Annotated in this window: 57 protein-coding genes and 1 tRNA gene (2 of these 58 only partly in view); 21 read left to right on the forward strand and 37 right to left on the reverse strand. The window is 42.1% G+C overall.

Features of this window, described 5'->3' with window-relative positions; all coding sequences use genetic code 11:
* The 6 genes in view from RLN88_RS15200 to RLN88_RS15225 are tightly spaced (at most 48 nt apart) and all read left to right on the forward strand, a layout consistent with a single transcriptional unit that may run on beyond the window.
* Positions 1-1,031: the 3' portion of a GAF domain-containing SpoIIE family protein phosphatase gene (locus RLN88_RS15200; protein WP_350222269.1), read on the forward strand. Its footprint begins 1,021 nt before the window's first position; the window shows 1,031 of its 2,052 coding nt (coding positions 1,022-2,052); its start codon lies off the left edge, out of view; the stop codon is at positions 1,029-1,031.
* Position 1,032: 1 nt separating this feature from the next.
* Positions 1,033-1,371, forward strand: coding sequence for an STAS domain-containing protein (locus RLN88_RS15205; protein ID WP_350222270.1), 339 nt, complete (start codon positions 1,033-1,035; stop codon positions 1,369-1,371).
* Positions 1,368-1,778: an ATP-binding protein gene (locus tag RLN88_RS15210; protein ID WP_350222271.1), complete on the forward strand. Its 411-nt coding sequence runs from the start codon at positions 1,368-1,370 to the stop codon at positions 1,776-1,778. Before RLN88_RS15205 ends, RLN88_RS15210 begins: the two co-directional genes overlap by 4 nt.
* Position 1,779: 1 nt before the next feature.
* Positions 1,780-2,631, forward strand: coding sequence for a peptidyl-prolyl cis-trans isomerase (locus RLN88_RS15215; protein ID WP_350222272.1), 852 nt, complete (start codon positions 1,780-1,782; stop codon positions 2,629-2,631).
* Complete coding sequence (locus RLN88_RS15220) at positions 2,585-3,934, forward strand: peptidylprolyl isomerase (protein ID WP_350222273.1); 1,350 nt, start codon at positions 2,585-2,587, stop codon at positions 3,932-3,934. Before RLN88_RS15215 ends, RLN88_RS15220 begins: the two co-directional genes overlap by 47 nt.
* A 48-nt stretch (positions 3,935-3,982) precedes the next feature.
* On the forward strand, positions 3,983-4,945 hold the full coding sequence (locus RLN88_RS15225) for an AAA family ATPase (RefSeq protein ID WP_350222274.1): 963 nt from the start codon (positions 3,983-3,985) through the stop codon (positions 4,943-4,945).
* On the opposite strand, the gene pheS is transcribed toward RLN88_RS15225, so the two are convergent.
* The 4 genes from pheS to RLN88_RS15245 all read right to left on the reverse strand — a co-directional run bounded on the left by pheS (position 4,942) and on the right by RLN88_RS15245 (position 9,567).
* Positions 4,942-5,949 carry a phenylalanine--tRNA ligase subunit alpha gene (gene pheS, locus RLN88_RS15230; RefSeq protein ID WP_350222275.1) on the reverse strand — a complete coding sequence of 336 codons (1,008 nt, stop codon included), beginning with the start codon at positions 5,947-5,949 and terminating at the stop codon, positions 4,942-4,944. The two genes, RLN88_RS15225 and pheS, sit on opposite strands and share 4 nt — an antisense overlap.
* 36 nt (positions 5,950-5,985) lie before the next feature.
* Entirely contained in the window at positions 5,986-7,074 is a 1,089-nt protein-coding gene (locus RLN88_RS15235; protein ID WP_350222276.1) for an MraY family glycosyltransferase, read from the reverse strand.
* Between the two features lie 109 nt (positions 7,075-7,183).
* Positions 7,184-8,197, reverse strand: a complete 1,014-nt coding sequence (gene galE, locus RLN88_RS15240) for a UDP-glucose 4-epimerase GalE (RefSeq protein WP_350222277.1) — start codon at positions 8,195-8,197, stop codon at positions 7,184-7,186.
* 2 nt (positions 8,198-8,199) lie between these two features.
* Positions 8,200-9,567, reverse strand: a complete 1,368-nt coding sequence (locus tag RLN88_RS15245) for an undecaprenyl-phosphate glucose phosphotransferase (RefSeq protein ID WP_350222278.1) — start codon at positions 9,565-9,567, stop codon at positions 8,200-8,202.
* A gap of 281 nt (positions 9,568-9,848) precedes the next feature.
* Between RLN88_RS15245 and RLN88_RS15250 the strand changes: the two genes are divergently transcribed.
* Positions 9,849-11,081, forward strand: coding sequence for a sulfatase-like hydrolase/transferase (locus RLN88_RS15250; protein ID WP_350222279.1), 1,233 nt, complete (start codon positions 9,849-9,851; stop codon positions 11,079-11,081).
* 8 nt (positions 11,082-11,089) lie between these two features.
* On the opposite strand, the gene RLN88_RS15255 is transcribed toward RLN88_RS15250, so the two are convergent.
* Positions 11,090-12,190, reverse strand: a complete 1,101-nt coding sequence (locus RLN88_RS15255) for a glycosyltransferase (protein WP_350222280.1) — start codon at positions 12,188-12,190, stop codon at positions 11,090-11,092.
* Positions 12,191-12,400: 210 nt separating this feature from the next.
* Here RLN88_RS15255 and RLN88_RS15260 point away from each other — a divergent pair, with 210 nt between their 5' ends.
* From RLN88_RS15260 to RLN88_RS15270, 3 genes are all read left to right on the forward strand, one after another.
* Positions 12,401-13,219, forward strand: coding sequence for a sulfotransferase domain-containing protein (locus tag RLN88_RS15260; RefSeq protein WP_350222281.1), 819 nt, complete (start codon positions 12,401-12,403; stop codon positions 13,217-13,219).
* 214 nt (positions 13,220-13,433) lie between these two features.
* The gene (locus RLN88_RS15265; RefSeq protein WP_350222282.1) at positions 13,434-14,561 is read left to right on the forward strand and encodes an O-antigen ligase family protein; all 1,128 of its coding nucleotides are present in this window, start codon (positions 13,434-13,436) and stop codon (positions 14,559-14,561) included.
* Entirely contained in the window at positions 14,545-15,840 is a 1,296-nt protein-coding gene (locus tag RLN88_RS15270) for a hypothetical protein (protein ID WP_350222283.1), read from the forward strand. Before RLN88_RS15265 ends, RLN88_RS15270 begins: the two co-directional genes overlap by 17 nt.
* A 50-nt stretch (positions 15,841-15,890) precedes the next feature.
* Here the strand turns inward: RLN88_RS15270 and RLN88_RS15275 are convergent, their stop codons facing one another.
* The 21 genes from RLN88_RS15275 to RLN88_RS15375 form a co-directional block, all read right to left on the reverse strand.
* Complete coding sequence (locus tag RLN88_RS15275; protein WP_350222284.1) at positions 15,891-16,616, reverse strand: sulfotransferase domain-containing protein; 726 nt, start codon at positions 16,614-16,616, stop codon at positions 15,891-15,893.
* A gap of 5 nt (positions 16,617-16,621) precedes the next feature.
* Positions 16,622-17,491 (reverse strand): sulfotransferase family protein, encoded by an 870-nt coding sequence (locus RLN88_RS15280; RefSeq protein ID WP_350222285.1) that lies wholly within the window; start codon positions 17,489-17,491, stop codon positions 16,622-16,624.
* The gene (locus tag RLN88_RS15285) at positions 17,484-18,362 is read right to left on the reverse strand and encodes a sulfotransferase family protein (protein WP_350222286.1); all 879 of its coding nucleotides are present in this window, start codon (positions 18,360-18,362) and stop codon (positions 17,484-17,486) included. Before RLN88_RS15285 ends, RLN88_RS15280 begins: the two co-directional genes overlap by 8 nt.
* Complete coding sequence (locus tag RLN88_RS15290) at positions 18,355-19,365, reverse strand: sulfotransferase domain-containing protein (protein ID WP_350222287.1); 1,011 nt, start codon at positions 19,363-19,365, stop codon at positions 18,355-18,357. The genes RLN88_RS15285 and RLN88_RS15290 overlap by 8 nt, the downstream gene beginning before the upstream one ends.
* Complete coding sequence (locus RLN88_RS15295) at positions 19,362-20,819, reverse strand: lipopolysaccharide biosynthesis protein (RefSeq protein WP_350222288.1); 1,458 nt, start codon at positions 20,817-20,819, stop codon at positions 19,362-19,364. Before RLN88_RS15295 ends, RLN88_RS15290 begins: the two co-directional genes overlap by 4 nt.
* Positions 20,806-21,906, reverse strand: a complete 1,101-nt coding sequence (locus tag RLN88_RS15300) for a glycosyltransferase family 4 protein (protein ID WP_350222289.1) — start codon at positions 21,904-21,906, stop codon at positions 20,806-20,808. The genes RLN88_RS15295 and RLN88_RS15300 overlap by 14 nt, the downstream gene beginning before the upstream one ends.
* Positions 21,903-23,054 carry a glycosyltransferase family 4 protein gene (locus RLN88_RS15305; protein ID WP_350222290.1) on the reverse strand — a complete coding sequence of 384 codons (1,152 nt, stop codon included), beginning with the start codon at positions 23,052-23,054 and terminating at the stop codon, positions 21,903-21,905. The genes RLN88_RS15300 and RLN88_RS15305 overlap by 4 nt, the downstream gene beginning before the upstream one ends.
* Positions 23,044-24,048 carry a sulfotransferase family protein gene (locus RLN88_RS15310; RefSeq protein WP_350222291.1) on the reverse strand — a complete coding sequence of 335 codons (1,005 nt, stop codon included), beginning with the start codon at positions 24,046-24,048 and terminating at the stop codon, positions 23,044-23,046. The genes RLN88_RS15305 and RLN88_RS15310 overlap by 11 nt, the downstream gene beginning before the upstream one ends.
* A complete protein-coding gene (locus RLN88_RS15315) occupies positions 24,032-25,135 on the reverse strand; it encodes a hypothetical protein (RefSeq protein ID WP_350222292.1) in 1,104 nt (367 codons plus the stop codon). The genes RLN88_RS15310 and RLN88_RS15315 overlap by 17 nt, the downstream gene beginning before the upstream one ends.
* 1 nt (position 25,136) lies before the next feature.
* The gene (locus RLN88_RS15320) at positions 25,137-27,617 is read right to left on the reverse strand and encodes an SLBB domain-containing protein (protein ID WP_350222293.1); all 2,481 of its coding nucleotides are present in this window, start codon (positions 27,615-27,617) and stop codon (positions 25,137-25,139) included.
* A gap of 1 nt (position 27,618) precedes the next feature.
* The gene (gene cysQ, locus RLN88_RS15325; protein ID WP_350222294.1) at positions 27,619-28,389 is read right to left on the reverse strand and encodes a 3'(2'),5'-bisphosphate nucleotidase CysQ; all 771 of its coding nucleotides are present in this window, start codon (positions 28,387-28,389) and stop codon (positions 27,619-27,621) included.
* The gene (cysN, locus tag RLN88_RS15330) at positions 28,386-29,627 is read right to left on the reverse strand and encodes a sulfate adenylyltransferase subunit CysN (protein WP_350222513.1); all 1,242 of its coding nucleotides are present in this window, start codon (positions 29,625-29,627) and stop codon (positions 28,386-28,388) included. The genes cysQ and cysN overlap by 4 nt, the downstream gene beginning before the upstream one ends.
* An 80-nt stretch (positions 29,628-29,707) precedes the next feature.
* On the reverse strand, positions 29,708-30,058 hold the full coding sequence (locus tag RLN88_RS15335; protein WP_350222295.1) for a four helix bundle protein: 351 nt from the start codon (positions 30,056-30,058) through the stop codon (positions 29,708-29,710).
* A 49-nt stretch (positions 30,059-30,107) separates the two neighbouring features.
* Positions 30,108-31,013, reverse strand: a complete 906-nt coding sequence (cysD, locus tag RLN88_RS15340) for a sulfate adenylyltransferase subunit CysD (RefSeq protein ID WP_350222296.1) — start codon at positions 31,011-31,013, stop codon at positions 30,108-30,110.
* Entirely contained in the window at positions 31,010-31,612 is a 603-nt protein-coding gene (gene cysC, locus RLN88_RS15345; RefSeq protein ID WP_350222297.1) for an adenylyl-sulfate kinase, read from the reverse strand. The genes cysD and cysC overlap by 4 nt, the downstream gene beginning before the upstream one ends.
* On the reverse strand, positions 31,599-32,852 hold the full coding sequence (locus tag RLN88_RS15350; protein WP_350222298.1) for a nucleotide sugar dehydrogenase: 1,254 nt from the start codon (positions 32,850-32,852) through the stop codon (positions 31,599-31,601). Before RLN88_RS15350 ends, cysC begins: the two co-directional genes overlap by 14 nt.
* Positions 32,853-32,891: 39 nt before the next feature.
* Positions 32,892-33,836, reverse strand: a complete 945-nt coding sequence (locus RLN88_RS15355; protein WP_350222299.1) for a UDP-glucuronic acid decarboxylase family protein — start codon at positions 33,834-33,836, stop codon at positions 32,892-32,894.
* Complete coding sequence (gene rfbC / locus RLN88_RS15360) at positions 33,837-34,388, reverse strand: dTDP-4-dehydrorhamnose 3,5-epimerase (protein ID WP_350222300.1); 552 nt, start codon at positions 34,386-34,388, stop codon at positions 33,837-33,839. It lies immediately after the preceding gene.
* Positions 34,385-35,248, reverse strand: a complete 864-nt coding sequence (gene rfbA, locus RLN88_RS15365) for a glucose-1-phosphate thymidylyltransferase RfbA (protein WP_350222301.1) — start codon at positions 35,246-35,248, stop codon at positions 34,385-34,387. The genes rfbC and rfbA overlap by 4 nt, the downstream gene beginning before the upstream one ends.
* A 48-nt stretch (positions 35,249-35,296) precedes the next feature.
* The gene (gene rfbB / locus RLN88_RS15370; RefSeq protein ID WP_350222302.1) at positions 35,297-36,352 is read right to left on the reverse strand and encodes a dTDP-glucose 4,6-dehydratase; all 1,056 of its coding nucleotides are present in this window, start codon (positions 36,350-36,352) and stop codon (positions 35,297-35,299) included.
* Positions 36,349-37,299: an SDR family oxidoreductase gene (locus tag RLN88_RS15375; protein ID WP_350222303.1), complete on the reverse strand. Its 951-nt coding sequence runs from the start codon at positions 37,297-37,299 to the stop codon at positions 36,349-36,351. The genes rfbB and RLN88_RS15375 overlap by 4 nt, the downstream gene beginning before the upstream one ends.
* Positions 37,300-37,432: 133 nt before the next feature.
* On the opposite strand from RLN88_RS15375, the gene RLN88_RS15380 reads away from it, so the two are divergent.
* From RLN88_RS15380 to RLN88_RS15415, 8 genes are read left to right on the forward strand one after another with little or no spacing between them, the layout of a single operon-like run.
* Positions 37,433-38,086: a heme exporter protein CcmB gene (locus RLN88_RS15380; RefSeq protein ID WP_350222304.1), complete on the forward strand. Its 654-nt coding sequence runs from the start codon at positions 37,433-37,435 to the stop codon at positions 38,084-38,086.
* An 11-nt stretch (positions 38,087-38,097) separates the two neighbouring features.
* On the forward strand, positions 38,098-38,760 hold the full coding sequence (ccsA, locus tag RLN88_RS15385; RefSeq protein WP_350222514.1) for a cytochrome c biogenesis protein CcsA: 663 nt from the start codon (positions 38,098-38,100) through the stop codon (positions 38,758-38,760).
* Positions 38,753-38,953, forward strand: coding sequence for a CcmD family protein (locus tag RLN88_RS15390; RefSeq protein WP_350222305.1), 201 nt, complete (start codon positions 38,753-38,755; stop codon positions 38,951-38,953). Before ccsA (RLN88_RS15385) ends, RLN88_RS15390 begins: the two co-directional genes overlap by 8 nt.
* Positions 38,950-39,357, forward strand: a complete 408-nt coding sequence (locus RLN88_RS15395) for a cytochrome c maturation protein CcmE domain-containing protein (RefSeq protein ID WP_350222306.1) — start codon at positions 38,950-38,952, stop codon at positions 39,355-39,357. Before RLN88_RS15390 ends, RLN88_RS15395 begins: the two co-directional genes overlap by 4 nt.
* An 11-nt stretch (positions 39,358-39,368) precedes the next feature.
* Positions 39,369-39,581 carry a hypothetical protein gene (locus RLN88_RS15400; RefSeq protein WP_350222307.1) on the forward strand — a complete coding sequence of 71 codons (213 nt, stop codon included), beginning with the start codon at positions 39,369-39,371 and terminating at the stop codon, positions 39,579-39,581.
* A gap of 4 nt (positions 39,582-39,585) precedes the next feature.
* On the forward strand, positions 39,586-42,081 hold the full coding sequence (ccsA, locus tag RLN88_RS15405; RefSeq protein ID WP_350222308.1) for a cytochrome c biogenesis protein CcsA: 2,496 nt from the start codon (positions 39,586-39,588) through the stop codon (positions 42,079-42,081).
* Between the two features lie 38 nt (positions 42,082-42,119).
* Complete coding sequence (locus RLN88_RS15410) at positions 42,120-42,845, forward strand: Rossmann-like and DUF2520 domain-containing protein (RefSeq protein WP_350222309.1); 726 nt, start codon at positions 42,120-42,122, stop codon at positions 42,843-42,845.
* Positions 42,842-43,693, forward strand: a complete 852-nt coding sequence (locus RLN88_RS15415; RefSeq protein ID WP_350222310.1) for a geranylgeranylglycerol-phosphate geranylgeranyltransferase — start codon at positions 42,842-42,844, stop codon at positions 43,691-43,693. Before RLN88_RS15410 ends, RLN88_RS15415 begins: the two co-directional genes overlap by 4 nt.
* On the opposite strand, the gene RLN88_RS15420 is transcribed toward RLN88_RS15415, so the two are convergent.
* The 7 genes from RLN88_RS15420 to RLN88_RS15450 all read right to left on the reverse strand — a co-directional run bounded on the left by RLN88_RS15420 (position 43,690) and on the right by RLN88_RS15450 (position 50,634).
* A complete protein-coding gene (locus RLN88_RS15420) occupies positions 43,690-44,202 on the reverse strand; it encodes a DUF456 domain-containing protein (RefSeq protein WP_350222311.1) in 513 nt (170 codons plus the stop codon). The genes RLN88_RS15415 and RLN88_RS15420 overlap by 4 nt on opposite strands.
* Positions 44,202-44,780 carry a GNAT family N-acetyltransferase gene (locus tag RLN88_RS15425; protein WP_350222312.1) on the reverse strand — a complete coding sequence of 193 codons (579 nt, stop codon included), beginning with the start codon at positions 44,778-44,780 and terminating at the stop codon, positions 44,202-44,204. Before RLN88_RS15425 ends, RLN88_RS15420 begins: the two co-directional genes overlap by 1 nt.
* Positions 44,780-45,940: an AIR synthase related protein gene (locus tag RLN88_RS15430; RefSeq protein WP_350222313.1), complete on the reverse strand. Its 1,161-nt coding sequence runs from the start codon at positions 45,938-45,940 to the stop codon at positions 44,780-44,782. Before RLN88_RS15430 ends, RLN88_RS15425 begins: the two co-directional genes overlap by 1 nt.
* Before the next feature lie 26 nt (positions 45,941-45,966).
* Positions 45,967-47,946 carry a CHU_0125 family OmpA-like outer membrane integrity protein gene (locus RLN88_RS15435; RefSeq protein WP_350222314.1) on the reverse strand — a complete coding sequence of 660 codons (1,980 nt, stop codon included), beginning with the start codon at positions 47,944-47,946 and terminating at the stop codon, positions 45,967-45,969.
* 99 nt (positions 47,947-48,045) lie between these two features.
* Positions 48,046-48,531, reverse strand: coding sequence for a hypothetical protein (locus RLN88_RS15440; RefSeq protein ID WP_350222315.1), 486 nt, complete (start codon positions 48,529-48,531; stop codon positions 48,046-48,048).
* 1 nt (position 48,532) lies between these two features.
* Positions 48,533-49,327 (reverse strand): (Fe-S)-binding protein, encoded by a 795-nt coding sequence (locus RLN88_RS15445; protein ID WP_350222316.1) that lies wholly within the window; start codon positions 49,325-49,327, stop codon positions 48,533-48,535.
* Positions 49,324-50,634 (reverse strand): 4Fe-4S dicluster domain-containing protein, encoded by a 1,311-nt coding sequence (locus RLN88_RS15450; protein WP_350222317.1) that lies wholly within the window; start codon positions 50,632-50,634, stop codon positions 49,324-49,326. The genes RLN88_RS15445 and RLN88_RS15450 overlap by 4 nt, the downstream gene beginning before the upstream one ends.
* Positions 50,635-50,718: 84 nt before the next feature.
* Here RLN88_RS15450 and RLN88_RS15455 point away from each other — a divergent pair.
* From RLN88_RS15455 to RLN88_RS15465, 3 genes are all read left to right on the forward strand, one after another.
* Positions 50,719-50,791: transfer RNA gene (locus RLN88_RS15455), tRNA-Phe, on the forward strand.
* Between the two features lie 344 nt (positions 50,792-51,135).
* Positions 51,136-51,729, forward strand: coding sequence for a TetR/AcrR family transcriptional regulator (locus RLN88_RS15460; RefSeq protein WP_350222318.1), 594 nt, complete (start codon positions 51,136-51,138; stop codon positions 51,727-51,729).
* A 40-nt stretch (positions 51,730-51,769) separates the two neighbouring features.
* Positions 51,770-52,672, forward strand: a complete 903-nt coding sequence (locus RLN88_RS15465) for an alpha/beta fold hydrolase (protein ID WP_350222319.1) — start codon at positions 51,770-51,772, stop codon at positions 52,670-52,672.
* Between the two features lie 7 nt (positions 52,673-52,679).
* Here RLN88_RS15465 and RLN88_RS15470 read toward each other — a convergent pair whose 3' ends face one another.
* The 4 genes from RLN88_RS15470 to RLN88_RS15485 form a co-directional block, all read right to left on the reverse strand.
* Positions 52,680-53,423 (reverse strand): pseudouridine synthase, encoded by a 744-nt coding sequence (locus RLN88_RS15470; RefSeq protein ID WP_350222320.1) that lies wholly within the window; start codon positions 53,421-53,423, stop codon positions 52,680-52,682.
* An 8-nt stretch (positions 53,424-53,431) separates the two neighbouring features.
* A complete protein-coding gene (gene scpB / locus RLN88_RS15475) occupies positions 53,432-53,992 on the reverse strand; it encodes an SMC-Scp complex subunit ScpB (protein ID WP_350222321.1) in 561 nt (186 codons plus the stop codon).
* Positions 53,992-54,369, reverse strand: coding sequence for a TraR/DksA family transcriptional regulator (locus tag RLN88_RS15480; protein WP_350222322.1), 378 nt, complete (start codon positions 54,367-54,369; stop codon positions 53,992-53,994). The genes scpB and RLN88_RS15480 overlap by 1 nt, the downstream gene beginning before the upstream one ends.
* Before the next feature lie 100 nt (positions 54,370-54,469).
* Positions 54,470-57,671, reverse strand: partial view of a lamin tail domain-containing protein gene (locus tag RLN88_RS15485; protein ID WP_350222323.1) — the 3' portion only. 191 nt of this gene lie beyond the right edge of the window; only the last 3,202 of its 3,393 coding nucleotides appear in the window; the start codon falls outside the window, past its right edge; its stop codon occupies positions 54,470-54,472.

The following is a 57,671-nucleotide window of genomic DNA, read 5'->3' on the forward strand; positions in this document are numbered from 1 at the left end:
AATCGGCAATAAAGGGCGATACGATCAAATCGATCTTGAGTCTGAATGTGAAATCGGAATTGAACCCAAGCAAGCTGACCGATGAACTGAAGCACTCTCAATACAAATCGATCATAGCCCTGCCCATCATGGTTCAAAATAAGCAGGTAGGGTGCATCGTCCTGCTCAATGAAGTGTCGGAAGCTTTCAACCGGGAGATGGTCAACATCATTACCACTTTCGTAAACCAGGCCAGCATCTCGCTGGAAAACCTGTCCCTGATTAAGGAGTCGATAGAAAATGAGCGATATAAAGAGCAGCTGAAAATTGCGAAAAACGTTCAGAAAAGTCTACTCCCAAGAGAGCTGATAAACAACGACCACCTGACCATGGCTGCCTTCTCCATGGCCGCCGATGAGGTGGGGGGTGACTATTATGACATTCTGGAATATCAAAAAAATAAGTTTGGTCTCATCATTGGTGACGTGTCCGGAAAGGGGACAAGCGCGGCATTTCAAATGGCTCAGATGAAAGGAATTTTCCATAGCCTGGCCAATCAGGGAGTATCTCCCGAGGAGTTCAATATCAAAGCAAACACGGCCCTTAGCCAATGTCTGGAACGCACATCGTTTATCACAGCTACATACTTTGATATTAACACAAAGGAAAATATCCTCACCTTCTCCCGCGCCGGGCATTGTCCCAGCCTCTTCTATTGCAAAAACAATCACCAGGTGGAGTATTTGAAATGCGATGGGATGGGTTTGGGAATGGTGAGAAACTCAAGCTATCAGGAATACGTTCATAGCAATACTGTCAATTATCACGCAGGCGATACGCTGCTTTTATACACTGACGGTATCACGGAGGCTAAAAATCCTGATGGAGAACAATTTGGTGATGAGCGCTTGAAAAAGTCATTTACCACGCATGCCTCAAAAGCACCCGACCAGGTAAAAGAAGGAATTAAAAATGATCTCTCTGAATTTATTGGAGAGATGAATATTGATGACGACTACACATTGGTAGTCGTTCAATTTAAAGACAAATAATATGGCTGAAATAACCACAGAGAACAAAGACGGAATTCATCTCATTGCCATCCATGGCGAAATAGATGCCGGCTCCAGCATATACCTGGACGATGCGCTTAAGGCTGCTTTGGAAAACGGGGAAAAGAAAATAGTTGCCGATTTGTCGGGGCTGCACTATATCTCATCAGCAGGTCTGGGCGTATTTATTTCTCATGTGGATGAGTTTAAACTTCATGAAGTCAAACTCGTACTATTCGGGATTAATGAAACCGTGAAACAAGTTTTTGATATTCTTGGTTTGGAAAAACTATTGACCATTGTGAACACAAAAGAAGAAGCCATAGGTGCTTTCAAATGAATAACAGATTGACCATAGGGTGTGACAAAAATGAGCTGGTGAAAATCCGTCAGTTTACTTCAGACATGCTGGAAGAGCACAAAGTACCTGACCTGCAGGCACACAAGCTCGTGCTGGCGGTGGATGAAGTGTGCGCCAACCTGATCATTCACGCCAACCATTGCAATCCGCAAAGCAGAATTGAATTTGATATAGAATTCCGCCCAAAGCAAATTGTATTCACCTTCCGCGACAGAGGAATCGGTTTCGACATCAATGAATATGAATCCCCATCCATGGAAGAGCTGGTCACCTCCCGAAGACAGGGGGGCCTGGGACTCATGCTCGTAAAAAGAATAATGGATAAAATTGAGTTCTCTACTGAAAAGAATCACAATATTTGCAGGCTCATAAAAGTGTATCCTTAACGTGAGAAATATCCTCATTCTCAACATATTATTATTGGCTGGCTGCCAGTATTTTCAGCCTAAAGAAGAGATCAAAGAAAAGGTGATCGCCAGGGTGGGCGAAAAAGAGCTGGTGGAATCCAGCCTTACCGATCTAATACCGGCAAACTCATCGGCTGCAGATAGTGCGGTCTTTGCCGAAAAGTTTGTGCTGGATTGGGTAAAAAAGCAGCTAATGATCTCCCGGGCTGAAGATGCCATTGATTTCAATGAAGCCCGCATCCAAAAGAAAGTGCTTGACTATCAATATGCTTTGATGGTTCACGAGCTGGAGCAAAAGTACATAGATGCAAACCTGAACGAAGAGGTAAGCGATGATGAAATCGCTGCTTACTATGATGAGAAGTCGGAGAATTTCGTACTTCGTCAAAACCTGGCCAAGTGTGTCTATTTCAAAGTCCCATCCAAAGCCCCAAATGTATGGAGGTTGAGAAGGAGTCTAAAAAACTATCCACAAGACAGCACCGAGCTATGGGAATATGCTAATGAGCATGCTGTAAAAGCCTTTGTAGAGGATTCTGTATGGGTGAAATTTGATGAGGTACTACTTGAAACCCCACTTAAAGATGTTACAGACAAAGCGGCGTTTCTAAAAACGAATAGCTCCGTGGAAGTCTCGGATGAAGACTTCATCTACTTTCTAAGGATTTTTGAATACAAGGTGGTCGGAGAAGTGGCGCCACTCGAATTCATCAAAGAGAGCATCGCTGATATCATCATCAATAAGCGAAAAATTGCCCTGAAGAAGGAGCTGGAAAAGAAAATATATGAAGAAGCAGAGAAGACAAATGCGTTTGAGATTTATAGTAATTAGTGCGGCGGTCATTACGTCCTTTTCCTCATTGGCACAAACCAATGAAGTGGTCATTGACAAGATTATAGCCAAGGTGGACGACTACATTATATTGAAGTCTGAGCTGGAGCGGGCCTATCTGGATTTCCTCTCCCGGGGACAAGCAAGAGGAGCTAACGCAAAGTGTGAAATATTGCAGCAGCTTGTTGTGAACAAAATGCTAGTAGCGCAATCAGAAATCGATTCCATTTTTGTAGAGGATGCCGAAGTAAACAATAACCTTGACAGAAGGATGTCAGTCATGGCGCAGCAGTTTGGTGGGGAGTCTGAGATTGAGCGGGCATACGGAAAGTCTATTGAGCAAATCCGGGCTGAAATCTTTGACAACATCAAAGAACAACTTACCATTCAGCGAATGCAGTCTGAACTGACCTCCAGTCTCAAAGTCACCCCAGCCGAGGTGAAGAAGTTTTTCAAGAACATTCCTCAAGATTCTCTTCCATACTTTTCTACAGAGGTTTCTATCGCCCAGATAGTCACCGACCCAAAACCCGGAAAAACCCAAAAGGATAAAGTAAGAAATCTTCTGTTGGATTTAAGAAGTCAGATAGAGAGCGGAATTGACTTTGCCGTGCTTGCCAAAAAGTATTCGCAAGATCCTGGATCAGCTTCAAGAGGAGGAGAGCTTGGCTTCTTTGGCAGGGGGGAACTCGCCCCGGAATACGAAGCAACCGCACTGTCCCTGAAGCCCGGTGAAGTTTCCATGCCTGTGGAGACGCAGTTTGGATTTCACCTGATCGAGCTACAGGAGAAACGAGGCAATATCTACAAGACAAGGCACATCCTGATCTCACCTCAACCCAGCCCTGAAGATTATCAAAAAGCTGAAAACTACCTGGATAGTATAAGGACAAGAATTAAGATTGACAGCATTACTTTCCAATCTGCAGCTAAGGAATATTCTGATGACCAGCAGACCTCCTCTGCCGGGGGATTCTTTCAGGATGAGACCGGAGGTCTGAGGGTGCCTGCCGAAAGCCTGGACCCAAATATTTTCTTTACGATAGATACGATGAAAATTGGAAATATCACCAAACCGATCCGCTATCAAAAGCAAGATGGAACCTACGCTTTCAGGATTATTTATTACAAGGATCGTGTGGCACCACACCAGGCCAATCTGGATGTAGATTACCAAAAAATCGCTAATGCCGCCCTGGCTCAAAAGAAGAACAGGATTATTTCTGAGTGGTTTGATAAAGCAAGAGGTAATGTCTTCATCGAAATAGACCCTGAGTATAATTACTGTAACCTCACCAACTAAATTACGATTAACACAGGCAGTACTTTTAAAAGACTAAACCGAATAAGCATGGCGGAAAATCAGGATGTGAAACTTGCAGATGAATTGGCAAAAGATTTTGAAAGGCTTGAACATGAGATATCCAAAAAAATAATAGGTCAATCTGAGGTAGTAAGGCTTCTCATCACTTCACTTTTCTGTAATGGACACTCGCTTCTTGTGGGTGTTCCCGGTCTTGCCAAAACACTCCTCGTCCAGACAGTTTCCAAATGCCTGGGGCTTGATTTCAATCGCATTCAATTCACGCCAGACCTGATGCCCTCTGATATTTTGGGAGCCGAGACCTTAGACAAAGAGCGAAACCTTCGTTTCATTCAAGGCCCCATATTTTCGAATGTCATCCTGGCAGATGAAATCAATAGGACTCCCCCAAAAACACAGTCTGCTCTATTGGAAGCGATGCAGGAAGGCGCTGTTACCATCGCAGGCAAAAATTATAATCTGGACAAGCCCTTCTTCGTGTTGGCCACTCAAAACCCGATTGAGCAGGAAGGAACATATCCGCTTCCTGAAGCTCAGCTGGACCGTTTTATGTTTATGATCAAGCTGGACTATCCCAAATATGAGGATGAAGTGGAAGTGGTGAAAAGGACAACATCTCAAGCCACTGATGAGGTGGGTGAGGTAATTTCCAAGGAGAAGATTCTGGGATTTCAGAATCTAATAAGAAAGGTGCCGGTTGCGGATAATGTGTTTGAATATGCCGTTAACCTGGTATCCAAAACCCGACCAGGTGGAGAAAAAGCAGATAAAATTGCCACAGAATATTTGGAGTGGGGAGCTGGCCCAAGAGCTGGCCAGTTTTTGATCTTGGCTGCCAAGTGCAATGCCCTAATCACCGGAAAATATTCACCAGATATCGAAGATGTGAAGCTCGTGGCTGCACCAGTGCTTCGTCATAGAATTGTGAGAAACTTCAAAGCAGAAGCAGAGGGAATAACAGAAGAAAAGATCATTGCAGACCTTCTTTAAAATTGCTTAAGAAAGCGTATGTCATTCTCTGAAAACAGTCTCAAATCGTCAAGCTGATATTTAAGCATAGTCACCCGCTCTATCCCCATCCCAAAAGCAAATCCGCTGTATTTGGTTGAATCTATTCCGCAGTTTTCCAGGACATTCGGATCTACCATGCCTGAGCCCGCAATCTCCACCCATCCGGTATTTTTACAGATTTTACATCCGCTACCTCCGCAGATGAAGCAACTGATATCAATTTCTGCACTTGGCTCAGTAAAAGGAAAATAAGAAGGTCTGAGCCTAATTTTCGTGTCCTTTCCAAACATCTCCTTAGAGAAGTGGTACAGCGTATTCTTCAAATCCTTGAAGCTGATATTTTCACCAACTACCAATCCCTCCACCTGATGAAAAAAGCAGTGCGCGCGTGCAGAAATAGCTTCATTCCGATAGACCCGACCGGGCATAATTGAGCGAATAGGTGGCTTCTTTTTGTTCATCAACCTTATCTGCACATTGGAGGTGTGGGTGCGCAGAAGCATATCGGGATTCTTCTCCACGAAATAGGTGTCCTGCATCTCCCTGGCAGGGTGGTTTTCCGGGAAATTTAGTGCGGTAAAATTGTTCCAGTCATTATCAATCTCAGGCCCATCTTCTACATTGAAACCCTGCCGTTCAAAAATCTCGATGATACGGCTTCTGGTCTGCGAAATGGGATGGATAGAGCCTTCAGATCCATAAGTGCCCGGTAATGTGACATCTACTTCCCGGGCAGAAGATCTACTTCCGCTTACCGAATTGGATAGCTCCTTAAGTTTTGTTTGGGCCAGGTTCTTCAGTTTATTTAGCTCCGGACCCAGCTCCCGCTTTTGCTCGCCTGGAACTTGCTTAAAGTCTTCAAACAAATCATTGATGATGTTATTTCGTCCGATAAATTTTAGACGGAAATTTTCTACATCCCCCTCAGTTTCGGCGGTGGCGTTTTCAACTTCTAATAGTAATGATTTGACTTTATCGAGCATCGTTTGCTATTCACTAATGAATCGCAAAAATAGCAATTATACTGAGGTATGCGATTTGCTCATTTTGATTTCCGGAGGAATGATTTTTGCCAACCTGGCTGCTTCCCTTCTCATCAACTTTCTGTCAAGTGCCGCTCCGATGGTCACTGTCATCAAGGTCATTATTAGCATCAACCATAACTCACCAATCTGCTGAAAAGAGGTGACCAAAGCGACTATGAGTATGTTGTATCCCACCAGCCATAACGTGGATTGCGCATGATTGAGGCCCATTTTTAGCAATACATGGTGGATGTGATTACGATCGGGCGCAAGTGGTGGTCTCCCCGTGAAAAGACGGATGAGCACTACTCTTAGCGTATCATAAACAGGCAATACAAATAATGCCAGACTAATGGCAACCGGGGAGACAAGAGTTTCAGCCTGTCCTGAAAAAGCCAGAAACTTTACCAGCAAGGAAGTAAGCATGAAGCCAAAAAGCATGGAGCCTGTATCCCCCATAAAAACTTTTGAAGGATGCCAATTATAAAGTAGAAAGCCGATTGATGACCCTGCCAGGGCAAAAGCAAAGGTGGCATCTACATAATGCCCAGATTGAATAAATGCCCAACCCAAATAGGATGAAATGACCAGCGCAATACATCCGGCCAGCCCGTCGATTCCATCAATCAGGTTGAATGCATTGGTCATAACCACAATCACGAAAATGGTAAATATCTCATCGAATACCCAGGGGAAATGACTTACCCCGAATAAGCCGTTCAGTCCTCCTATTTTGATATCACCCAGGAATACCACCAGAAAGGCAGAAAAAATCTGAACTACCAGTTTGTGCTGAGCCAGGAGGCTGGATAAATCATCCCGGACGCCAAGGAGAAAAATCAAAATCATCCCGCCGATAAAGTACTTTTCAGTAGCCAGCTCCTGAAGGGAAACTGAGAGTAAAAGTGCCATGAGTAAACCAGCAAAAATTGCGATTCCACCAAGCGATGGAGTACTCACGCTATGTATTTTTCGTTTATCCGGACGATCCAATAGGTCTATTGACCTAAACACCCTTATGATGACGGGCATCAGTGTAAGGGTGACTAAAAATGCTGTTGCTATGGCGAGGGATAGGCCCATAATTTTAGCGATTCATTGCGTGTTAATGAATCCAAAATCAAAAATGTAAATTTTTCTAGGGATATTTTAACTATTTCGGCAAATGGATTGAATTTTTAGGTGAACTGCATTACCCCAAGGGCAAGGTCTTTTGCCATTCCCAGGCAGATTTTACCATGGTATCCAAATCCAGTTCTGCACGCCAGCCCAACACATTGGTTACCTTTTTGGTATCGGCGAAAATTTGTTCCACATCACCAGGTCTCCTATCCACAATTTCATAATTGAGCTTCGTCCCAGAGACTTTTTCAAATGATTTGATTACGTCCAACACTGAGTATCCTTTTCCTGTACCCACATTAAAAAAATCGTAATTCGCTTCCATCCTTTCGGAATATTCGAGGGCAGAAATATGAGCCTTGGCCAAGTCTACCACATGGATGTAGTCCCGAATGCACGTGCCATCGGGTGTGTTATAATCGCCCCCAAAAACACGCATTTTTTCCCGGATACCCGCTGCAGTCTGAGTGATGAATGGAACAAGGTTATTCGGAATACCCAAAGGCAGCTCACCAATCAAGCCACTTTTGTGTGCACCAATTGGATTAAAATACCTCAATGAGATCGCCTTAAAATTTGATCTGGATTTACAAAAGTCCTCGATCATCTCCTCACAAATCTGTTTGGTATTTCCGTAAGGCGATTCGGCGGGTTGCTTAGGGGAATCTTCCGTCACAGGAAGTTTGTCTGGTTGACCATAGACTGTGCAAGAGGATGAGAAAACAAAGTGACTGATCCTGTGCAGCTCGCACATTTTTAGCAAGTTGATCAATGAAAGCAGATTGTTTTCATAGTAGCTCAAAGGTCTTTCAACAGATTCACCAACAGCCTTATATGCCGCAAAATGAATGATGGAATCAATGCGGTTTTTTTCGAAAAAATCCTTTACCAGAGAGGAGTTGACCAGATCTAATTGGACAAAGGTGATTTGAGCACCTGATATTTCCTCAATACGATCTTTGATCTCAGCCTGAGAATTTGACAGGTTGTCTACCACAAACACATTGTAACCTCGCTCCAGCAATTCAACGCACGTATGTGAACCGATGAATCCAAGTCCTCCGGTTACCAATACATTTTTCATTTTTAGTAGGCTTTTTGATCCCCTCTTAGAATGGAAAGGGCTGTTAATAAAATAATTTTAAAATCGAGCGTAAGAGACCAGTTCTTCACATAAAAGCGATCCAGCTTCACTCTGCCGCTCATGTCACTCAGCTCAGATGTCTCCCCTCTGAACCCCTTTGCCTGAGCCAGACCAGTAATGCCTGGTTTCACTGCGTGTCTCTGCCAAAATCGATCTATTTGTGGTTGGAACTCCTCGTTCAAAGCGATGGGGTGAGGTCTGGGCCCAACTACGGACATATCGCCCAAAAACACATTAATGAACTGAGGAAGCTCATCAATTGAGGTCTTTCTCAGTACCGATCCAATTTTAGTAATTCGATCATCATTTTTTGTGGCCTGCTTAAACTTTGCCTCCTTGTGGAAGGTCATTGTCCTGAATTTCCAACACAAAAAATCCTCGTTATTCTTTCCGTGCCGCTTTTGCTTGAAAAATACCGGTCCTCTTGATTCCATCTTGATCAAAAGGCCAATGACTGGCATCAACCAGGACAGTATGAAAATTAAAACAAGTGAAGAGAACACCAGATCAAAAGCACGCTTCACAATCCGATTAATTTCATGATCCAGTGGGATGGTGTTTACATTGATGATGGGGATATTGCCATACTGCTCAATGGATAAATTGTGCGTCATCAGCCTACTGAATTGAGAAATCAGGTTGACTTTGATCAAATTATTTTCTGCAAAATCAATGATCTCCGTTACTCGCTCTTCAGAAAGTGAGGGAAGGTGACAAAAGATGATATCTACATTATTTTTCAAAGCATAAAGCTCCAAATCATCAATTTTTCCGTCCGCCTGAATTTGATCATCAAGTGTGCCAGTGAGCTTGTAACCCAGCTCAGGGTTTTCATCAAAATGATTTATCAGAGTATCCGCAATATCTCCCGCCCCTACTACCAGAATGTTTCTCAGGTTGTAGCCCTTTGCCCTGGAATATCGAATGAAATAATGCCAAACCGACCGCCAGACTATGATAGCAAGTGTGAAAACCAGGTAGGTTACAAATAGGAATTTTCTGGAATAATCGACTGGCTGCAGTGCAAACCAAAGTGCAAAAACAACAGATAAATTGATTACCAGGGCTGAAAGTACCCTATTTAAGTGGTCGAGTAACAGGGATTGCCGATTGATATCTTGAAGCCGGCTTCCAAAGAAGATAAGCACCCACATGATATTCAGGAAGATATGCAGTGTGGCGTATTTGGCCGGGTAATCAATAGTATTGAACTGGTAGATAGATGCAGTGAATACCCCAATATTTAGTGCTATTAGATCCCCTAAAAGGAAGACGAAAAGAAAATACTTGGAGTAGCGGTGCTGGGGCATTTTTAGCTGTCAAATTATAATGCAAAGTTCACATTTTGCAGTAAAATGTGCTAATATTAAAAATTAATAAGTCCCCCTTTGATAATTGCCTACTTCACTTTATTATCTTGGAAAAGAATCAACTCTCAATTGGACACCCACACTGATACCTAGCGATCTATTTCTCTCAAAAATCATTTATGTCTCGTTCTAAAATAAACCAAATGAAGAATTCTTCTTTAAACTGGATTTCTTTTCTATGCTTATTACTCGGTGGTAGCTGTAGCTCAGAAAATGAAAGTATGCATTCCGCGCCAAATTTTGTAATAATACTAGTAGACGATCTTGGTTATGGGGATTTACAACGCTATCACACACCCTCAATCGATTACCTTTTTGAAAATGGGGTGGAATTCACAAACTTCCATTCAAACTCACTATGCACACCCACCCGTTCAAGTCTATTAACGGGTAAATACCCACAAAATTTTGGTTCCAATTTTGAACGCGCATTGGTTTATGAATTTGACGCTGAAATAGGCTTACCATTATCTTCAAATACAATTTTTAAAGCGCTACAAAATAATGGATACGCTACAGCTATTTTCGGAAAATGGCATCTTGGCTGGCGGGACCAATTTAACCCAATGAGATATGGCTTTGATCAGTGGGTCGGATGCAAATCCGGAGAGATTGATTATCAAAGCAAAGTAAACGGTCAGGGAGAATATGATTGGTACCTAAACAATGATATCTTTGAAGAAGAGGGGTATGTCACAGACTTGATCGCCAAACATTCAGTAGCGTTTATTGCCTCCAACCCCGATAGGAATTTTGCATTATATATTCCATTTACTTCTCCGCACACACCTTTTCAGGGTCCAAATGATCCTGCTGACAGATTCATTGGAGGAGAAGACAACATTGACTGGCCGAAAGATGGAAGTGCTGATAACAAAGCAAGGGCTTATCAGGAAATGATTGAACGTTTAGATACAGCCGTAGGAAGCATCATTCAAGAGTTGCAGCGGCAAAATATTGAAGATAAAACAATGATTGTTTTCATGAGTGACAATGGCGCAGCGGACTATGGCTTCACCTCGAATGGAAATTTCAAAGGACACAAAGGAGCCTTGTGGGAAGGAGGAACACATGTGAAGTGCGCCATACAATGGAAGGACGGCATATTGCCAGGAAAAACCCATGAGCTGACGCACGTTTTTGACATCCCGATGACGATTGGATCAATAGCAAAAGTTGATTTTGAAAGCGATGGGGTAGACTTATCCAAATTAGTAATGAACAAGGTTCCCTTAAAAGATAGATTCATTTATCAAAGACGAACATATCGAAATGGAAACAAGCAAGTGTCTATTACCGGGAAAAAATGGAAGTACGTAATCGACGATTTGGGCAATGAGTTTCTTTTCAACCTCCAAAAAGATATTGGTGAACAAAACAATCTTTCAAATACCCATCCGGACACATTAAAGTCATTGTCGAATAAACTAATGGACTGGGAAAAGAAGTTTTAATGATTGGTCTAAATTGAGTCCAGGTACGCCCCCATGTTACGCTCGAAATGTTGCGCTGAAAACTTCTCTGCTTGGCCTCTTAGAAGTGACGTAGTGGCTCTTTCCTGCATTTCAAATTTTTCAATGGCCTCAATGAGCGATTTGGCATCCTGCTGATAAAAATAGGTTACCGTTGAATCGGCTGGATTCTCCGAGTGATGCATGGTTTCCAAAATACCCCCTTTCGCATAGGCTATAACAGGGCATCCAGAGGCTAATGATTCCAAGGGTGTAATCCCAAAATCTTCAACCTGAGGAAATATAAATGCTTTTGCTGCAGCATACTGCGCTTTCAGCTCTTGATCGGATAGACCATGATAAAACTCGATGTTGGCATGTGCCATTTCCTTTAATTTTTTCTTCATTGTCCCGTTTCCCACAATTCGTAAAGGTTTATTAATCGCATTGAATGCTTCAATGATCAGATCAACCTTCTTATAGGGTTCCAGCCGGCTGACAACCAGATAATAGTCACTTCTTTCAACTTTCGAATCAAAATTATCCAGATCAACAGGAGGATTGATAATGGTGTCCACCGCTACTTCATAGCATTGCTCTATCCGCTCTTTGACCATTGATGAATTGGCAACATAATGGTCAAATCGCTGTGCATGTTTTCGATCAGTTTTTTTAAACCGTGTTAAAATGGAATCAAAAAATGATTTCTGCACTCCCCTCAGCTTGTCGTAAAAACTGTAACTCTCGGGATACCATAACAATCTGAAGGGGTTGTGACAGTACACAATGATTTTTTTACAGTTTCGGTAGGAAGCATACTTAGCAGCATAGGTAGTACTTAAGATGACCAGGTCATAATTGCTGACTTTCATTCCACGCATCGACCAATAGCCAAACGGAAAAAAAAGAAACTTCATTAACAATTCGCTTTTAGCTAATACCCGGAAGATTGACGTTTTGACTCGGGCATGCTTAAATTCCGAATACGTATTTTCCTTGTGATAAGCCAGCGTATATATGGTTGCGTTAGGAAACATCCGATAGAATTGCAAGGCCACTCTTTCAGCTCCGCCTCTTCTTAAAAGGTCATCATGGACAATGGCTACTTTCATCTATTAATTTGAATTATCAATCAACGAAACAAGTGGCTAAATTAACAGAGACGAGATACGTCATCACATTTTCAATCAATTTCATTTTATTTACTACACCTTCCATTCAAATTATCTGGATATCGCAAGAAAATGGCCTTAAAAAATTCTACTTTTGAAGGCTTTAAATGAATTTCCATAAGGCTTTGAGATAGATTTGGGATAGCAAAAATGAGCGGACAACTAATAAACAAACCAATAATCCTCGTAAACTCACACCGAAGATCAGGAACTCATTTTTTGATTGACACCATTAGGAAAAATATTCCCAACGCCTACTTCCCGAACAGTTTTTCTATTCCTGTTGATTTTAATATTGGATCCCTCTTTGCTTATTCCGATCGTGTGACGGATACATTCATTAAATTGATCAACCAGAATCAAGATCCAGTAATTGTCAAAAGTCACCTGCTTGCTGAAGAGACTAATTTAATGGATCCGACAAACAGGCACCAAGAGCTCATCAAAGAGCTTTTTGACAAATCTCATAAGTTATATGTGTATCGGGACGGAAAAGATGTGCTGACTTCACTCTATCATTTTGTACACCCTCAGCGAACTGTTTCATTTTCCGAGTTCCTACGGGGACCCAATGATCACATTGCAAAAAAGGTAAGAGAACCTCAATCTTTTGATGCAAACCGTGTGAAATACTGGTCCTACCATGTTCACTCCTGGCTGACTCAACCCGATGCTTTTAGCATCTCATATAAAGATTTACAACAAAACATTTCCAAAACCTTTGGCGACATATTCACCTTTATGAACTTACCTAGCAGGGAAGTTTACGAAAAACCTGCTTTTCCTAAGCTAAAATGGTTACACAATATCCAAAAAAAACTAAATAACTATGGGTTAGTTAAACTTCCAGAAAGCTCCTCGGTTAGACCTAGAAAAGGAGTGGAAGGAGACCATTCCAATTATTTTAAATCCCCAGAAGACATCAAATTTTTTGAGGAAAATTGTATAATAGAGGGCGATGAGATTTGAGAATGTCGTAAAACTCAAATATTGGGAAAACCTACTCTTAGCGATTACTTTCTTCTCAATTTTATTTCCACTGCAGACGAAGGTTAGTCTTCTGAGCATTGTTTTTTACAATTTACCCTTGTACGCATTGATTTTCATTGGATCAATTCATCGGGTAGAATCCGGAAATCACTTTATTGGAAAATTCGATAAATGGATACTCAGTGGGTACGTCATGCTCTTCTTTTTGTTTTTTTCCACCCTACTTTCTCCAGGGCTTAGTGACACATTCGGACAATTTTTACAGTTCGCTCATTTACCTTTTTTGGCTATCTATTTCCGGTCGATTTTCGCCAGAAAACTCAACGCAAATACACTCATCATATTTGCAATCATTGTACTTAGTATTGAAAGTTTCACGAGCATTATCCAGCAACTTACCAACTCAGACTTTGGAAACATAAAAGCCTATATCGGTGAGGATGAGAGTAAAAGCCAGGTAATGGATCTTGAGGCTGCTCTTAGTAGAATTCAGGGCACTCTGGGTAATCCAAATGTGGTAGGAGCATGGATTATTACCTGCATTCCTTTCATAATTATCATGAGGTTTTACTCTCGATTTTCAACGTTAAAGTGGTGGATTTTTCGTCTTTCCTTATTTCTGATGTCAACAACTACAATCTTTTTCACTTTTTCACGAGGAGCCTTGGGAATTTTTCTTTTGCTCTGTGTTATTGCTTCCCCTTTTTACTGGAAAATAAAACAGAAGATATCAGTTGAACATTTTAGGTATGAAAACTTTCTAAGATACAGCATATACATTTCTTTCTTTCTGGTTGGTTTAGTAATCATTATAAAAAATCTGGACTTGGTTGGCATAGCCTTTGAATATGCTGAGATACGAATCAAAGACACGTTTTCATCATCAAATAGAAAAGTCTCTGCTGATTACAGATTAATTATGAACGAAGCGGCAATTAAATATATTTGGCAGAACCCCTTGGTAGGAATTGGTTTCAGTAATGGAAATTTAATTTATCCACTCGTGGGATTTAACGGTTCCAATTTGCTATTCAGACCGCATAACACTTATCTGTTGATGGGTGTTGAGGGTGGTATCTTTGCTATGCTATGCTTTATGTATTTTACGCTGACTCCAGTATTTAGATTGATAAAACGCAAGATCACCAATCCAATTCAGTTCGCTCTTAGTTTTTCATTAATCGCATGTCTGGGTTTTGTCCAAATATATCTAATCACCGTCTCAAGTGATTTTGCTCCACTTTTCTTTATCTTACTTGGAGTGGCTATGGGCTTCACCGATCAAAATTTTAAAAAATTGAACCATGATCTCAAAAACTAAATTTTTAGCTCTAATCTATTGTTTAGTAATCACCTCAGTTGGATTCACTCAAAGAAACAGCACCCCACAGGCGGCTACCATTGAGGTACATTTTGACAAGGTGTTAGTAACACCACATACTTCTCCAGTGGACAGCTCATTGGCCCCACTTATTGGTTTTTTGCATAGCCAGCCAGACACGTCACTTTGGAACAAGTTTGTTAAACCCCTCAAGCCTAACTTTTGGAGGAACAAAGATTACTATAACGAGTATCATCTTAAAGCACTAAAATATAATCCAAACTTTCACTACCAAATGTCCCTTGGTGGGGGATATCCAGCCTATAAAAAAGAGGCTTCCCACCCATATTGGCCCACTAATGATTATAGCAAATGGCAAGATTTTCGCACGAATAAAATGAAAAACATTCCATCAGACATCAAAAATTTTAGCATTGACATTTGGAATGAGCCCAATCATAAGACTTACTGGCCTGGTTCTGATAGTACTTTTTTTGAAATGTTTTGCGAGACACTAAGCTGGCTTAATACGGAGTATCCTGAATATCCAATTGCAGGCCCGAGCTCTACAGGAACAACCAGTCGTCAATTTGTGGATGATTTAATTCAATTCATGAGGAGGTGGAAACTAAGGAATCCTGAGAAAAAACTAACCCTCAACACCCTGGCTGTTCATGGATTAGGACAAAGCCATGAGGATTTTTTGACTGATTTAATTTATTTAAGCAACAAAGTCAATTCGAAACAATGGTCAGATCTTGGCATCAACTCCATTATTTATAATGAGTATTTGAGAAGTCATGAATCTAACTCCTTTAGCTGGAGTCTTAAAAAGTTAGAAGCATTTGAAAAATACGGTGTAGAATATGCCGCCCGTGCCTGTTGGGGCACCTGCCAAAATGGGTCTCTTGATGGAATCCTCATAGAGGATGCAAATGGGGGTTATAATACAACTGAAAATTGGTTTGGATATGCGGTGTACTCATTAATGACCGGAAAAAGGCACATCACTAAGAATGATTCAGACTTGGCAACTATTTCTGCGGAAAGGGAAGATGGATCTAAAATAATTCTTATAGCCAATCCACAGATTGGGCCAGAAGTCCATCTTACCCTTAAACTGCCTTCATCCTCAGTGAATTCATGGAATATATATCAGATCACAGATGATGGCATCAAGCTTGTAAGTAGTAAATCAACAAATAATATTTCCATCTCTATAGCTAAGAGAGAAAGCTACCTTGTGAGTGAAAAAAGTATTTCTGATTTCAGAGAATAATCCAAATCGAAGCTTAGACAATAACCCATATAGGTTGCTTATTTGGATCATTAACACTCCTTTTTTTTGATGTTATCGATCAAGTGGTTTACATTCATTGATTTGTATAAATCTATTTCCCTTTCAGTTAATGATTTTTCCCAATCTCCTACGATACCCTTCCTATAGAACGATCCCTTATCTTCTTTTCCTTGATCTCTACCCTCACTTAAGCTTTTAAAGCTGAAAGCTTTAACTCCAGCGTGAATAGTTTCATCCTCAATAGGTCCAATTCTATTAAAAATATTCAACAAAAGTTTATAAGAATTTAGCTGCAAGTCTTCATAGGAAAGTAGAAAATCTGCTCGTGGGTTCCAGTGCTTGATATGTGAATATTGACGTTTGAACAGCCATTTTATTAAATGTCTCGATCCAAATAATGCATGAAATCTCCAGACCATTCTCCCCTTCCATCCTGAAAATTTATTCTTCATAAAATGACGATAGGAAATGTAGAGATCCCGTGGATCACGATAAATATAAATGACAAAGTCCTGTTCTTTAACAGGTAAAACCCGAAGTGTTTTATGTGACTTATACACAAAGTCAAACCCAGATATCTTCGGGTGATTGAGCTGACCTGAAACTAAATCCCTTACAATTTTTTTCTTTGGCCTAATCGCCAGATCCGCAAAATCATGATACGGAAGATTTGAAATATAGGCGATCAAATAGCTCAACCATGTATTCCCGCTTTTAGGAAATCCAATGACCCAAATAATTCTTTTCTCATCCATTTTTCCTATGCGTTGTAGCCGAATTCCCGGTTTAATTTTCCGGCAATTATCTGAAATAACATTCGCTCGACTAAGCCAATTGAATACTTGCTCTCAGACTTACCTGATACAATATGATCACTATCAATAACCCTCCAATGGCTGCCAGAAATCGAATGTATTTCTTTTTGCATGGCCACTTGGCTATCATCCAGATCTAAAAACTCACCTATTTTCTTAGACACTGCGGGCAGTTGCTCCTCGTTTATAAGATGCTCTAAATGAACAGGTAGCACAGGTAATTTATATTCATTAGCTAATTCAGTCAAATTTCTGTGAGCTAGCCTCCATTTGATCGCTGACTTCCAAAAAAGCTGACTTTTTGTTTTGCGTTGATCATCAAAGCTCGGTCTGTTTTTTTCAAGTTTCATTGAAGCACAGACATCTTTTCCGTTCCTAACCATCCGAATAATTTTGATATTGAAAAGATTGGAGTGCGCCAATAGTGCCAACCTACCTAGATTCTTGGATGAATCGACAATGGTATGGTTGCCGGTTTTCTTTAAAAGATAATCGTATAAGAAAAATGAATTCTCACTGACCTTAGCTGATTTTTCAAGAAAATCGTTCGGCTTCTTGTAAAGAAAATTCAATTTGAAATTTCCTTTTCCATAGCCCATTCTAAATTCAGGATATTTCATAATAAACTCACCCCATAACATACATTCCGACATCTTCTTTGTACAACTGCACTTCAGGTCATTCTCTACCCATTCATCAAAAAACTTAGCTTCACCGATGTTCTGCAAACCTTCGTAGCTACCAAGAATGCGGTCCATCAGTGTAGATCCACTATAACCGATCGGGGCGATATATATCACATTAATTTTATCCATAGCTAAAAAGATCATTTAGGAAGATCCTCTCCTCTTCAAATTCATTTTTCAAAAACTCCTTTAAATCATGATCCTCATTTCGTTCTGAAAGGCTATGAGTATTCATGTGCGTCAAGTGCCTGTAAACAGCAACCAGTCCCATCTTTTTCAGAACATTGACCAGGTACCTGTGTCGCTTTAATGCCTTCCTTAGTTTTCTTAAAAAGGCAAACAGAATTCTAAATTTTTTGCCAGATGAGGTGTTGATTTTTTGATTTAACGATGGTGGCTCGAATACATCATCAACATCCAAAAACGCATAAATGCGTTTTGAAACTTCAAGAGGTTTGGTTTCCATTTCATTGTATGAAATGATTAAAAATTGAGAGCGATCAAATACCTCAAAATATCTGTTTAAGTATTTAGAATATTTGCTGAATTCAGTAAACCCATAGGAGTCATTAAAGCGATTTAGAAATTCCATTCCAACCTGCTCCTGAGCACCCATCTGGTTTAGGTTTACATAATTCATATGGGATATGGCTCGCTGAACCGGGTCTCTAAGCGATACGATGAATTTAATGTTTGGGTAGTGTTGTTTGATTAAATGTGGGGCTTGTTCATCGTACAGGTAGTTTGGGGTTATTTCACCAAATATTTGTTGTGACCTTGCCTCCCCAAACATCGATTCATACCATGCTATTCCTTTTTCATAATTCCATCTTCTTCTTTCATCCCGAACTTTTGGATTCTGGTAAAAAGTATCAAAGAAATGCACTTCTTTGAAAGCAGTTGGGATGTAAATATCAGGATGCTCTTCCAAAATTCTTGCAATCCAAGTGCTACCACACCGCATCGCACCTAGTCCTATAAAAGCAGGGGAATTAGACATGCCCATTTTTTAATTCTTCAATGCGCGCTAAGACATGATCAAGAGCCTCTATCCGATACTTCTCATAACAACTAGTAATGTAATGATCCATCTCCTCTGAAAGATCGTTTTTCCAACCGAAACATTTAAGATGCTCAGATGAGCCTTTTCGCGCATCCTTGGTAACACCGGAAGGCTTCTTAGCCATTTTCAATATTTCATTCTCTAAAAAGCTTTTGTCAGGATCAGTAAAGCCCAGCATTCGATTGAAAGAGGTTAAGGGGTCAAGAACAATTTCCTCATATGGCATTACAAGCATATTTGGTTCATCCTTTTTTATCTCCCGAAAGGGCAAAAAGTGAGTCAAAAAATAAAAGTCAATCACATTTTTGTATGCTTCATCACCAACATAGTTGAACCACAATCCCAGTGCTCTCATCTCATTCACCAATTTCGGCTGATTATCTAGCGTTTTCTTATAGTAGCTACTTGATGATAACCTTTGCCACAACATTTCTGCATTTGATCCTGGCCTTATAAGACTTGACAGCACTCCACCAGGATGCCTTATGATCCAAATCGTTTTAACGTTGGATTGAACAAAGTATGGAATCATCAGGTTCGATCTTACAAATTTCGCCAAGACATCTGTATAAAAGGTCGTTTTCAACTTTCTATGTCTTCGCACCCATTCACTAGAGGAAGCACCTATCAGCAATTGATCAAAAGATCGGGCAAAATCTTCAGACACTATTTCCTTCCAATAGGGATATACTTGAGTGTGCCCTTTTTTTGTTATATAAGGATCTTCAAGGTCGAAATCAAAACTTTTACTTAACGCATGGAATGGCTCGTAAAAAGTTCTTCGGTGTGTTAACTCACCTAATGCTTGCATCAAGAAAGTAGTCCCGCTCCGCCAAAATCCGCAAACAACTACCGCATTGTTTTTATCGGCAGATTTTGATAAGTATTGATCCACCAAGCTGAATAAAGGAGTACCAATTATTTTTCTATCCAGGTTCATACTTTTCTTATCGCTTTAAAAAGAAGTGAAGCGCCCAGCACCATAAACATTGAAAGTAACACATACACGTGAGCAGTCCCGGCAATAATGAAGAGTTTCAAACCAAAAAATACAGCTACCAAAAGCAAAAGAAGCTTATTATGCTTTAATATGGATCTGTAATTGGGCAATATCCCAAATAGCCGTCTGATAATGATCACCCGACTCAGGTTGATGTAGGAAATAGAAATTGCAGCAGCAATCGCCGACCCCATTGCCCCGTAGTGTGGAATCAATAAGACACAAAACACCGATAGTAAAATAAATCCAACCAACATGATTTTTGTACTTATTTTCTGATTCCCGGTCATTAACAGGATGTTTCCTGCAGGTCCTGAAATTGCATTTATGGATTCCCCAAGAACCAATATTACCAGTAAAGGATAGACCATCTTAAAATCCGATCCAAATAACAAGCCTAAAATCAACTCCCCAAATATGATGGAACCACCCAGCAGTAGAATCACAAACGACATTGATTTGGATACAATGTTGTTGTACACCTTTTTTATTTTTTCTGTATCAGCTTCCCCATGCGCCTCTGCCACCAGATACTGATTGACCGGGGTGAAGCTATTGCCTACAAAGCTCACCATAAAAGCCAGCGTGTAAGCTGCACTAAAATATCCCAGTTCCACGGTTGTGGAAAAAACAGGGATAAGTAGTCGTGAAAACTGGGCACGGCTTGCATTCAGTATCGAGTTAATCCATATCGGCCAGGAGTAGTGAAACAGGTTTCGATATTGAGATTTCCACTTCCATCCTTTGACATTTTTAAATGACAGGATTATCGCTCCAGTCAAACTAGCCAGAATCATCACACCATAAAGTCCGATAACAACCCACAAGACTGATTGAATCTCGAATGAATCATCTAAAAAGTAGTAATAAGCTGATACAGATAGAACCAGTATTGGAAATGCGACCGTGTTAATTGCCTGATCAAAAACAAGCCTTTTAAGACCCCTGAAATAAAAGCCTAAAAAATGAGCTAACGACAAAAGTATCGTTAAAAACAGGACCTGCAAAAGAACCGTGCGATCTGTTATGCCTTCCATCAATGTTTTCATAACCCAATCACTTAAAGCAAAAACTATCACGCAAAGTAATCCTGTAACAGAAAGTACAATTAGTAATGATTGTATAAATACGTTTAACACGCCATTCCAATCCTCTTTTGATCTCAATGAAGAAGTGAATTGAACAATGGTCTGATGAGCCCCACCCTGTCCAATTAAAGCCAGCCAGCGTGTAAGGGAAAGAACCAACTCAAATAGCCCAAGTCCAAATGCTCCACTTGCTCGTGTAATGATGGCACGTGAAATCAGCTGAGATGATTTAGCTATTCCATTGGACAGGAGCGCAATAATGGAACCTATATTGATTTGCTTACCTATAGAATCACTTTTCTTCATTCAGTGCACGTATTTCGCTCCAAAGTAATTCAGCCGTGTTTTGCCAGGTAAATTTCCTTGAGTTTTGCTTTCCCTTTTGTAGATACTCCCTTTGCAGATCCGGTTCTTTTATCAATTCAATCATGGCATTGACGATAGACTGCAAATCATCCGCTTTACAATATAAAGCAGCCTCGCCACATCGTTCTATGTTCGCATCAATATCTGATGCTATAACAGCACAATTACTGTTCATCGCTTCTATTGGCGGAATAGGTGAAGCTTCATAGTATGTAGGAAAAACCAATGCATAAGACTCGCCCAAATGCCGGGCTATTATTCTGGGGTCATTAATATGACCAAGAAACTTTATTCGATCCGAGTTTTGATATTCCTTCAGTCCGTAATCGGCAAACGCTTTTTCCCCACCCCCAATGATTATAGCATCAAAATCGTACTTATCGTGAATCTGAGTGAATGCTTTTAAAAAGCCTTTAAGGTTCTTCCTTGGATTGAGCGAACCCACATAAATAAATTGATTCTTTTTGCTGGAAGTATTGATTTCCCCTGATTCAATTTCATCAAGAATCTCCCTGGTAAACCCTCCGCACGGTCCAACTTTGACTTTACCTCTTATTGCTGGATAATGAGACTCAATTGCCGCTTTTTCTGAATTAGAAACTGTAAAAAGAAGCCTGGACCATTTAAGTACAAAAGGAATCATAAACCCATACCATAGTCGAAAAGGAGTACTATAGGCCTCTGGAAAATATTTATAAGAGAGGTCATGCACCACAGCTAACACCTTCTTTCGGATGAGACTTAACAGAGGCGCTGTGTTCCCTAAACAAGCCAGCATATCAAACCTATACCAAGGTAGCATCAACTGTTCCCAAAGATGCCCTGATCCCCTGCCAAATCTGACAACACGGATATTTTTAAGCGATAAATTAGTGATTATACTGGCATTACGAGGAACAAGCAAATCAATCTCGTAGGCATCATTTCCTTCTATAATCCGATCAATCTCCTGAACAATCTCAATGCTATACCGCTGAACCCCCGTCACATTTTGGGTCAGGAACCTTCCGTTTATCGCAATTTTCATTTGTTTAATAACTGTTGATAAAGCTGTAAATGCTTTTCTACAATTTCGTCATTCCAGTTTAAAGCTGTCTCGCTATAATTCAATGCATTTTCAGACAGTTTTTTCATGTCACTTTGATCATTAATCAATGCAATAATTGATTCTGCCATTTGATTAAAATCTCCTTTATCAACTAAAATGCCATTGTATTGATGTTTAATCATGTAACCTAAATCTCCAACGTTAAACGCTACCGGCACACTCCCAAATGTCAAACCAATGGTTACCACCCCACTTTGGGTTGCACTGTTGTAGGGTAGCAAAATGATTGATGCACGTTTGAAATATCTACCCACTTCTTCATCAGGGATAAATCTATTCTCGACTACCACTTTGGGATGGCTCTGTAAGAACTCCATCGTCTTTTCGACCAAACTAGGCCACTTTGTACTATTTAATTCTTCTGGCCATTCCGGATTACATGCAACCACAAGAGTAAAAGGAATGGAAGCCATATCCAAGAGATCAATAAGTGTGGGTAAGTGTTCGAATCCCTTATCAGGCCTTAGTGATCCAAAAAATAATATCTCATTCCAATTTCTCTCCACTTTATCCTTTGACAAAAGCCTATAGAAATTATATGCTCCGTGATGAATGATGTGTACGGGCGTATTCTTCAAATTGATGTTTTTATTCAACATCTCTTTACAGAAAGGTCCGTGGACGATGAAACTATTTGCTAAATGAGAATACATGTAGGAAGTGATCCGCTTCTTGAAAGATATTTTTGACTGGTGTCGTTCTACTGGCTCATGCTCAGTAACCACCATTGGTTTAAAAAGAAAGAACGGAAGAAATAGGAGATTTGAAAAGTATGTAGCACCACTGGTTTCATGAACCAACTGAGGGTTAAAACGAATAAGCTGGTAATACACTCTTATTACTGAAATTATGGTTCTTAGAAAAGAACTTCCTGTTAGTTTCTCGTAACTGATCACCTGTAAATCCTCAAGGAGACTAGTCAGACTGGTGTCCGTGGTAATATTAGAAGGAACTACCACTTTCAACTGAGTGTGCTTATTTAAGGCGTTAGCTATCGATAAGCCATACCTCGCCAAACCTTGTGCAGCGCCAACAAAAACTACTATTTTTTGCTCTTTACTTTTCAAGTAGCAATTTGATTTTCTTAAGGTAAAATGCTGGAGAAACAAGAAATCGTCTAATCATCCCCATTACTTTGTAGAAAGAATCCAGAGCCTTATAGCGAACCCACTCTTTTAAAAAGCTCATAGTGGAAAGCTGCGAAGACACCTCAAGCTCATAGCCTAAGAGAGTCATTTCCTGAGCACATACTCTTTCAATATAGGCCCATTTAATATCTTTTTTAGATTCCTTCCAGGCATCAATTCGGCTTGCATCAGGTTTTTGATCAACCTTTTTATGCAGGTATTGCTCTTCTTCTGGTATTTCCATAGAGAACAACCTATCCTCACTCATAAATTGGCTATTTAAACCAAGAAAATAACATATTCGATGGATGGTCTCTTCATTATGATGAATGAAGTCCTCGAATTTAATATTTAACACCCTGTCATTGGATGTATATGAGCCTGCAATAGACTTTTTCCACTCATAAGCTGTTTGCAACGGAGAGATTGAGAATGCCCGATTTTCATAAGGCAATTTATTGTTACTCTGAGAATACTCAATGGCTCTTGGATCACGAATCAAATTGATAAACAAAGCCTTCGGATATCTCCCAGCAATGTTAGCAATCTCCCAGGGCATAGCTGGAACACCCTTGTAAATAAGGACTGAGCTTTTTGGTTTATGCTTTTTTCGATTGAGTGCTAGCAAAAGATGAAAAACTTGATTCCCATTTGTAGGGTAGGTGTCTATCGCAAGCATGACATCTTGCTTTTCTATTTTCCAGTTACGTACTCGTGAAACAGACCAGACATAATCCAGATACTTTGCCAATTCAGATTCTTCGTTGAAAGTGGGACTTATATAACCCTTTATACCTAACAATTCCCCTGGAAACTCCCCTTCCTGTGTCACACATATTTCCGGATGTTGGTTTAAATTATTTGAAAGCAAAGTCGATCCTGACCGACTCAAATAGGTAAGAAAAACAATTTTATCATTATGACTTTCTGTCATTGTACAATGCGGCAAATTTTCTAAGATAAATTGCTACTATCCCTACAAAACCTCCAAGAAAACAAAATGCGATTACAATTAGCGTTCTGCGAGGGGCGCTTTTTTCATTGGGAACCTTGGCTGGCTCCAAAAGGTCAATAACAATTTTTTCCTCCAGCAATGAAAGCTTAGCCTGTTCAATTTGTTGCTGAATACCTGCGTATATACTAAAAGCAAAATTGTACTTTGCTTGCTGACCTTCTAATCTTAAAAGATAATCTGAGGCAATAACAGCTTTATTTGAATCCTTGAGCTCTGATAGAATTTCTAACTCTTTATTGAGTTTATTCTCCGCATCCTTCAGTTGAGTTTGCAAATACTCAATTTTTCCTTTGGTATTACCAAGCCTATATTCTTCAACAAACGCTTCGATTCTTTGCAGGCACTTTTTATTGACTTGAGCTGCAATCTCTGGAGAGGGCATATCCACAAGTATCATCATAATACCTGTTTCTGTGTCTGTTTCTACAAGAATCCTATCCTTTATATTTAGGATCAACTCTTCATCTTCAAGGGAATATTTCTGTATATATCTATCTGTATTTTCTGGCTGGCTCTGATCATCTGTGTTGTCGCCACCAAAAAGCTTGAAAATGCGTGATGGGATAGAATAAAGAAAGTCCGGAACTTTGCTCAATATTGAAGATCTTGCTTCCTCTGTAAGGAACTGCTTTAGGGACACAGAATCATTTTTATAAGAGAAATTTGAATACAATAGGTCGAAAACGAATGAGTTATTTTTCACGACTTCTGAATAGAGCATAGGACTGATGCCCGATGTGCTAACTCCTCCCAAAAACCCACTAATATCTATTCCTCCAAGACCGCTAAACTTACTTATCAGGTCGGAAGAACTTGTTCCGACCTGATCACTTCGTGGAAGTATTTTAGACGCAGAGGTGAATTCAACACCTGCATCAAGGCTGAGTAAAACTCCTGTAATGGCAAAACCTATTACATACCTAATGATGACCTTCTTCTTCTCAAGAAGAAACTCAAAAATATCAAATATGCTTACTTCATCCTTTTGATAATCTGACCCACTCATATCACCTATTTATTTGAGTAATAACCAAAACTAAAGTAGCCAATGAGGATGTCAATCCTATGATTTGCTGTGCATTCAATGGCTCTCGCTCTCGAACTCTCTGCGGTACAATCACCTCGGCACCAGGTTCCAGATTCGGATAGTTTTTGAACCATAAGAATTTCTTCGTCCTCTCCGCAGAGCCATTTGCATAAATGACATAGGTCTTACCCGGACGTGCATCATCGGTAAATCCTCCTGAACTGGATATCGCACGCTTTGCGCTCATGCCTTGCTCATACCTTATCGTGTTGGGGTAAAGGACATTGCCCCTCACCCGCACTGTCTGAAGCCGCTTGGGCACACTTAAAATATCACCGTCTTTTAGGATTAAATCGAATTTTGAACCTGGGCCTTCAATCGACCCCTTTAGGTTTATTCCTATACTCTCTTTATCGCCTCGCTTTCCAATCTCCGAATCTGCATCCCTTCGCTGGAGTTCTTGCAGTCTATTAGATCGATAAAGCTCCGCTTCGAGCTCTCCACTCACTTCATCAATGGAAGCAGTATCTTCAAAATATTCATTTCTTCTCAAAATCGTAGCACCCTCAGCATAAGCAAATTCGGTCAATCCCCCGGCCCTCTCAATTAAATCGGAAATTTTATCCTCCCGTGTTTCCAATGCGTAGAACCCCGGATACAATACCTCTCCTTCGATCTTCACAAGTTTTTGGGTTTGATAATAGGATGATCTCTTAATCAAGATCACATCAAAAGGTTGCAATTCGAAAGAAGATGCGGAATCTGAAATCTTCAAACTTTCGTCAATTTCGAATGTGAAAATCCTGGCAGTCCTATCAATCTCGCCACTCTCCGAACTTAACTGCCTGGCTACCTCTACTACTGACTTGTTGGCGGATTCTTTGAACCCTCCGGATCGTGTGATCAAGTCTTCAACGGTCATTCCGTCAAGATACTGGTAGATGCCCGGCTTTCTTATCTCTCCTTTAATCTGCACATTTAGCGCTGCTCTCAAATCAAAAATTGACTGAATGACAATTTGATCATCTCGCTGCAAAACCACGTCAGCACTTCCAGATTGAATATCCTGAACACTAAAGGAGATGTTTTTGAGCGAGAGATCGCTATTAAGACGAAAGATGCTTCCCCGCCCTAAAAATGCATCTTCCCTTAAGCCTTCAGCCACGGCAATTAAATCTGAAAGCATCATGCCTTCCTCCAACTGATAATCCCCTGGCCTAAATACTGCGCCATTAATGCTTACACGGTTTTCGAATCTGTCAATTACTCTGCCTATATTGATAGAATCCCCCATTTGCAGCTTGACTGAGGCGAACTCCTCTTTGGTAACAGACAGAATCGACTTCATCTTTGAAGTTGATCTTTCGATCACAACATTCTCACTAAATGCATCTTCAGCAAATCCACCCGAGTATTTGAATAGGTCGGCTAAAGTTTCCTCTTCCAACATTTCAAATTTTGCCTGCTGCTTTACTGCACCAGTAAGGCTTACTCTATTCAGGTATGAATCGACAATGATGTTATCTCCATCCTGCAAGACAATATTTTCAACCTTTTCCGGAGTGAAGAGGTATTTATAGACATCAAGCGTAGCAATTTCCTCCGCATTTCTAATCACTCTGATGCTCCTGAGTGATCCCTTCATGGTAGGGCCTCCTGCCGCATATATTGCATTAAAAGCACTAGAAAAGGAGCTTAGTGTATACGTGCCTGGCTGAACCACCTGACCAATAACATTCACGCTAATTGTTCGAATGTTTCCAACCGTAACTTGCAGAAATGTATTTGGATTGCTCCCCTTTAGTCCTGAATAAATGGAAGATAGCCTATTGAAAATTTTACTTCTGGCAGCATCCACCTCCAATCCTGCAAGCTTAATCGGCCCAACACCTGAGATAATGATTTGACCGTCTGGAGAAATCTCATTTTGATACGAGATTTCAGATGCTCCATATACATCAATGATAATTTCATCTCCTGCCCCTAGTAAATAGTTTGCTGGTGTCGGAATATTCAATGGGGATGAAAAAGTGACTTCCTCTGTTTGCCTTTGAAAAAAATCCAGGGCAAAAATTGGAAGCCCGGTTTCAATCTCAAAAACGTTCCCCCTTTCTTCAAATGGATCTGGCTCAACAGGGTCTTCCCTAAGTCGGCTAATAGAGGATGTGGTTCCTCCCTGACTGGATTGCATTTCTGCAAGTTCGGGATTGAGGCTATAGATTCTCGTTCTCAGCTTTGAAATTTCAACCTCGGACATTCCCCTCTGGCGAGCAAGTTCTTCTAATTGAGATTGGGTCATCCCGGAAGCCTGGGCTCTCTCAACAAATTTTTGAATTTGCTCATCTGTCAGGTTATCAATATTGATCGTTTTCAGATCAATACTTGAAAAATCCTGCGAAAAGACCGGATTCAAGAAAGCAATGACCAGCGTTAAAGAGAATAAAATTGAAATCTTTTTCATACTATGACGGCAAAACTAAGAAGTATGGATTAAGTAAATTTTCTTTATTGTATTCGAGCGGGGTAGTCTCATCATCCAATACCACCCTGCCTCCTGCCTCAGTTACAATTACATGAGCAGCTGCGGTATCCCATTCCATGGTAGGGCCAAAGCGGGGATAAACGTCTGCCTCTCCTGATGCGACCAAAAGAAATTTCAATGAACTCCCCTTTGAGACAATTTCAGGATTTTCAAATTTAGCAATATAACCTTCCGTCTCTGCACTCATGTGTGACCTTGAAGCTACGACCTTCAAGCCTGACTCATTCAAAGACTTTTTGGTTGTATTTATCTGAGCTACCTCACCGTTTCTTTCCCTAAATGACCCCTGGCCATCAAGTGCCCAGTACATTTCTCCGATAACTGGTGGGTACACTACTCCTAGTATAGACTTCCCTTTATGGATTAAGGCAATATTGACTGTAAACTCGCCATTCCTTTTGATGAATTCCTTGGTGCCATCCAGCGGATCTACCATCCAGAAATATTCCCACTCCGACCTTTCTTCAAAGGGGATATCACGTCCCTCCTCACTTAGGATTGGCATACCAGTTTCTTCCAAAAATGAAACGATCTTCCTGTGAGCTGCTTTATCTGCAAGTGTTAGCGGGGAATCATCTGATTTCGCCTCAATGGAAAAATCGCCAGATTCATAAATTGTCAAAATCTCAACCCCGGCAGCCAATGCTGCCTTTTTTGCTACTCGTAATAGTTGCTTTAGATCTAAACTCATATAATCATGCCGGCAGCTACCGTTTCATTGGTTCCTTCATCCACCAGGATGATACTTCCTGTATTTCGATTTTTTCTGTACGGATCTACAAGAAGTGGTCTTGTGGTACGGATCTGCGCTCTGCAGATGTCATTAGCCGTGATACTCTTGTCTTCTTCATTTCTATGAAGTGTATTGATATCCAGCTTGTATCGGATATCCTTGATCATTGCCTTTGCTTCTGCAGTGGTGTGGCGAATGGTGTATTTAGTACGGGGCTGTGGGCCTTTGTTGTTTAGCCAGCAAAGCATCACATCGATATCCTGCCTTTGCTCTGGCTGATTATTTGTTCTTACAATCATGTCCCCTCTGCTAATATCAATGTCGTCCTCTAACGTGATAGTCACGGACATTGGGGCAAAAGCTTCCTCCACAGGACCATCATAAGTGTCTATGGATTTGATTTTTGAGCTAAATCCTGATGGAAGGACGCTCACCTCGTCACCGGGTTTAAAAATTCCTCCTGCAATTCTTCCGGCATACCCCCTGTAATCGTGATACTCATCTGTTTGAGGTCTGATTACGGTCTGAACCGGGAACCTGCAATCAATATGATTATGATCACTGCCAATATGGATATTTTCAAGTGTATATAGAAGTGTTGAGCCTTCATACCATTTCATGCTCTCGCTTCTATTCACCACATTGTCTCCTTTTAGCGCACTAATAGGGATAAACCTGACATCCTTTACGTCGAGCTTAGATGCAAAGTCTTCAAAATCGTCTTTGATTTGATTAAATCTCTCCTCGCTGTAATCCACCAAATCCATCTTATTCACACACACAATCAGATGGGGAATTTGAAGTAGGGAGGCAATGATTGAGTGGCGGCATGTCTGCTCTACTACACCGTTTCTTGCATCAATTAGGATAAGGGCCACATTCGCAGTTGAGGCTCCTGTCACCATGTTTCTGGTATACTGGATATGCCCAGGCGTATCGGCAATGATGAATTTTCTTTTGGGTGTAGCGAAGTATCGGTATGCTACATCGATAGTGATCCCTTGCTCACGCTCATCTTTCAACCCGTCTGTCAAAAGGGCCAGGTCTACTTCCGCTGCTCCCCGTCGCTGGCTCGTGAGCCTCACCTGATCCAACTGATCTTCAAAGATCGATTTTGAGTCAAAAAGCAATCGACCAATCAGGGTACTCTTCCCGTCATCCACACTGCCTGCTGTAGAGAAGCGAAGTAATTCCATATCTAAGTAGCCATTGGCTATTGGCCGTTGGCTAGTAGCTATTGGCTGTTGGCTATTGGCTGTTGGCTGTTGGTTATTACTCATTTTAGTTTATTTCTAAGTGTATTCAATTGTTTAGACAGTTTGTCAAGATCTGAGATGAAACTTTCCGATTGTTCTAAGTCTACAAATTTGAGCTTTGATGCAATAATCGTTTGTGTTTTCAGTTCAAACCCAGAACCAATGGAAATTTCAATGAATCTTTTGAAGTCCTTTTCTGTCGATCGACTACATCCTTCAGCAAAATTAGAGGGCATGGATACAGCAGCCCTTCTCATCTGATTGATAAGCCCATATTTTTCTTCTGATGGAAAATTGCTTGTTATCTCATAAGTTTTAACAGCTAAGTCTATCCCGTCTTTCCAAACCCCATATTTTGTAAAGTCCCTCATAATCATTTTGTATTGATGGATAAAGGCCAATTGCCAATAGCTAAAGCCACTAAAAATATCCCTCTTTCTTTCTATCCTCCATAGCTGTTTCTGAGCGTTTATCATCCGCTCTATTGCCTCGCTCGGTATGCCTAGCGGCAGCTACTTCCTCCACAATTTTCTCAAGTTTGTCAGCATCAGATTCCACACCTCCGGTGATTGTAATGTCCCCAAGCGTTCTAAAGCGAAGTTTTTTATTAACCACTTCTTCTGAGCCATCCAATTGAATAAAATCCGAGACAGGTAACCAGGTGTTATTTCTCCAAATCACATCCCGCTGATGTGCAAAATACAATGATGGAATGGCTATATTCTCCGCCATAATGTATTGCCATACGTCCATCTCAGTCCAGTTGCTAAGCGGGAATACTCTGAAGTGTTCACCGAATTGGTACTTGCCATTGAAGATATTCCAAAGTTCGGGACGCTGATTTTTTGGATCCCACTGGCCGAACTCATCCCTGTGCGAGAAAAATCTTTCCTTGGCTCTGGCTTTTTCTTCGTCCCTTCTTGCTCCTCCTATGCAGGCATCAAAACCATGCTCTTCTATTGTATCCAACAGAGTGACAGTCTGAATGGCATTCCTGCTAGCATTCTTACCCTTCTCTTCCGCAGCTCTTCCATCATCGATTGACTTCTGAACTGAGCCCACAATAAGTTTCGCCCCCAATTCTTTTACAAGATTGTCCCGAAATTCCATTGTTTCAGGAAAGTTATGACCGGTATCAATGTGTACTAATGGGAAAGGGATTTTTGCCGGGTGGAAAGCCTTTCTTGCCAAATGCGTGACGCATATGGAGTCCTTTCCTCCGGAAAAAAGGATTGCAGGATTTTGAAATTGAGCTGCCACTTCACGCAGTATGTAAATGGATTCAGCTTCTAACTCTTTTAGGTGAGTCAGATTGTACTTGTTCATAATCGTATTTTCGGTTCTATTTTTTCAATTAGTTCTTTGAGGCACTCATCCAGAGAATTCAATGCTGTATTAACTTTTATATCCGGCTTTTCAGGTTCCTCAAAAGGGGAATCAATTCCGGTGAAATGTTTGATTTTTCCCTCTCTGGCTTTCTTATATAGTCCTTTCACATCTCTTTCCTCACATACTTCAAGCGGACAATCCACGTGGATTTCTACAAAATCATCGGAACCCACCAAATCCCGTGCCGACTGACGATCAGATCTGAAAGGCGAGATAAAAGCCGTCAGCACAATGACACCCGCATCCACGAATAGTTTGGAAACCTCCGATATCCTCCTGATATTCTCTTTTCTGCTTTCTTCTGAGAAATCCAGATCATTGTTTAATCCAGACCTGATATTGTCACCATCCAAAATGTACGTATTGAATCCTTTGTTGTGAAGGTAGGTTTCCAGCGACCCTGCCAGGGTAGATTTACCTGAGCCGGAAAGACCTGTAAACCACAGCACCTTGGCCTTCTGCCCGGACTTTGCTTCACGGTCAGATCTGCTGATCACATGAGCATGCGGTATAATATTTTCCTTATAGTCTTCCATCTACAATTTCTCTCGGTAGAATACTTTTTACATCAAAAATCACGGAACAGGTATTTCTCAGTTTCTCCCAATCTAGCTTCAAAAATTCAGCATGAGACACGGCAAGAATTATTGCATCATAATTTTCATCCAGGTTGTCAATCAAACTTAACCCATACTCATGTCGCACCTGAATTGAATCTGCCTGTGGGTCATAGACATCTACCTCAATTCCATATGTTTTCAACTCTTCATATATGTCAATAACCCTGGTGTTTCTGGTATCCGGGCAGTTTTCCTTGAATGTAAAGCCCATAATCAAAGCCTTACAATTTGAATCCAACCTCTTTTTTTGACCCAGCAGTTTAATAACCCTCTGAGCCACATATTGCCCCATCTGATCATTGATCTTCCTTCCTGAAAGGATCACCTGAGGATGGTATCCCACCGATTCGGCCTTTTGAGTAAGATAGTATGGATCTACCCCTATGCAATGCCCGCCAACCAGGCCAGGGCGAAAAGGTAAAAAATTCCACTTGGTGCCAGCTGCCTCCAATACTTCTGAGGTATCAATGCCCAGCTTATCAAAAATCAACGACAGTTCGTTGACGAAGGCAATATTTATGTCTCGTTGAGAATTCTCTATCACTTTAGCCGCTTCAGCCACCTTTATGGAAGAGGCCATGTGGGTGCCTGCGGTGATGAAGGATTTGTAGAATCGATCAATTCTTATGGCAGCTTCATTGTTGCTCCCACTTGTTACCTTCAGAATATTGGTGATCCTATGATCTTTGTCTCCCGGGTTTATTCTCTCTGGTGAATATCCGCAGAAGAAATCTTCATTGAACTTCAGATTGCTTCCTTCTTCTAAAATTGGCACACATACTTCTTCAGTACAGCCGGGAAACACGGTGGATTCATATACGACAATGTCACCAACTTTCAATAACGAAGACACTGTTTGTGAAGCCTTGATAAGAGGTGTGAGGTCAGGATTCTTATTGCCATCCACAGGTGTGGGCACTGTAACGATGTAGAAGTTGCAATCTTCTAATTCTCCGGTTTTGGAGGTAAATGAGAGGTTTCGCGCTTGCTTCAGTTCCTCAGGATTAACTTCGAGTGTCCTGTCATGCCCGGACTCAAGCTCCTTTATTCTGTTCGTGTCGATATCAAACCCAACAGTGGGGTACAGCTTCCCGCTTTCCACCGCTAAGGGGAGTCCTACATATCCCAGTCCTATGACGCCAACATTATAATTCACTGAAAAAATCGAATTAGGGCGCAAAAATAGAACAAAAAACTAGGCTAAGACCTTCTTTTTGAAATATTCTAAGGTTGGCTTGAGGCCCTCTACCCTTGTGTACTGTGGCTCCCACTTCAGTATTTTCTTGGCTAAGGTAATATCAGGCTTGCGTTGCTTAGGGTCATCCTTTGGCAAGTCCTTGTAGATGATCTTTGATTTGCTTCCGGTAAGGCGAATGATCTCCTCTCCAAATTCATTAATGGTAATCTCCTCAGGATTTCCAATGTTGACGGGCTGGGCGTAATCGCTTTTTAGTAATCGGTAAATGCCCTCAACTAAATCATCGACATACGTAAAGGATCTTGTTTGTGATCCATCTCCAAAAGCCGTCAGGTCCTCACCACGCAATGCTTGCGACACGAAAGCCGGCAGCACACGACCATCATCAAGTCTCATGCGGGGACCAAATGTGTTGAAAATTCTGACAATCCGGGTTTCCAGGCCATGAAAGGTGTGATAAGCCATAGTGAGTGCCTCCTGAAACCTCTTTGCTTCATCATAAACTCCTCTTGGTCCCACCGGATTTACATTCCCCCAATATTCCTCACTTTGAGGATGTACCAAAGGATCACCGTAAACCTCTGAAGTAGAAGCGATGAGCATTCTTGCCCCCTTATCTTTGGCCAATCCCAAACAATTTAGCGTGCCCAATGAACCAACCTTCATTGTCTGGATCGGCATTTTCAAATAGTCTATAGGGCTAGCGGGTGACGCAAAGTGTAAAATGTACTTCAATTTTCCAGGCACATGCACATACTTTGAGACATCATGATGCTGGAACTCAAAATCAGGGTGGCCCATCAGGTGTTCGATGTTTTCCATGTCGCCAGTCAAGAGATTATCCATGGCAATGACATGATAGCCTTCTTTTATAAACCTGTCACACAAATGAGACCCCAGAAAGCCGGCTCCACCGGTAATTAAAACTTTTTCCTTTGACATTTAAAAATCCAGTTTTGATTCCTTTAAGGTAGGTAGGTTTTTATCCTTTTCAGATAAAATAATTTGATCCTGAGGTATTCCCCAGCTAACATTGATATCTGGATCATTAAAAATGATTCCGGTATCGTGCTCCTTGGAATACAGCTCGTCCACCTGATACATAAGCTTTGCATGATCAGTTAAAACCAGAAAACCATGTGCCATTCCTTTGGGGATATAAAAGTGCTTCTTATTGTGAGCTGACAAACGAACTAAAGAATATTCACTGTAGGTAGGTGAGTTTTTTCGAAGGTCAACTGCTACATCAAGAACTTCTCCCTCCAGGCAGGAAATTAATTTTGCCTGAGATTTTTCACCTTTTTGAAAGTGAAGGCCTCTTAAAACACCCTTGGCGGAGCGAGATTGATTGATCTGTTTTACTTCAAAATCAAATCCAGTAGCCTGTTTAAATTTTGCAATATTGAAGCCTTCATAAAAAAATCCCCGCTCATCTTCAAATACATCTGGTTCCAGGATCCAGCAATCTTTAAGATTGGTTTTCTCTGCTTTCATTTCTTCAGCACTTTTAACAAGTAAGTTCCGTATCCACTTTTTTCTAATGGTCTGGCCAGGTCTTCAAGCTGATCTCGGGAGATAAAATTCATTTTATAGGCAACCTCTTCAATACAACCAACTTTGAGTCCCTGCCTTTCTTCTATGACATGTACAAAATTCCCTGCCTGGATCAATGAAGCAAAAGTACCCGTATCCAGCCAGGCGGTACCTCTGTCGAAAACCTGGACATTTAACTTTCCGGCTTTTAAATAATCGTTGTTGATATCTGTTATCTCCAACTCCCCTCTGGGGCTTGGCTTGACGTTTCTGGCTATTTCAACCACATTGTTGTCATAATAATAGAGACCTGGTACTGCGTAGCTTGATTTGGGGTTTTTAGGTTTTTCTTCAATGGAAATGGCTCTTTGTTTCTCGTCGAACTCTACTACTCCATATCTTTCAGGATCATTTACGTGATAAGCGAATACAATCCCGCCATCCGGATCGATGCAAGCCTGAAGCTTCTTTGAAAGCCCGGATGCATAAAAAATATTATCCCCTAGGATAAGTGCAACACTATCATTTCCGATGAAATCAGCCCCGATAATGAATGCCTCAGCCAGGCCTCTGGGCTCATCCTGAACTACATAGGAAAAAGAACAGCCCAATGATGAGCCATCCCCCAGCAGGCTTTTAAAAACAGGCAGATCTCGTGGTGTGCTGATGATTAATATTTCGTTGATCCCGGAGAGCATCAAGGTAGAGAGAGGGTAGTAAATCATCGGTTTGTCGTAGACCGGTAAGATCTGCTTACTTACGGCATAAGTAAGTGGATGTAGCCTTGTGCCAGAGCCCCCTGCCAATATTATTCCTTTCATATAAAAGTCGATTTAATTAAACCCACCCCAACCCCTCCAAGGAGGGGACTATCTATTTGCGTAGTGCTCATCATAATACTTTAAATAGTCTCCCGAAGTAACATCCTGAAGCCACTTCTCATTGGCAAGATACCAATCTATCGTTTTTTCAAGCCCTTCTTTGAATTGCAAAGATGGCTCCCACCCAAGCTCTTGCTGTAGCTTGGTGGCATCAATGGCATACCTCAAATCATGACCAGCCCGATCTTTTACATAGGTGATCAGCTTTCTGGATGTCCCCTGGCTATTTCCCAACTTATCATCCATCACATCGCAGAGAAGGTGGACCAGATCAATGTTTTTCCATTCATTGAACCCTCCGATATTATAGGTATCGCCATTCTTGCCTTTTTCAAAAATCAACTCAATGGCACGTGCATGATCTTCCACATAGAGCCAATCCCTCACGTTTTCCCCTTTTCCATACACAGGTAGTGGTTTTCCATTTTTAATGTTGTGTATCATCAAAGGAATAAGCTTCTCAGGGAAATGATTGGGGCCGTAATTGTTGGAGCAATTGGAGATGACGAAAGGCAGTCCGTAGGTATTTCCATATGCTCTTACAAAGTGATCAGAAGACGCCTTTGAAGCGGAATAGGGAGATTGGGGGTCATAGGGGGTGGTTTCAGTGAAAAAACCAGTTTCCCCTAGCGAACCGTAAACCTCATCGGTGGAGACATGATAAAAACGTCGGTCTCCTATATTTGCCCAGGAATCTTTGGCTGCATTTAGTAAACCAACTGTGCCCACCACATTGGTCTGTATGAATTCCATCGGATTGGAGATGGATCGATCCACATGTGATTCTGCGGCGAGATGAATTACGCCCTTAAAATCATATTTCGAAAACAGCTCTTTAATAAAAGCAAAATCACATATATCACCCTTTACAAATTTATAATTGGGATTATCCTCAATGTCTCGTAGGTTTTCCAGATTCCCGGCATAGGTGAGTTTGTCTAGATTGACGATGATGTACTTCTCAGATTTTACAAACCTCCTTACCACATGAGATCCTATGAACCCAGCTCCACCGGTTATTAGTATCGTTTCTTTTTCTGTCATAGTTTGCGCTGGTTGCTGTGCCAATCTACTGTCAATTTTAATCCTTCTTTGATAGAATATTTCGGATCATAGTTCAAGTGCTCCTTCGCTTTAGAAATATCAGCCAAGCTGTGCTCGATATCCCCCGCTCGCTCCTCTCTATAAATTGGAACCAAGTTCTTCCCTACACTTTCATTGATATATCCCACCAATTCATTGAGCGTGGTGCTTTGGCCATAGGCAATATTATATACGCTATTGTAGTTCTCCTGTGAGCTTTCTAGCGCTTTGATATTCGCCTCAACCGCATTATTCACATAAGTAAAGTCCCTGCTATGGCTTCCGTCACCATTTATCGCAGGTCTCTCATCCTTCAGGATACTATTTATAAACAAGGGGATCACAGCTGCATATGGCCCGTTGGGGTCCTGCTTTGGTCCAAAAACGTTAAAGTATCGCAGGCCAATGGTATTGAGACCATAAACCCGATGAAATACCTCTGCGTACACTTCATTTACCAGTTTAGTCACTGCATAAGGTGATAATGGGCGACCTATTTTATCTTCCTTCTTTGGCAAATCTGGAGAATCTCCATAGCTAGAAGATGAAGCTGCATAGACCACACGCTCTACTTTATTATCTACGCAAGCCTTGAAGACGTTGAGCGTTCCTTCGATATTTACCTTATTCGTGGTGAGCGGGTCTTTGATAGATCTAGGAACAGAACCTAATGCTGCCTGATGCGAAACTGCGAACACCCCTTCTGAAAGCCTTGATAAAAGCTTATAATCAAGAATGTCACCTTCCACAAATTCAAAGTGCTTATTCCCCTGAAATTCTTCGATGTTTTTTAGCGATCCGGTGGATAGGTTGTCCAGGCAAACTACCTGATAGTTACTTGCCAGGAGCGCCTCTACCAAATTGGAGCCAATAAAACCAGCTCCGCCTGTGACAAGTACTTTCTTCATTCAATTTGATTTCAAAATAGTCAAAACAAAGTGTCTAAACTGACCATTTCTGCCTTTCAGATAAAATTTATGCAATGCTAAAGGTTTTGAAAATCGATAGCAAGGTGAGCAGCCGTTTTGAGACTACCTTTGCATGGTGCAGCGGATCATCCAATTGATACAAAAAGACCTGATTGTGGACTGGAGGCAGCAAAATCCAATCTCAGGAATTCTGCTATATCTGGCCTCCACCATATTTGCCACTTATATGGCTTTCAAAGGGTTTGTGTCTGTGGAGGTTTGGAATGCGCTCTTTTGGATCATTCTTCTCTTTACTTCCATCAATGCCATTTCAAAATCTTTCATCCAGGAGGAAAGGAGGTCTCACTATTATTTTTTTCTGTGTAAGCCTTCGGAGATCATTCTGGCAAAGCTCATTTATTCGTTTGTTTATCTCTTCTGCATCGCTATTATTTCCCTTGTGATCTATGCCATTTTGATGGGAAACCCGCTACTCAATTATTCAGCATTTATATTGAATTTGGTACTTGGATGTCTTGGGTTAAGCTCAGCGTTTACCATGGTCTCGTCCATTGCCTTTCGCACAAGTAACAGATCCATCATGATGGCCATTCTGGGGTTTCCGGTGATCATTCCGGTGTTGATCTTAGCGATTAGCAATAGCTTCAAAATACTGGATGGCTACCTTCTTATGCAGATTCAAGGTAATATTATCACCCTCTTATCCGTCGATGTGATTATCATTGCGCTCACATTCGTTTTGTTCCCTTTTACCTGGAAATCGTAATGGGTTATTTACTGAAAACTGATTGGTGGAAATGGTTATGTGTGGCACTTTTGGCCTATACGGTGGTGGCGGGATTACTACTCCCAGTACCCGAGCTTCCTATCCTCAACGAAACCATTCGTGTACTCCATTTCCATGTGCCCATGTGGTTTGGGATGATTCTTCTCTTTCTGGGATCAGTGGTCTACGCCATCAAATATTTGCGCACGAATGACAACACTTTCGATACCTACAGTTTTCAATTGGCCAATATGGGTATCGCTTTTGGCGTATTGGGGATCTTGACTGGTATGGTTTGGGCCAATTATACCTGGGGGGAGCCATGGAGCAACGACCCCAAGCAAAATGCTTCGGCTATTTCATTGCTGATCTACCTGGCATACTTTGTTCTGAGGGGCTCTATTCAGGACGAACAGCAGCGCAATCGAATCTCTGCTGTGTTCAACATTTTTGCTTTCTTTCTGATGGTGCCGCTATTATTCATCCTGCCAAGAATGTCTGACAGCCTGCACCCTGGAAATGGTGGAAATCCCGGATTCAATGCTTACGATCTGGATAGCAACCTGAGGAAAGTCTTTTATTTCGCGGTAATAGGATGGTCACTTTTAGGGTATTGGATAACTTCAATTTCGATTCGTCTATCACTGATAAAACAAAAACTGGAAGATGCTTAAATATATTTTCGGAATATTGATGGGGCTGGGAACTCAACTTGCTCATGCTCAAGTTGAAATGGCAGATGACTTTAGGGGTGAGGGAAAAATCTATGTGGTGATCGCCATTATTTTGGTTATCCTCGCTGGTTTTTTCTTCATGCTTTTTAAGCTGGATAAGAGATCGAAACGTCTGGAAAAAGAAATAAAATGAAAAAAAAGTACATAGCTGCAATTATCATCATCGCGGTAGCCATTACCATGATCGTCTCTATGACTGGTGATGCAAGTACCTATGTGACCTTTGAAGAGGCGAAAGTTCTTTCAGAAAAGGGGTTTAAGAAGAGCATTCACGTTGTTGGTGAATTGCCAAAAACTGCTTCCGGACAAGTGGTGGGAATAGAAGAAAGCCCGGATAAACTTTCCTTCAAATTTGAGATGGTGGATGAGAAAGGAATGAGACAGCAGGTGCTCTTTGCGGAACCTATCCCAACAGATTTTACCAGATCAGAGCAGGTGGTAATCGTTGGTGCGTATCAAGGAGATAAATTCGTCGCTGAGAAGATCTTATTAAAATGCCCTTCTAAATACCAGGAGGAGCCGGAGTTTAACAGCTAATCCTCAAGACCATGGATAAGAAATTTAAAGAATTCAAGACTCGCATAGATAGAAAAATCAATGTGATGGAAGCCAAAATTTCCTACATGCATGATGGACTCAAAGGACTTCATGAAGCGCTAGGAGATTTTAAGGAAGAGTTTGATTTGTTTATTGATTTTGCATCGGATAATTATACCGATCACGAAAAAAGAATTGCGGCACTTGAAAAAAAATTGTCCTAGCTAAATGATACACTATTTCGAGGGACAACTAGGCCACATTTTCGTAATCATTGCTTTTGTTACAAGCCTTTTGTCCTCGTACGCGTATTTCAAGGGGAGGAATCAGAATCAAAGCTGGACTTCATTCGGATCCAAAATATTTTATGCGCACTCAATTGCCATCTTTGGGATCATAGGCACACTCTTCTACCTCATCACGAATCATTACTTCGAATACCACTACGTCTTTAGCCACAGCTCCAAAATATTACCAACCTACTACCAGATATCCTGCTTCTGGGAAGGGCAGGAAGGTTCGTTTCTGCTGTGGATGTTCTGGAATGCGTTATTGGGCATCATCCTGATCAATACCAACAAGTTTTGGAAAGCACCGGTCATGTTCATCATGTCCCTGACTCAAGTCTTCCTTGCTTCCATGATTCTTGGGGTGGTCATTTTTGACATTAAGCTGGGAAGCTCCCCATTCATGCTGCTTCGCGATGTAATTGATGCCCCGATCTTTAAAACCAATCCAAATTTCATCCCCGAAGATGGGAATGGTCTAAACCCTCTCTTGCAGAACTACTGGATGGTGATCCACCCCCCTACTTTATTCCTGGGTTTTGCTACAACTGTAATTCCGTTTGCCTACCTCATTGGAGGATTGATGATCGGAAAGCAAAAAGAATGGATTCGTCCGGCATTACCATGGGCTCAATTCTCCGCGATGATCCTGGGAGTTGGCATCCTAATGGGTGCCTACTGGGCGTATGAGACTTTAAACTTCGGCGGATACTGGAACTGGGATCCGGTAGAAAATGCCATTTACGTCCCCTGGCTGGTACTTGTTGCGGCCATTCACGTGATGATTGCCTATAAGAAAAGTGGTTCAGCACTCAAGCTTTCCATGATCCTGGTGGCCGCATCATTTTTATTGGTGCTTTATGCCACGTTCCTTACTCGAAGTGGAATTTTAGGAAATTCTTCCGTGCACTCCTTTACAGATTTGGGCCTTTCAGGCCAGCTTTTGATTTACTTGTTGGCATTTGTCGTTCTGTCGATAGCCTTCATAGCCAAGGGTTGGAAGCAGGTTCCATCAACAGAAGAAGAAACCTCGACCTATTCCAGGGAATTTTGGATTTTCGTGGGTGCTGCCGTGCTGGGGTTGATGGCTTTTCAGGTGCTGATTTATACCTCCATGCCTGTGTACAATCAGGTGGCTGGGCTTCTGGGCTTTGATCTAAATCTTGCACCACCTACGGACATCTATGATGCCTATTCTTTGCCTCAGCTTTTGTTGTCGATCTTTTTGGCCATTCTCTCCGGAACCGGTCAGTTCTTTTGGTGGAAGAAAATGGACAAACAGAAACTAAAAGCAGAATTGACAACCCCGTTTATTATTTCACTGATCATTTCAGGACTCATCATTGTTGTTGCCCAAATAACCGACCCGTACTACCTCATTTTACTGGTTGCCTGCTCTTACTCCATCGTGGCAAATGCCAAGATTTTCTTGGGAGTAGCCAAATCAAACATCAAACTATCGGGAGGATCCATTGCTCATATAGGGATAGCCATGATGTTGATCGGCATTTTGTTTTCCAGCGGATACTCAACCATCCTTTCCACCAATTACACGTCGATGGTATGGAGCAATGAATTTCCCGAAGAAGTAAACCGGGATAATTTGCTGCTTTTCCTCAATGAACCCCGCCAGATGAAAGAGTATTCCATGATCTATCGTGGCATACGGAAGGATACGCGTGAAGAAGGATTTGTGGATCAGAATGAGCTGATACCAACCGCTGATCCTCTGAAAGTGGTGAAAAGAGGAACCAAATCTCAGGACACACTCACACTAATCAATCCTGAGAACAGCTACTTTGAAGTAGAGTATCACACAGAAGCAGGAAAACAGTTTACACTTTATCCAAGGGTGCAGATCAACAAAGCCATGGATATGATTGTGTACTCTCCAGACATCAAGAGGAAGCTTAGTGCAGATATGTACACGCACGTGAGAACTTTTCCTGACCCTGAGCAGGAAACAGACTGGAGTGACCCTGAAGAAATAAAGGTCACCATCGGTGATCAATTTTTCATCAATGATTATGTGGCCACTTTGGAACGGATGGAGCCAATCTCAGAGGTGGATGGATCGTCGCTTTCCTCGGGTGACGTGGCTGTGAAAGCTGTGATCAAGGTACAGGGGGAGTTTGGTGACTACCTGGCCGAGCCTGTCTTCGTGATTCGCAATCAGGAGTATGTAGGCAGGATCGATGACCAGGTGTATGACCTGGCTTTCCGGATTTCCATTCAAAACATCATACCTCAGGAAAATGCTGTAGTACTTGCTTACCAAACCACACAAAAGGATTGGATCATCATGGAGGCTGTGAAGAAGCCATGGATCAATGTATTGTGGCTGGGCACATTCCTGTTGGTCATCGGATTTGGTGTGGCAATCCGACGCAGATACGTAGAGTTTGTAAAAATGCGGGACAAAGGAGTGGAGGCCTAAACTTCCATTTTTGACAATTAATCGGCTATTTTTACTCAATGAGCAAGGTTGCAATCATTGGGTATGGGCATGTTGGCTATCATTTGGCCAATCGAATTTCATCCAAACGGCATGAAGTAACCATCTTTTCCAGAAACCCAAAAGAGGACTTTATTCTTTCCATGGATCAGCTGGAGCCGATAGCTTTTGATTTCATTATTTTAACCGTGCCCGATGGGGTGATACAAACCGTCTCAGATCAGCTGGAAACCTCGGATGCGGTAGTCCTGCACACCTCAGGTGCCAATCCAATTTCAGAGCTTGCCAAGCACCCCAAACATGGGGTGATGTACCCATTGCAGACCTTCAGCCGGACGAAAGAAATTGACTTTACCACTTTTCCCATTTTTGTGGAAGGATCGGATGAAGGTGAAAAAGATATATTCACCTTTGTGAGGACCTTCAGCAATGATGTGAGACTACTGACCTCAACCAACCGCTCCAAATTGCACCTTGCGGCTGTCTTTGCCTGCAATTTCAGCAATCACATGTTTCACCTTTCAGAAAAGCTACTCGCCGATCTGGAAATGAATTTTCAGGACATCCAGCCATTGGTCGAGGAAACCGTGAAAAAAGCCTTTGAGCTTAATCCCTCAAAATCTCAAACCGGCCCGGCGGTTCGTGCAGATGAATCGACCATCAACACCCACCTGGAGATGCTGAAAGACGAACAAATGAAAAACATCTATCGTATCATCACGGAAAGTATCCAGCGACACCAGTGAAAATCACCTCCAAAGAAGTAATTGGATTTCTTACCGCCAGTAGAATACCTAACCTTCTGATTATTGGGTTGACCCAGTTTATCACTGCGTATTATTTGCTGGATATCCCCTTGTGGGTTTTAATGAAAGTAAACTTCCAACTCTTCATGCTCAGCACGGGTATGATCGGTGCTGCCGGATACATCATCAATGACTACTTCGATCAGAAAATTGATATGGTGAACCGGCCCGGAAAGGTGATTGTCGGTACCACTTTCCGGCGGAGGCTTGCCCTTTTCTCTCACATTGTCCTTACCATTCTCGGGATCGGTATTGGTTTTATGATTGATCCGGCCGTTGGTGCAGTACATATCTTTTCCGCAGGAGCCTTATGGACGTATAGTGCTGTGCTAAAAAGGGGCATTCTCCTTGGCACATTGACGATCTCATTTTTAACGTGCCTCACGCTCTTAATTGTATTGATCTATTTCCGGAGCTTTAGCCTGCTTGTGGTCGCATATGCTTTGTTCGGATGTGTCATTATTTTCATTCGGGAAAATATCAAAGACATCATTAGTGCCAAAGGGGAGATACAATTTGGAATCCAGTCCGTGCCCATAGTCTGGGGAGTTCGCGGGGCAAAACTGATAATTTTCCTTGCCGGAATTGCTGGTATTGCTCTACTAAGTTTTTATCTCTGGTCCCTTCCAAATTGGAATGTTCGCTACTTCTTTTTTGGTGTCCTGCTTCTTATACTGTTCATCGCATACAAACTTGCAAGAGCTGATAGGATCAGGGATTTTAAGCAAATCAAAGTCTACGTGGATGTAATCATTGTAGCCGGGCTCTTTAGTATGCTCCTGGTTTAAAACATGCCAACGATAGCTTTGAAAGTAAACCCTCCGACTTTCCAGGCGATCACTCCTCCCAGAACAATCGCATAGAGTAGTTTGATTGATGTTGCCACAAGAAACCCCAGAAACGATCCAAATCCTGACTTGAAAGCAGCCTTGATCCGATTGCCTCCATATAAGTCGCCAATAATTGCCCCCAGTAGTGGGCCTAAAATGATCCCAAATGGAATGGGTAGAAGAACCCCTGCTACCATGCCAATCATACCACCAATCACGCCTGCTTTCGTCCCTCCAAATTTTTTGGTGGCTGCCACAGGGAGAATATAATCGGCCACAATCACGATAGCTCCTAGTATTCCCCAGATCACGAAGGAGGTGGTACTGAATTGTGTATCGTTAGCTACAAAATGGGTGCAAATCATTGCCCCATACGTAAGAATCGGGCCGGGTAAAGGGGGTAAAACGGAAAAGATGATGCCTCCCGCAATCAGCAAAATGGACAATATGATGAGCAAGGCTTCCATTAAAATCCTTTAAAGATTGTTGATCGGATTTCAGGCCACTCTGATCTGATAATGCTATAAACCACCGTATTTCTGCGCCTGTTTCCCTGCGTACTTCGATGGTTTCTGAGTGTGCCGTCATACCTGGCACCTATCTTCTCCATTGCTTTTCTCGAGCGAACATTTTGCTCATCAGTCCTTAGTTCCAATCGTTCAATGCCCATTTTTTCAAACGCATGGCTGAGCATCAAAAACTTCATGTGCTTATTTATTCCTGTACCAATGTACCTTTTCCCCAACCATGTCCAGCCTATCTCTATCCCCTTTTCCACCCAATCAATGTGACCATAGCTTGAAGAACCTATGGTTTCGCCGGTTTCGTTTAGCCGCACTGCGTAAGACATTTTTTCCTTCAGCTTGGATTCGGCCAGTCTCATTGCCATCCATTTTTCCAAATTGTCCGGGTCAGTCAAATCTTCGGTGTACCAGGTCCAAATGTCTGTGTCTCCACTCAACTTACGCATGTCCTGAATATGCTCGGCGGTTAGCGGCTCCAATGTGATTCGCTGATCACTTAGTGCTTTATAAAACTTCTTCATCAATATTTGAACAATCCGTGCTCAGACCGAATGATCAACTCCTTTTTCTCAGACGCCTCTACACGGCCAATCACCTGTGCATCCACATTGAAAGACCGGGCAATCTCCACAATCTCGTCCGCAGACTCTTCATTGGCATAAACTTCCATTCTGTGGCCCATATTGAAGACTTTATACATCTCCTTCCAGTCCGTACCACTTTCCTCATGGATCATTTGGAAAAGCGGTGGGGTAGGGAGTAGGTTGTCCTTCACTATTCTAAGATTGTCTATGAAGTGGAGAATCTTCGTCTGAGCACCTCCACTGCAGTGAACCATGCCGTGAATTTCTGATCTGAGTTCTTTCAGCATAGACTTCACAATTGGGCCGTAGGTTCGGGTTGGTGAAAGCACCAATTTACCAGCATCCAGAGGCGCCCCCTCTACCGCATCTGTCAGCTTTCTGGTGCCGCTATAGACCAAATCCATAGGCACCCCCTGATCAAAGGACTCTGGATATTTTTCCGCATACACCTTATCAAAAACATCGTGACGGGCAGAGGTGAGCCCATTGCTCCCCATTCCTCCATTGTATTCCCTTTCATAAGAGGCCTGACCGTACGAGGCAATTCCAACAATGAAATCTCCTGCCCGGATATTTTCATTATTTATGACTTCTGACCTCTTCATCCTTGCTGTCACTGTGCTGTCTACAATGATGGTTTTCACCAAATCGCCAACATCAGCAGTTTCTCCCCCGGTTGATTTGATATTAATCCCATTGTCCCGAAGCATTTGCAATACCTCTTCCGTCCCATTGATAATTTCAGCAATGACTTCTCCCGGAATGAGATTTTTGTTTCTGCCAATGGTAGAAGAAAGAAAAATATTGTCGGTACATCCCACACAAAGCAGGTCGTCAATATTCATGATGATGGCATCCTGGGCTATTCCTCTCCAGACACTCAGGTCTCCGGTTTCTCTCCAATACAAATAGGCCAGTGAAGACTTGGTGCCAGCACCATCGGCATGCATAATGGTGCAATACTCAGGGTCTCCTGAGATGTCTTCTACGATCTTGCAAAAGGCTTTTGGAAAGAGGCCCTTGTCGATGTTTTTGATTGCAGCGTGTACGTCTTCCTTGTCGGCGGAGACGCCCCGCTGTGCATACCGATCAGTCATGCTTTTTTTCTTGCAAAGAAAATGGTTTATCCGTTTCCATCCCCCGAATCCTTAAAGAATCGGTCGTATTCATCCACTTTCTCATCCGGCGGAAGATCATCTTCCCGATCTCTCGGATTGTATCGGAGTACTTTGAATTCTGTGCGTCTGTTTCGCTGATGCTCTTCTTCTGTCTGAGCGTTTTTCACAATCAATTGAGTTTCTCCATAGCCTTTGGCCACAATTCGCTCAGCAGCTACACCCTCATTGATGATATATCTTACCGCTGACTGAGCCCTTTTTCTTGAAAGATCAAGGTTGTAATCATCAGGTGCCCGACTATCCGTATGCGATCCCAGCTCAATATAAATATCAGGGTTATCATTCATGATTTGAACGAGGGAATCAAGTACCAATGCTGCGTCAGGACGTATGTTAAACTTGTCCAGATCATAGTAGATATTGTCAAGGACAATGGCTTTCTCCAATACGATCGGATCCATCATGATCTTGGTCTCAAAATTTACATTGGTAATGAATTCCGTGAGCGTTGTTTTATCCACGGTTTTCCCTACGGTAGTGAAATCATTCCGAACGGTGAAGTAGTCTGTTTTTTCCCCAATTAAATCGTAATGCTCCTCCGGATAGACCCTGAAATTGAATTTTCCGTCCGCACCTGTAAATGCCTCATCCAGGACATCCCCATTGTCAGCGGTCAGTGAAACTTTGGTATTTGGAAGGATGATCTCCTGGCCTGCATCATCGGTGGTTACGGTGATCCCCGTTAAGAAATAATTTACAATTCGAAGGTCAGGATCATCATTGATGTAGGTATATATGTCGTCATCTCCCTTGCCTCCTTTTCTGTTGGAAGTAAAAAAGCCTTTCTGCAAATCAAACTGATACAATCCAAAGTCATCGGCTGATGAGCTCATTGGCTCTCCCAGATTCTCAATGGTCACCTTACCTCCTTCCCTCACGGCCCTGAACATATCCAGCTTTCCAAATCCGGGGTGGCCATCTGAAGAAAAATACAGACTTCCATCTTCACTTATGTAAGGAAACACATCATCTCCTGTGCTATTTATTTCTGGCCCCAGGTTCCTTACATCTACCCATCTACCTCTACGGTTTACTTTGGCTTGATACAAGTCTGCGCCACCATATCCATCCGGCCTGGTGGAAGAGAAGTAGAGTGTGGTACCATCCGGGCTAAATGCAGGTGTAGAATCCCAGGCTTCTGCCACATTGATTGAAAGCGGAACGGGCTCTGACCAGCGACCATTCCGATATCTTGTAAAAAACAAATTCACCTCGCTATAGCCCTTTGCCTTGCCATTATTTCCTTTGGCAAAAATCATGGAAGTGCCATCTGCGGAGATGGCAACAGAACCCTCATTGGTATCTACGTGATTGATGATCGGATCGAGTGCGTCGAGTGTACTGATATTTACGTTTGCCCCCTTTGATGCTACCCGATAAATGTCCGTAAACGGAGTGCCGGTGGTTCGGTAGATTTTGCCCCCTTCCCGATTGCTGGTGAAGTAAAGAAATCCCTGACTGTAAACCGGTGAATACTCCGCCTGCTCAGTATTGATATCTTCCAGGTTTTTTACGCGATAGTAACTGTCCTTCTCTTTCAGATCATCAATTTTCCTCAAATTCTCAAGCTCCTTCTCCGCCAGTTTTTTTACTTTCTCATCTCTGGCTCGTGGCACATATTTGTCAAGTACTTTCTGAGCTTCGTCATATTTCTGCTCTACTTTCAGACCTTGCGCCAGGTACAGATTTGCCTCCTCTGGGGCTCCTTCTTTCAAGGCTGCCTGATAAAATGGGATGGATTCTACCAGCCTGTTGGATTTGCGATAGGCATCCCCCACCATCATGTTTTCCTCAGGTGAGTTTTTTCCTGGTGAGTCTCCAAGCTTTGATATGACTGCATCAAACTCTGCGTTGTTCATGCTCTTTTCAAGTGAGCAACCAAACGCTAAAGTGATGATTCCGATAAATAGAAAGATTCTCCGCATACGATTAAAACGAACAAGCACCAAAAGTGATTTTTCTTAACTCAGGTTAATAATCCTTGAAAATTAGCTAAACCTGAAACAAGAAGCGAACCAAAAGCCCTATTGAAAATATCTTTTCACCCAGGTTTGGCCGCTTTCTTTGAGCCAGCCGGATCGAAAAGCCGCGACATTTTGGACTGTATTATCAAAAACCAACGTCTCCGGGGTAATCACCTGTTCTTGCGCTTGTATTTTCAATTGATTGAAGGGATAAAGGTTTATGGTCTCTCCTTGCAGAAAGGCTACCTGACTGGTGGTCATGAAAGAGATTCTAAGCTCATTTTCCAAGGCCTTTATCAAATGTACGGAAGCATCAATACTGCAGCCGCTTGCCTGGCTAAACGACTCATCTACCGAAATGATCAAAAACTGATCATACTCCACAGAAAAAGAGGCCTTCAGGTCATTGCCATGGGCTTGCCACTGATTCAAAAATGTTTTGGTATTCGCCTCTACAAACTCAACCTCCTGAGCGGTCAATTTTCGCTCGGCCTGGTAAATCCAAAGCCTGGCGTGATCGGGCATCTGTTCGAAAGGAATCAACATATCAATTCAAACCTTCTGACTCTGCGATGAGTTCCGCCAAATCCTTCACCTTCACCGAATCTTCTTTTTCCTTGTTTTTAATACCATCAGACATCATGGTCATACAGAATGGACATGCCACAGCAATGGTATCTGCTCCAGTTTCCAAGGCCTCTTCGGTTCGCTCTATATTGATCTCTTTATTGCCTGGTTCGGCATCCTTAAACATCTGAGCGCCACCAGCCCCACAGCACAAGCCTTTGGTTTTGCATCTTTTCATCTCCACCAACTCTGCATCCAGGGCTTCCAGAACCGCTCTTGGGGCAGAATATACGTTATTTGCTCTGCCAAGAAAGCAGGAATCATGATAGGTGATACGACGGCCTTTAAATTCACCACCACCTTTCAGCTCTACCTTACCTTCGTTGATCAGTCCTTGCAAAAACTGAGAGTGATGGATCACATCATAATTTCCACCAAGCTCTGGATACTCGTTTTTCAGTGTATTGAAACAATGTGGACAGGCCGTTACAATTTTCGTTATTTCATAGCCATTCAGCACCTGTATATTGGCCATGGCCTGCATTTGAAACAAGAACTCGTTTCCCGCTCTTCTGGCAGGATCTCCTGTGCAGGTTTCCTCTGGGCCAAGCACGGCGAATTTTATACCCACTTTATTGAGGATTTTTACAAACGCTTTGGTGACGCTTTTGTACCGGTCATCGTATGATCCGGCACAGCCTACCCAAAATAAGACCTCCGGTTTTTCTCCTTTGGCTGCTAAGTCTGCTACTGTTGGTGTTTGAATTTCACTCATTTTCCTTCTTTTAATTCAGTTGCCCAATTAAATCTATCCTGCACGCCAAACTTCCATGGTGCAAAGTTGGTCTCCACATTTTGAAACATGGCATTCCAGGAGTCAGGTGCGCCTGATTCCTCCATCGCCACATACCTTCTGATCTGAAGTATGATATCCAGTGGGTTAATATTTACCGGACATGCTTCCACACAGGCATTGCAATTGGTACATGCATTGATCTCTTCTTTGGTGATGTAGTCCCCCAATAGTGACTTTCCATCATCCAATCCATTCTTGCCCACATCCTCCAATCGGTCCCTGGTATCCATCATAATTTTTCTTGGAGACAATTTTTTGCCTGTAAGATTGGCAGGGCACTCGGATGTACATCTGCCACATTCCGTACAGGAATAGGCGTCCATTAAATTCTTCCAGGTAAGGTCATTTACATCTTTTGCTCCAAACCTCATACCCTCGGGTGGAGGAGCGGTATCCCCTTCTACAGGCATCCCAAGCATGATCTTCACTTCATTGGTGATCTCGTTCATGTTATTCATTTTGCCCTTTGGATCAAGGCGACTGTAATAGGTATTGGGGAATGCAAGGAAAATATGCAGGTGTTTGGAGTAAGTCACATAAAGTGCAAAAGCAAAAATTCCAACAATGTGAAACCACCAAGCTGCCCTCTCCACGAAAATAAGAGAGCCAGTATCTAGCTGATCCAGCCAGGCAAACATTGCCGAGCTAAAAAAGAACGAGCCCGTTTCGATATAATGATTTGCACCTCTGGTTTGAAGCAACTGATCTGCACCATTCATGGCAAGGATTGCGATCATCAGAAGGGATTCGATGATGAGTATAAGGTTTGCATCCAGCGAAGGCCATCCCACCATTTCAATCTTCTTAAAGCGATTGATCCACAGCACATTTCTTCGAATAAGGAATACGATGCAGGAGAAAAGGACACCTACAGCGAGAAATTCAAAGAAATTGATCATTGCTGTGTAAATACTTCCCAACAATGGGGCTGCTATTCGGTGTGTTCCGAATACCCCATCAATGATGATTTCCAACACTTCGATATTGATGAGGATAAAGCCCACATAAATCAATAAATGCAGAAAGGCTGGTATAGGTCGTTTGAACATTTTCTTCTGACCAAAAGCCACCAAAATCATGTTCTTCAAGCGCTCTCCTGTATTATCCGAAAGATCAACATTCTTTCCCAGCCGGATATTGCCTGATATTTTCCTGATTCTCCTGAAAATGAGGAATCCGAAAAAACCTGCGATGAGCACGAAAACGATTTGAGGGATATATTCCATAATGCTTCTAAAAATTCCTTATACGAACTTCAATTTAAATTTTGCCTTTTCAAAGAAATACCTACTTTTGCCAACCCAAAATTTGGTGCTGTAGCTCAGTTGGTAGAGCATCGGACTGAAAATCCGTGAGTCGGTGGTTCGAATCCACTCAGCACCACTTTTGACCAAGCCACTCTTTTTTTAAGGGTGGCTTTTTCTTTACACCTTTCACAGATTTGAAAATCCGTGAGTCGGTGGGTTGAGCGCAACTCCGATTGACGCCAGCCCGGTCGATCCACTCAGCACCACTTTTGACCTAGCCACTCTCTCTAGAGTGGCTTTTTTATTTCCATCCATTTCTCACCAACTGTTTCTACCGTTTCTTAAAACTATCCAAAAATCATTTGGTATTCCAGACCCTCGAAGATAAATCAAAACTTCAATTTAGTATGCATGCATACTATTTTAGAAACTTTTTAAATAAGCCTTTCGTAATTAAATACCGATCGGTATATTTGTAACATGGCCAGAAATCCGGAACTAACCCGTCAGCTAATCATCGACAAGGCGCTACCAATCTTTAACACGAAGGGGTATGCTGCTGCGTCCATCTCCGACATCACCGCTGCAACAGGTATCACTAAGGGGGCCATTTATGGAAATTTTAAAAATAAAGATGAAGTAGCCACTGCGGCCTTTGAGCAAGGGGTGCAGATCGTGACGGGGGAAATTGCCAAGCGGGTCAGGAACGAAGCAACAGCACCTGCCAAGCTCAACTCGATTGTTGATTTTTATGAAGAATATCTCAAAGAACCGCCTATTCCTGGAGGATGCCCGGTTTTAAATTCATCCATAGAAGCCGATGATAGCCTTCCTTTCCTTCGATCCAAGGTGATCCGATCTATCGCATTGATGAAAGATTCTTTGATCAAGATTGTAAATCGGGGGATTCTGGAAGGACAGATTAAGCGGGATGTAGATGCAGAAGAATTTGCCAACTTCTTTTATTCAACTATCGAAGGAGTGATCTCCTTGTCCAGGATAGAAGGAGATGGAAGGTCATTTGGGTTTGTAAAGCGATTCATTCAAAAACAGATTAAGGAAATAAGTATTTAAAAAAATTTATTCAATAAAATACCGATTGGTATATTACGTTATGGTTACTCACATAGAAATAAAAGGAGAAGATATCAGCCGGCCTGCTGAGCGGCCTCCAAAGACCAACTGGAAAATCGAGATTATAAAAAAAGGTTTAGGGCTTTTGCAACACGCATCCCCGAAGAAATCCGCCTCAATTATATGGCATTACTTTACCATGCCTGGGCGCGTGGGATATACCGAATCCCAGCGGCAAATTATTCGGGATGCTGAGGTGTTTCAAACATGCTATAAAGGAGACATTATCAAGCATTACAGATGGGGTCAGTCTGGTAGGAAAGTTTTGCTGTGTCATGGTTGGAGGTCCAAAGCTGCTGATTTCAGAAGGATGATCAACAAGCTGCTATCAGAGGGGTATCAGGTAGAAGCTATAGATATGCGTGCCCATGGAAACTCCCAGGGCAAGCACACTGCAATGCCGGAGTTTAGGGATATTATTAAAAATCATATAGCCAAAAATGGCCCTTATGATTCAGTAATAGCACATTCTATTGGAGCTCTTGCTTCTGGTATTGCGCTAAGCGAGCTAGGATCGGCCTTTCAGCCAAAGCATTTTTATGTGATTGCCGCCCCTCCCTTTATCAGATACTTTTTCAAGGATATTGTAACCGATGTGGGTTGCAATGAATCCGTTTACAACGCTATGTGCAGCTTGGTGAAAGAACATTTTCATCAACCTATCGATTACTTTGATCTTCGACTCAAGACAAATGATCTCAAAAACATCAATACTCATCTATTTTACTGTGAAGATGATAAGGTCGTTCCTTTCTCCAGAGGTGAGGAGCTTGAGCATACCTGGCCTCATGCCTCATTTGTGCATGTAAAGGGACTTGGGCACTACAAAATCATGGCAAATGACTCAATCATCAACTACATCCTGAATGCTATGAGGAAATAGAATTAATCTATTTAACGCCCTTGATCCCCATCACTTCTTTGGGGCTAAGGTGACGAAACTTTCCACGAGGAAGGTTCTTTTTGGTGAGCTGGGCAAACATCACCCGATCAAGTTTCTTGACCTGGTATCCAAGGTGTTCAAAAATTCTCCTTACGATCCTGTTTCGACCGATATGGATTTCTATGCCCAGTACTTTGTTGTCATCGCCAAGAAGTGCCAGCTCATTTACAGTGGCCGGGCCATCCTCCAGCATCACTCCTTTTAGGATAGCGTCAAAATCATCTTTCGTGATTGGTTTGTCGAGCTCTACCTGATAGATCTTTTTTACTTTGTGAGATGGATGCGTTAGTTTCTTCGCAGTTTCTCCATCATTGGTGAATAGGAGCAATCCTGTTGTGTCCTTGTCCAGCCTTCCTACCGGATAGATGCGCTCTTTGCACGCTTTACCCACTAATTCCATCACGGTCTTCTTGGCGTGTGGATCTTTGGTGGTAGTGACATACCCTCGTGGCTTGTTCAAAAGCACATATTGATGAGTCTCGGATTTTAGCTTTTGCCCTTTGTACTCCACAAGATCTGTTTTTTTGACCTTATAGCCCATCTCAGTGACTACTTTCCCATTCACTTTGATCTTGCCCGCAGCGATCAGGTTGTCGGCTTCTCTTCTGGAACATACACCAGCATTGGCCACAAATCGGTTTAGCCTAATATCTGCAGGTTTCTGGGTTTCCTTTTTGTTGGGGCGTTTCATGGGTTCGGTTATTCCTTCTCCTCTCCGATGGAGTTTTCCTCGGCGGCAAAGTCTTTAGGGGTGGGGAGTTCTTTTAGATCATTGATGCCAAAGTAATCCATAAACTTCTGGCTGGTGCCGTAAAGAAGCGGCCTGCCCACTCCATCCGATTTTCCTTTGATCTCCACCAGCTCTTTTTCGAGTAGCTTTTGAATGGCATAATCACAACTCACTCCGCGAATTTGCTCAGCTTCGCTTTTGGTAATTGGTTGCTTATAAGCAATGATCGAGAGGGTTTCTAATGCGGAATTTGAAAGTCTTTTTTTGGATTGCTGCTTAAGCAAGATTCCTATACTGGCCTGGTATGCCGGCTTGGTAAGGAATTGATATCCTCCTCCGGACTTCACCAATTCCATCGAGAAGTCGTCGGCTTTGAATTTTTCTTCGATTTTATCCAGCCCGTTTGAAATGTCCTCCACAGGAACGTCTGCATCGAACATTTCCTTGAGGCAATCCTGAATTTCCTCTTCTGTGATGGGCTTGGGGGAGCAAAAAACTAATGCCTGAATATGATTGGCCAGGTAATCCATTAGGCCTGTCTGTTCAGCTTCGCATCTATGCTTTGAGTTGTGTGTGGTACTGCTCTCAACCTTTCCTTGGAAATCAATTTGCCTGTATCTACACAAGTGCCATAGGTTCCGTTTTTGATGCGGACAAGTGCATTTTCAAGGTTATTGATAAACTTTTGCTGACGCCCGGCCAGCTGGCTTATGTGCTCCTTCTCCGCTGTGTCAGCACCATCTTCCAGCGTTTTCACGGAGGAGAAGCTATCGCCGCTATCATCCGCTTCCCGGTTGAGTGATGATTTTAAGGTATTGAGCTCTTCTCTTGCCTTTTCCAGTTTCTGAAGAATCAATTCTTCAAATTCTTTAAGCTCCTCGTCTGAATATCTTGTCTTTTCGCTCATGGCAGGTGCAGTTTTTAAATTCTTACAACGTAAAAAACATGCGAAAATACTCAGGTTGATGCACAATTAATAATTGGATAAATCCAAATTAGGGAAAAGATCAAAAATCCCGTCCCACTACAACTGTCTCTTTAATGGTCTCTGAATTTCCGCTGCTATCATATATTTCGAATAGGATAAGGTAGTAACCCATTCGAGCCATATTGCCCCCATTGGTATCGCCATCCCATCGCAAAAAACCTGTGGTGGATAGAAGTTCACCCTGGGCAAGATTCTTCACCAATCGGCCGGTTTGATCGTAGATATTTATATTGGCAAATTTTCCAGGCTGATCAAATTGATAATTGATAGTGGTGAAATCCCTGCCCGAACCGGAGTTGCCAGGGATAAATACCTTTGGATCAACGGTGACCTTGCCCGCCTGAGCGTTGGTACCGAATGCCTGAGAGTTTTCATACCCCGGGGTTGCGAAACCGACTGTACTTGATGCAGATCGCCAATTGTCCGGATTATTGGTGGATTCTTCATAGGAAACCCTTTCTAGCGAAACACCATCCACGCTTTCCAGCAGGTTGTAGTGAAACTCTTCATCATAGAAGAATTGCTCTGCAACATCGCCCATCGCATTGATCAAGACCACATTTCCTGTGTCATTTGAATATGTAGGAAAGGGGGTTAATTCAAAGAACTTATCGGAAGCTCCTTTGGGATAGTTATTGAATAATGTTTCCGGATCTTCGGTGAATACCAGAAAATCGCGCGGGTTTAAAACCAACTCCTCCTCTGAAAGGATCACCTGATCATCCAGGCCTTCTTCATCCAGTCTTGCCAGCTGCCAGTTTTTCAGTGTGATGAAGTTGTCAGAATTGTTGTAAATCTCCACGAAATCAACTCCATTGGTCCGTGGATTAAATAGCACCTCACTCAACAAAATCTCGCCCTCAATTGCCACTATGGGTAACGCAAAGACAACTTCATCCTCTGACACCTCATTTCCATTGCAATCTGTCACATTTGACACGGAGAGGGTGTATCGCTCATTCTCGGTCAGGGTGGTATTAAGTGTCACATAGATCACATTGGGAGACTCAGGCAGTAATTCTGAAGTCTGCACATCTATTTCAGGTGAAAATGAATAGGTAATCCCCGAAACACTCTGAGGATTCAACTTTTCGCTAAAAAGTAACTTGAGCAAACCGGATGAAATCGCAGTGGCTTTAATAAGGCTTGGAGGCATATTATCCGGCACACTGCCGGGGTTGTTCACAGAATTTTCAGCACCCGGGGTTCCTCCACTGGGATTGATGGAACTTGTCCAGTTTGCCCCACTTTCCACACATGGGTTGGTCAGGTCGATCATTTCCAGGGTATATCCACCATCTGATCTGCTTTCCTCATGCCATTCGGGGTTGTAAGTGATAGAGAAAATAAGGCCATTGGCATTTGCAAGGATCAGCTGCTCACCGCCATTGCTGAGTGATGGGAAACTCGAGACACCCACTGCATTGGAAAATTCAGAAGCTCCTGAATTTGAGGTCAACACCTTGTATTCCCAGGGATTGAGGTTAAATACTGGCAAAGTAGTAGATCCTGTTGCATCAATTAATTCAACTCCTTCAGAAGAAATTACATCACCTGAAGCATTGAATACCTCGATAAACTCCCGCTCCGGCAGGCCAACAGATGGGTCTTCGTCAAAAAGGATTTCGGTGATCAGCAGTTCATTAAAAGAAGGTGACCTGCCAAAACCGAAAGTAAGAGTCGTTTCCTCCAGCCCATTTCCCCAGCAATCTTCAACATCTGAAAGTGTCAACTCGTAGGTCTCTCCGAGGGTAATGGATTCAATGAAAGTGATCTCTACGGAGGTGGGGAATTCGCCCTCTACGATTACCTGATCAATGGTGAGCCCCGATGCTGCATAAGAAGCCGAGAGTAAACTTGTGGCATCCATCACTTCCGAAAAGTTGATGATTAGTGAGGTGGTAAATCCAAATGATGAAATAGCAGGTGGCGTGGTGTCGGGCGAGTCGTCAAAAACTGAATTTTGAGTGCCAGGCGTACCGCCGGAAGGGTTGGTCGAAGGAGTGTAACTGTCAATTGATATGCAAGGGTTGTTGGGATTGATGAGTTCTAAGGAAATCCCATCCTCGATGAGGCTACTTGGGTAAGTGATTTCACTAAGGATTTCATCGCTATTATTTCGAATAATTACCGCATCCTCTGAGGTAGAATTAAAATTTGGAAAATTATCAACACCAATCACATTACCAAATGATTCAAATCCTAAGACAAAATCCACATCAGTAATAATCAGGTAGGCATTTGGTTCCAAAACATATGAACCCAAAGGATCAGAAATGCCGCTAACAGAATTGTCTTTGACAGTCCATCCGGAGAGTTGAATATATTTTTCTGATCTGTTAAAAAGTTCAACAAAATCTGCTTCTGGAAATGATGTGGCAGGTGAGGGGTCTGCCAAAAACTCATTGATCACCACATCCCCTGGCTCGGCATCTTCTATCACCAAATATTGAAAGTCGGACTGTGAGTTCGCTGCAATTGGGTTTCCGCTTTCATCTTGCACATTATTCACTGTGAGTATATAATTGGCGCCATTGGTGAAGGGTGGAGTGGTGGTGAGGTGGACGATTCTGAGGTCAGCATCCTGTACAGCGCTGGTCACTGAAATCCCGCCCGTAAGGCTGTAGTTTCCAGCCACTTGCGAGGTAGTGGGATCTACATTTTCACTAAACTGTACATCTAGCTGGGTGGCAGAAACCGCCGTGACAGATTGAACGGTGGGAGGGGTAGTGTCCAGAACTGGGGTAGTCTCTACAGAAACATTGTCAAAAAAGAAATTGTCATTGTTAGTTTGAGAATGATTAACAAGAAAACCAAAATTGGAACCAGAGGCATGATCCAAATTTTGAACTGAGCCAATAGTTTCAAAGGATGTTCCACCTGAATTATCTGCTTCAAGAGTCCACATGCCAGTACTTGTGCGAGTAATTCTAATTGTTACATTAAGTATTGCGGAAACAAGATTCTCTGAGTCATCTATAATTTTTCCGCTAGTTGTACTGTAAAAATCAATACCATCTTCAGAACCATTTTCTCCCATTCTTATATAATAGCCTGAAGGCCCATCCAATAAATCAGATTTGTCACTTACTATATAAACTTCGATGTAATTATTGATGCTTGGCGAGCCACCGGTGTATCTCGCATTAAATGACCAAGTGACATCATTGTTATTCAGGTCAACTCCCATATCCGTGCTTATATAGATTAATGACTGACTG

The sequence above is a fragment of the Ekhidna sp. genome (assembly GCF_040223195.1).
Taxonomy (GTDB): Bacteria; Bacteroidota; Bacteroidia; order Cytophagales; family Cyclobacteriaceae; genus Ekhidna.

What these genes read in the sequence shown, in the direction of transcription:
- RLN88_RS15375 (WP_350222303.1), bottom strand. Translation starts at nt 37,299, where the DNA reads ATGAAGAAAGTACTTGTCACAGGCGGAGCTGGTTTTATTGGCTCCAAT.
- RLN88_RS15285 (WP_350222286.1), bottom strand. Translation starts at nt 18,362, where the DNA reads ATGTCTAATTCCCCTGCTTTTATAGGACTAGGTGCGATGCGGTGTGGT.
- RLN88_RS15430 (WP_350222313.1), bottom strand. Translation starts at nt 45,940, where the DNA reads ATGACTGATCGGTATGCACAGCGGGGCGTCTCCGCCGACAAGGAAGAC.
- RLN88_RS15220 (WP_350222273.1), top strand. Translation starts at nt 2,585, where the DNA reads ATGAAGAAGCAGAGAAGACAAATGCGTTTGAGATTTATAGTAATTAGT.
- rfbB (WP_350222302.1), bottom strand. Translation starts at nt 36,352, where the DNA reads ATGACAGAAAAAGAAACGATACTAATAACCGGTGGAGCTGGGTTCATA.
- RLN88_RS15440 (WP_350222315.1), bottom strand. Translation starts at nt 48,531, where the DNA reads ATGTTGATTCCTTTCGAACAGATGCCCGATCACGCCAGGCTTTGGATT.
- RLN88_RS15300 (WP_350222289.1), bottom strand. Translation starts at nt 21,906, where the DNA reads ATGAAAATTGCGATAAACGGAAGGTTCCTGACCCAAAATGTGACGGGG.
- cysD (WP_350222296.1), bottom strand. Translation starts at nt 31,013, where the DNA reads ATGAACAAGTACAATCTGACTCACCTAAAAGAGTTAGAAGCTGAATCC.
- RLN88_RS15235 (WP_350222276.1), bottom strand. Translation starts at nt 7,074, where the DNA reads ATGGGCCTATCCCTCGCCATAGCAACAGCATTTTTAGTCACCCTTACA.
- pheS (WP_350222275.1), bottom strand. Translation starts at nt 5,949, where the DNA reads ATGCTCGATAAAGTCAAATCATTACTATTAGAAGTTGAAAACGCCACC.
- RLN88_RS15435 (WP_350222314.1), bottom strand. Translation starts at nt 47,946, where the DNA reads ATGCGGAGAATCTTTCTATTTATCGGAATCATCACTTTAGCGTTTGGT.
- cysQ (WP_350222294.1), bottom strand. Translation starts at nt 28,389, where the DNA reads ATGAGTTTAGATCTAAAGCAACTATTACGAGTAGCAAAAAAGGCAGCA.
- RLN88_RS15390 (WP_350222305.1), top strand. Translation starts at nt 38,753, where the DNA reads ATGCTTAAATATATTTTCGGAATATTGATGGGGCTGGGAACTCAACTT.
- RLN88_RS15260 (WP_350222281.1), top strand. Translation starts at nt 12,401, where the DNA reads ATGAGCGGACAACTAATAAACAAACCAATAATCCTCGTAAACTCACAC.
- RLN88_RS15450 (WP_350222317.1), bottom strand. Translation starts at nt 50,634, where the DNA reads ATGGAATATATCCCTCAAATCGTTTTCGTGCTCATCGCAGGTTTTTTC.
- RLN88_RS15265 (WP_350222282.1), top strand. Translation starts at nt 13,434, where the DNA reads ATGCTCTTCTTTTTGTTTTTTTCCACCCTACTTTCTCCAGGGCTTAGT.
- RLN88_RS15400 (WP_350222307.1), top strand. Translation starts at nt 39,369, where the DNA reads ATGGATAAGAAATTTAAAGAATTCAAGACTCGCATAGATAGAAAAATC.
- RLN88_RS15335 (WP_350222295.1), bottom strand. Translation starts at nt 30,058, where the DNA reads ATGAGGGACTTTACAAAATATGGGGTTTGGAAAGACGGGATAGACTTA.
- RLN88_RS15250 (WP_350222279.1), top strand. Translation starts at nt 9,849, where the DNA reads ATGCATTCCGCGCCAAATTTTGTAATAATACTAGTAGACGATCTTGGT.
- RLN88_RS15420 (WP_350222311.1), bottom strand. Translation starts at nt 44,202, where the DNA reads ATGGAAGCCTTGCTCATCATATTGTCCATTTTGCTGATTGCGGGAGGC.
- RLN88_RS15295 (WP_350222288.1), bottom strand. Translation starts at nt 20,819, where the DNA reads ATGAAGAAAAGTGATTCTATAGGTAAGCAAATCAATATAGGTTCCATT.
- galE (WP_350222277.1), bottom strand. Translation starts at nt 8,197, where the DNA reads ATGAAAAATGTATTGGTAACCGGAGGACTTGGATTCATCGGTTCACAT.
- rfbA (WP_350222301.1), bottom strand. Translation starts at nt 35,248, where the DNA reads ATGAAAGGAATAATATTGGCAGGGGGCTCTGGCACAAGGCTACATCCA.
- RLN88_RS15355 (WP_350222299.1), bottom strand. Translation starts at nt 33,836, where the DNA reads ATGTCAAAGGAAAAAGTTTTAATTACCGGTGGAGCCGGCTTTCTGGGG.
- RLN88_RS15315 (WP_350222292.1), bottom strand. Translation starts at nt 25,135, where the DNA reads ATGAGTGGGTCAGATTATCAAAAGGATGAAGTAAGCATATTTGATATT.
- RLN88_RS15380 (WP_350222304.1), top strand. Translation starts at nt 37,433, where the DNA reads ATGGTGCAGCGGATCATCCAATTGATACAAAAAGACCTGATTGTGGAC.
- RLN88_RS15465 (WP_350222319.1), top strand. Translation starts at nt 51,770, where the DNA reads ATGGTTACTCACATAGAAATAAAAGGAGAAGATATCAGCCGGCCTGCT.
- RLN88_RS15275 (WP_350222284.1), bottom strand. Translation starts at nt 16,616, where the DNA reads ATGGATGAGAAAAGAATTATTTGGGTCATTGGATTTCCTAAAAGCGGG.
- RLN88_RS15255 (WP_350222280.1), bottom strand. Translation starts at nt 12,190, where the DNA reads ATGAAAGTAGCCATTGTCCATGATGACCTTTTAAGAAGAGGCGGAGCT.
- RLN88_RS15470 (WP_350222320.1), bottom strand. Translation starts at nt 53,423, where the DNA reads ATGAAACGCCCCAACAAAAAGGAAACCCAGAAACCTGCAGATATTAGG.
- RLN88_RS15460 (WP_350222318.1), top strand. Translation starts at nt 51,136, where the DNA reads ATGGCCAGAAATCCGGAACTAACCCGTCAGCTAATCATCGACAAGGCG.
- RLN88_RS15290 (WP_350222287.1), bottom strand. Translation starts at nt 19,365, where the DNA reads ATGAACCTGGATAGAAAAATAATTGGTACTCCTTTATTCAGCTTGGTG.
- scpB (WP_350222321.1), bottom strand. Translation starts at nt 53,992, where the DNA reads ATGGATTACCTGGCCAATCATATTCAGGCATTAGTTTTTTGCTCCCCC.
- RLN88_RS15425 (WP_350222312.1), bottom strand. Translation starts at nt 44,780, where the DNA reads ATGAAGAAGTTTTATAAAGCACTAAGTGATCAGCGAATCACATTGGAG.
- RLN88_RS15320 (WP_350222293.1), bottom strand. Translation starts at nt 27,617, where the DNA reads ATGAAAAAGATTTCAATTTTATTCTCTTTAACGCTGGTCATTGCTTTC.
- RLN88_RS15310 (WP_350222291.1), bottom strand. Translation starts at nt 24,048, where the DNA reads ATGACAGAAAGTCATAATGATAAAATTGTTTTTCTTACCTATTTGAGT.
- RLN88_RS15480 (WP_350222322.1), bottom strand. Translation starts at nt 54,369, where the DNA reads ATGAGCGAAAAGACAAGATATTCAGACGAGGAGCTTAAAGAATTTGAA.
- RLN88_RS15280 (WP_350222285.1), bottom strand. Translation starts at nt 17,491, where the DNA reads ATGGATAAAATTAATGTGATATATATCGCCCCGATCGGTTATAGTGGA.
- RLN88_RS15410 (WP_350222309.1), top strand. Translation starts at nt 42,120, where the DNA reads ATGAGCAAGGTTGCAATCATTGGGTATGGGCATGTTGGCTATCATTTG.
- RLN88_RS15395 (WP_350222306.1), top strand. Translation starts at nt 38,950, where the DNA reads ATGAAAAAAAAGTACATAGCTGCAATTATCATCATCGCGGTAGCCATT.
- cysN (WP_350222513.1), bottom strand. Translation starts at nt 29,627, where the DNA reads ATGGAATTACTTCGCTTCTCTACAGCAGGCAGTGTGGATGACGGGAAG.
- RLN88_RS15205 (WP_350222270.1), top strand. Translation starts at nt 1,033, where the DNA reads ATGGCTGAAATAACCACAGAGAACAAAGACGGAATTCATCTCATTGCC.
- RLN88_RS15225 (WP_350222274.1), top strand. Translation starts at nt 3,983, where the DNA reads ATGGCGGAAAATCAGGATGTGAAACTTGCAGATGAATTGGCAAAAGAT.
- cysC (WP_350222297.1), bottom strand. Translation starts at nt 31,612, where the DNA reads ATGGAAGACTATAAGGAAAATATTATACCGCATGCTCATGTGATCAGC.
- RLN88_RS15210 (WP_350222271.1), top strand. Translation starts at nt 1,368, where the DNA reads ATGAATAACAGATTGACCATAGGGTGTGACAAAAATGAGCTGGTGAAA.
- RLN88_RS15245 (WP_350222278.1), bottom strand. Translation starts at nt 9,567, where the DNA reads ATGCCCCAGCACCGCTACTCCAAGTATTTTCTTTTCGTCTTCCTTTTA.
- rfbC (WP_350222300.1), bottom strand. Translation starts at nt 34,388, where the DNA reads ATGAAAGCAGAGAAAACCAATCTTAAAGATTGCTGGATCCTGGAACCA.
- RLN88_RS15445 (WP_350222316.1), bottom strand. Translation starts at nt 49,327, where the DNA reads ATGAGTGAAATTCAAACACCAACAGTAGCAGACTTAGCAGCCAAAGGA.
- ccsA (WP_350222308.1), top strand. Translation starts at nt 39,586, where the DNA reads ATGATACACTATTTCGAGGGACAACTAGGCCACATTTTCGTAATCATT.
- RLN88_RS15270 (WP_350222283.1), top strand. Translation starts at nt 14,545, where the DNA reads ATGATCTCAAAAACTAAATTTTTAGCTCTAATCTATTGTTTAGTAATC.